We start from the raw sequence: 57,671 nt of genomic DNA on the forward strand, positions 1-57,671 counted from the left end.
GTGTCAAGCCTGACAATTGAAATAAAGATATTATTTTCATAAATAATATTATTTTTAAACATTATATGTGAAATGTATTGAGGAATTCTGGTTAGATCTCGTGTGAAGAAAAGGGCATTTCCACTGATTTTATTTTCAGTAGCATATAGATGTCTATATTTTTCAAGGAAGTCATTGATTTTTACAGGCTCCAGCACTTCATGAAGCCTCTTTTGTCCGGAAGTGTAAATCAGGATTAAACAAAAGACAATGTATGCTATGATAATTGACCAGTAGCCCCCATGAGGGATTTTTTAACAGGGGAATAATTATTTCTTTTAAGACGATAGTGCCCCCTTCCCCTTTATGACTGAGACTCATGGCAAGCCATGCGTATTCCATAGTCACAATAATGACAAGCGTCCATATAAATAAAGACAAAACTCCTATGATATGAGCCTCGGTTGGTTTTGTAAGAAGAAAAATAACTGTCAGGGTATAAATTGGGCTGGTCCCTATATCCCCAAAAACAAGCCCCATAGATTTTACCGCTTCCCTGAACTCTGACCTGGAAAACATAACTTATCACCTATTTGTCTCAGGAATTTAGCAAAAAGCAGGATTCAGGAAGAAAAGTTTCAGTTACTTTCTCCTGCCGCAGCAAATTGTGAATGCACTCTGCCCATAAAAAGTAAAAAAGAATTGGATTTGAAGGATGTTCTCACTCTCAAGTTTTCGTTTTTCATGTAAAATCCTTCTCTGTTTTTTGAGTCTTTGATTTTATATTCAATAACTTTAAAATATATAATAAATATAAAAATTTATTATGTTCAGAAGTACTTTTTCATATATATATTTCTTGATCTGTCCTCCAAGGGAATCAAAATTTGCCAGTGATTAATCCGATCTATTTTTTGGCAGATCAATTTTAAATTTTCAAATCTGGAAAGTGGTTTTTTTAGATTAACTTTTTACCATAGAGCCCGGAAAGCAAATGAAAATCTTTTCACCGCAGATAAGAAAACGTAAAAGGAAGAGAGATCAAACATAATGGAACAAAAACATGGGCCAGAATGAAAAATATGTGAGCCCAAAAACGGCGGGGAAAAATGAGCAGGGAAACGGCAGAAAAAAAAGAGAACACAGGAGAGGAAGAATCAAAAGAAAGCAGGGATCAAAAAAGACAAACAGGAGTCCATTCTCCTCAAAAAGCGACTGAAGGTGTGGGCATCCTCCTCGGAGACCCCGAAAAAGCTGTAATCAAACTCTCAATTCCTATCATAGTAGCAATGGCTGTACAGACCATATACAGCCTCACAGATACATTCTGGGTTGCAGGTCTGGGTGCTGATGCACTGGCTGCTGTAGGGTTTGCTTTCCCCTTTTTTGTAATCCAGATGGCGCTTACAAGCGGGCTTGGGGTAGGAGGAGGGGCTGCGATTTCCCGCAGGATAGGAGCCAGGGATAAAGCCGGAGCGGATAATGTTGCAGTGCATACCTTTGTAATCATGCTCGTTTTCACAGTTGTTCTAACAGTGATAGGGCTTTCTCTCGTCAGGGACTTATTCGTATACAGCGGAGCAGGAGAAACTACTCCTCTCGGGGTTGCATATGCAAGGGTTATCTTTGCAGGCAGCTTTGTATTCTTCTTTACAAATGTCTCAAACTCCATATTGAGGAGTGAAGGAGATTCGAAAAGATCTATGAAGTCAATGGTTCTTGGATCTCTCCTGAATGTTGTTCTTGATCCAATTTTCATATATGTGCTGGACATGGGAGTAGCAGGAGCAGCTCTTGCAACAGTTCTCTCTTTCGCCATATCCGGACTTCTTATGTTTTACTGGTTTTTTATCAAAAAAAATACCTACATCTCCTTCAATTTTCATTCCTTTAAATTCAACAGTGCAATTGTCAGAGATATCTTCAGGGTATCCATACCTTCCTCAATAGAACAGCTTGCTCTTGCACTTACTGCCCTGGCAATGAACTACATCATCGTGACTGTAAGCGATACCGACGGGGTTGCGGTTTATGCTACGGCATGGAGGATCACAAGCATTGCGGTTGCCCCTCTGATAGGGATTTCAATCTCTGTGGTCTCGGTTTCAGGAGCCGCTTTTGGAGAGAGAAATTATAAAAAAGCAAGGAAAGCCCTTCTTTATGCTACAAGGACTGGCTTTCTGGTAGAAGCCGCAATCGCAGTCGCCGTATATATCTTTGCTCCTTATATTGCTGCCGTTTTTACGCAGGCAGAAAATACTGCCCAGATAGCTCCGGAACTGACAAGGCTGCTTAAGATTATGACCGCATTCTATCCGGCTGTTGCTTTCGGAATGCTCTCTGCCTCTCTTTTTCAGGGTGCAGGAAAGGGCACAAGTGCACTTATTGCCACTCTCCTGAGAAGTCTGGTCCTGACTCCCATATTTGCTCTGCTCTTTGCCTTCACATTTGGCTGGGGGCTGCTCGGAGTCTGGTGGGGGCTTGTTACTGGGACGGTTATCGGGTCTCTCATTACTTTTGCCTGGGCTCAGGTCTATTTAAGGTGTATGATAAAGGTAGAGAAAGCGGGAGAAAAGTGTTGAAAACCACGTAATTAAATGGCGAATTCCATCTTCCTTATCGACAAGATAATTTTTTATGAATGAGAATAAATCTAACATTGACTCTGCTTCTAATCAGATTGAAAGATAACAATAAAATGGGAAAGATTGATTAAAAAAAGATGCCAGAACTTGCTCTTCTTACTCTCGTTACCAAATCATAAAATATAAATAAAACCTTCCTCGTTTTTAGTTTGGAATCTAACAGTAAGAAAAAAAGACAGTAAGATTAAAGACAGTCGGATTCGGATGATCAAATCTAAACCAAATCTCTTCAGATCCCAAAAAAGCGGTAAAATCCGTTAGAAACCAGTCAGGTCAAACAAATAAACACCTCGCAAAGATCTGCTGGATCACAAACGCCTGCACCTCTCAAAAAGATCTCTGATGGCTCTGGATTAATCATCCGAATCAGGACTGGAAAAATGCCTCTTGTGATACCCGATGAAAGAAGAAAGAATAAGAGAAGCTGTAAAGCTTCAGTTTGAGATGATCCATCTTTTCCATAAAAATTTTGCCAGAGCTTTTCATCAAACAGGCAGCAGTTCTTATAATTTGAACAAAAATCAGAATAGAGCAATCATGATTATAGGTGAAGTAGGTGAGATAATGCCTACAACCCTGGGAAAATGCCTGGACCTTCAGAAAGGAAGCCTGACAAGCATGATCGATGCCCTGGAAAAAGAAGGGCTTGTATACAGAAGGGGAGACCCTGGGGACAGGAGAAAGATCCTGGTTTCACTTACCGAAAAAGGAAAGAGTTACAGGGACTGGATAAAAGAAAAGCTTGAAGAAAACTGCTCAGAAGTTCTGAACAGACTTGCCGAAGAAGATATCGCAGCTTACCAGGGAAGCCTGAAGATGATGCTGAACACACTGAAGAAACTGAACGAAAGTACCTGAAAAAAAAACAGCCTCTTGGAAAATGATTTTGAGGAATGTATGTTTTATCCCAAAATTATTTCGCTTTTCTAATTTCTTTTATTTCAATTATCTATCGTATACAAATAACCCATTATTTTTACTTCAACTTGAATTTGTTTCATATTACATGATCATTTATGGAAACAGATCTGAAACTTTACTGGCTTGAATATAGAACTGGTCCGGGATGAACCTGCAAAAAAGCTGGAAATATTCCATATCAGAAGCATAATTCACTTAGCGGAAACTATAATAGAGTTCTGAAACAATATTATTTCTTAAATAATCTGGATTCATGCATATATGAATATCAGAGGATAGATCCGAGGGGGATATCGTTAATGGATGATATGTTCAAATTTTCAGATGAACTCGGGCCGTTTAAGATAATTCATGTTTACGAACCGTCTATTGGCCTGAAAGCAGTGCTTGTAGTGGATAACGTCGCAAGGGGGCCCGCCCTTGGAGGGGTAAGGATGGCCCCTGACGTGAGTACTGAGGAATGTTTCAGGCTGGCAAGGGCAATGACCCTTAAAAATGCGGCTGCAGACCTGCCTTACGGGGGCGGGAAGATTGTCGTATATGGGGACCCGAAAATGCCTCAGGAAAAAAAAAGCCAGCTACTTCGGGCTCTTTCCAGTGCTCTCCGGTATACTGAGGAATATATCTTTGCCCCTGACATGGGGACGGACGAAATATGCATGGCATGCATAAAAGACGAGATCGGGAGGGTTGTGGGCCTGCCCCGCGAGATGGGAGGGATCCCCCTTGATGAAGTCGGGGCTACGGGCTGGGGGCTTTTCCATGCAACTGAAGTTGCACTGCAGTACTGTGATTTTGAGCTGAAAGGAGCCCGCGTGGCAATTCAGGGCTTCGGGGCGGTTGGGAAAAACGCAGCCCGCTTCCTTTCCCGAAAAGGGGCCGTACTTGTAGCAGCTGCCGATTCCAGGGGTACAGTTCATAACCCTGAAGGGCTTGATGTTGATGTCCTGACAGGGCTTAAGGATGAAGGAAAGAGTGTGCTTGACTATCCCGGAGGCGAGAAGCTGGGCAGCGATGCAATTGTCTCTGTCCCCTGCGATATCTGGATTCCGGCAGCCCGCCCTGATGTAATTAACGAGAAAAATGTCCATCTTCTGAACACAAAACTGGTGGTTGAGGGGGCAAACATCCCTATCACGGAAGGGGCGGAGAAAATCCTCTATGAGAAGGGAGTTCTCTACGTGCCGGACTTTATTGCAAATGCAGGAGGAGTGATCTGTGCGGCATCAGAGCACCAGAAGGCTACCAGATCTACAGCTTTCAGTTTAATTGAAGAAAAGGTTAGAAGCAATACAGAACAGGTACTGGAAGCTGCAAAAACCAGAGGGATCCTGCCGCGGGAAGCTGCCCTTGAACTTGCCATGAATAGAGTCCATAAGGCTATGAAGTACAGGCGCTGGTCTATCTTTTCTTCCGCACCGGGTTTTGTATAACTTTGATATGGTTCCGGCCCAGGCTTTCGTTTTTCAGGCCTCCGGAAATTTCATTTTTCTGCGGGCAGGTTTAGCTTCAGGCTACTGTTTTGTTCTATGTTACCGTTTTGTTTCTAATATGTTATGATTTCCGCCTGCCGTTTCCTCTGCACAGCACTGCTGCAGCTCTTACTGCACTCTCAGGGGAGAAAAAGACCGGCATTCCGGCTTTTGTGAATACTGAAACAAGTTCTCTGCTAAACTTTCCGCCCGGGGAGCTGATAATGATAGGTTTTCCGCAGCATTCGGCAAAGTTTCTGATTTTCTCTGCAACCCTTTCGCTAAGAAGAGGCGGACCCCAGAGCAGGCTGACAATTGCAAGGTCGTATTCTCCGGCAGGGGTTTCCTGCATTGCAGCCACATAATGTTCATCCCTTACACTTCCTGTCAGGTCCACAGGGTTTCTTAAGGATGCAAAAGCAGGAAGTTTTTCCTTCAACTTCCTTACTGCGGTTTCGGAAAGTTCAGGAACCCTGAGCCCTGCCTCTTCACAGGCATCAGCAATTGAAATCCCTACCCCTCCTCCGTCAGTTATTATAAGGACTCTTTTACCTTCCACAGGGGAATACCTGTTCAGGACCTTGCATGCGTCCTTCAGTTCTTCGTAACTGACAACTTCTATTATGCCCGTTTTCCGAAAAGCTGCTTCATAGGCTTCATACATCCCGCTGACAGCGCCTGTATGCGAGCTTGCTGCCCTTGCCCCTGGCTCCCTCTTTCCAACCTTGAGAGCAACTACAGGTTTCTTTTTTACACAGCAGGAGGCAGCTTCAAGAAATCTCCTCCCGTCTGTTACAGATTCGATGTAAAGTGCAACTGCTTTTGTGGCTTCGTCCCGTGCAAGGAACTCAAGACAGTCGCTTTCGTTCACATCCACTTTATTTCCATAGCTTACAACTCTCGCAACGCCTGCCCCTTCATATGCCAGTTCATCCATAATCATGGCTGCAAAAGAACCGCTCTGCGTAAGCACGGAAACCCCGCCCCTGTCAGGCCTTCCTATCTTTTCCCTCTCTATGAAAAAAGTATCCACATTTGAGACCGCATCATATATCCCGAGGCAGTTGGGGCCCACAGCCCTGATGCCTTTCTCTTTTAAAAGAATCCTTAGCTCGTCTTCCATTTTTTTCCCTTCAGGCCCCATTTCCCGAAAACCTGAGCTCACAATTACGGCTCCTTTTATGTTTTCCACAGGACCTTTCAGAATCTCAAGGACGGCTTTAGCAGGGACTGCAAAAATAGCAATATCTATCTCGTCCTCAATCTCTCCGGGGGATGAATAACATTTCAGCCAGTCGATTTCCCTGTATCCGGGATTTACAGGGTAGATCTTTCCTTTAAAATTCATTTCCCTGAGGCTTTTCAGGATCGTATGAGAGAGTTTTTCTGGATTCGGAGAAGCCCCTATCAGGGCTATGCTTTCAGGTCTGAAGAAAAAGTCAATATCTTCTTCGTGATTCATTGACGCCTCCATTATAGTACATATCTATGCAGATCAATTGAGGCTGTTTTTGATGTTTTTTGACCCACAGGATGAAGGCTTTATTTTCCTTAAGTATGCACCTTAAAATATTTCTTTGTCTCCTGGAGCCCTTTCCCCTGCATATATAAGCTAGGGCTCGCTGGTATAAAACAATTTCAATTTAAGGAAACCTGACAGTTTGGAATCAGCACTCTTTTTTCATTAATTCTTCCGGCACTCAGTGGTCACAGTACATGCATATGGCTTTCTCGCACTCTTCGTTCTGGAATTTCCATTTTAACCCCCAGCGTTTTATTGCCTGTATTATTTTTACAAAATCTGTTCCGCTTTCAGTAAGGTAATATTCGGACCTCGGGGGATTTGTTGAGTCATCAACTTTTTTTGCTATAAGGCCTTCATTCTCAAGCTCGGTAAGCCTTTCTGAAAGGATTTTGGGGGTTATGTATCCAAGTTTCCTTTTCAGCTCATTGAAGCGTTTTTCTTTCTTTTCCCCTTTGTACAGCTCGAGGAGGATGTGAATGGTCCATCTTTTTCCGATGATATTCATGGTCTTGTAGACTGTGCAGTCTTTCATGGTATAAAGATAGAAACTGTCCAATATATAAATTAGTATCTCTAATATACTGGTATCAAAAGGATACTATTATAAAACTGGATTTTATAATAAAATTCTTTCCAATGATGCCCCCTGCAGTATCCATCCAGGCATGGCCTCAAGAAATTATGCTGTATGTATGAGTAACTATGTAAATACAGGCAGGGAGATCTTGCCAGAGTTATTCTCTAACTGCCTGGCAGTTTGAAAATGCTGTAAAACTCCAGTTATAAAGCTAAGGAGAAAGGATCAACCGTGAAAGACAATTTACCCGAAAAAGGCGCAATCGTTCAGAGAGACCGTGAGACATACGCAATAGCCCCGCATCTTCCGGGAGGAGTCGTTGACCCGGACACTCTTATAAGAATCGCTGAAGTTGCAAAGAAGTACGGGGCAGCTGCCCTGAAAGCTACCTCTGCGCAGAGAATTGCAATCGTGGGTCTGAAAGAAGAAGACCTTGATAATGTCTGGGCTGATCTTGGCATAAAACCCGGGGCAGCAATAGGGCTCTGTGTAAGAAGCGTTAAGATCTGCCCTGGGACCACTTTCTGCAAGCAGGCTAAACAGGACTCGCTTGGTCTGGGCCTTAAACTGGATGAGAAATATCACGGGATGCCAATGCCTTCAAAACTGAAAATAGGGGTCAGCGGCTGCCCGAACTCATGCTCCGAGCCTGCGATTAAGGATATAGGGATCATGGGTACTGCAAAGGGATATAACCTGATGGTTGGCGGCTCAGCTGCTGCAATGCCCAGGCTTGCTCAGCTTGTAGCAAAGGACCTTTCCGAAGCCGAAGTCCTGGAAAGTGTGGACCGAATCCTTAACTTCTATAAAAACTCCGGAACAAAAAAGAGGCTTGGAAAGTTTATTGAGGATATGGGTCTGGACGAGTTCAAAAAGCAGGTTGGGCTGTAATTAAGCTGTTAACTTGCATATCTTCAGCCCTCCAGGGGTTTTAAAGACTCTGGCATCTGGTGTTTTACCAGCCAGCAACACGTAATTTGTTTCCTCCATAAATCTCAATCTCTGAAGGAGAAAGGGCTTGAGATTAAGATTCTCAGTGCTCTACCAGAGTTAAATTCTATAAAGAAAAATCTGGTTCAGAACTGATTTGATAATTTTGTAGCGGTCAGACATATATGATGCGGATGCCATAATACATATACGGAATAAATTGGTGCCCGGTTAAGAGAATCAGGGCAGTCTGAAAAAACAGGAAAAAAAGCAAAACATGGTCAGAAAGGGGAGAGTTGTATGAAAGTTATTGAGATGAAATCGTCACCGGAAAAGCCTAATCCTCACAATGTGAGTGTACGGATGCTTTATGATACCGAAAATGCCCAGGCAGTCCATATCGAACTCAAGCCGGGAGAGTCCTTGAAAAAGCATGTTACTCCCACAGATGTCTTTTTCTATATTCTTGAGGGAAAAGGCGTTGTTGAAATTGGGGATGAACAGGAAGAAGTAAGCAGGGACATGCTGATCGAAAGTCCTGCAAAAATTCCCCACCGCCTCCTGAACCCCGGGGATGGGATCTTCAGGGTGCTTGTTGTAAAAGCACCAAGGCAGAAGGAGCCCACTCGCCTGCTGTGAGATTGAACTTTAAAGGCTGTTAAGGACTGTCGAACATTGACTGGAAAGACAAAGCCAACAAAAATCGCAGTCATCCGCTGTGATATAGTCTCGGAAGCCTGCCCGGGGGTGGGCTGCTTTAAGGCTTTCAATGAAAGAAAGTCGCATTTTGAGGTCTATGGCGAAGATGCACAGATGATTGCCTTTTTCACTTGCGGAGGCTGCTCTGGCAGGAGGGTTTACCGCCTGCTGAATGCCCTGAAAAAACATGACCTCGATGTCGTGCACCTGAGTTCCTGCATGCTCATGGAGGACAGTTATCCGAAATGTCCCAATATAGATATCATCAGAAAGACAATTCAGGATGCAGGTATAAAAGTGGTGGAAGGAACCCATCACTGAAAACCTTAATGCTGATCAGGAAAAACAGGTAATTAAGTACTGAAATCTCAGGTCAGATTTCAGATTACAATTTCACTGGCTAAAATTCGATTTGTAGAACGTTTGGTTTGCAAACATAGCAGGTGACAAAAATGGACCACGATACAACTCGGGATAAAAATGTAGATGAAAATGAACTCTATGAAGGTGCAGATCCTGAACTTCAGGACCTTCCTCTTCCTAAAACCGACAGCATGCTGTATTTGATTCTGAACTCTTTAAATCAGAATATAGCGAACTTTAACGCTTATCTGAAATTTAAGAACTATATCTCTGAAGACAGCTTAAATAATGAGCTCTTAAAAAGAAGCATGGGCATCCACAGGGATTTTTCAGCCCTCTTTTTGCACACCAAAGAAGAACTGGTTTTCATTCACCCCGAACTTCTTGAGAAAGCAGAAAGAATACTGTTTAGAGGAGATGTAGGTACGGATTTCATAAAATACACCTGCAAAATGAGCAAAATAATAGATGATTACAAAAATGTGCTGTACAGGGAAGGCTATCTGCCGGATTTCAAACGGCAGCTAATGCTGACAGATACCTGAGTTATTCTACCTCTCAAATAATTTTTTGTAAAACGAATAAACACGAAGGGGAAGGGGTTACTTTTCATGGTAAAACGAATGATTATTAAAATTGATGAGGAAAAATGCACAGGATGCGGGAAATGTGTTGCACCATGTGCTGAAGGCGCCATTCAAATAATCAACGGAAAAGCAAAAGTCATATCCGAAGAACTCTGCGATGGTATGGGCTACTGCATCGGAATCTGTCCCGAGGGGGCTCTCTCTATTGAAGAAAGGCATACAGTTGAATTCAACAGGGAAAAAGCCGAGTCCCAGCCGAAAAAGAAAGATATCTCAATCCGCTGCTTCCAGTGCGGAGCCGGAGAAGATACCCACTACCTCATACCCCTCAGGCACAAAATGGAGAGTATCTGGGTGTGCACCCGCTGTCTGCCTCAGTTGATTCATGGATGATTTATTATACTTTCCCAAAAAGTAGTCCTCTTGAACTCAACTCACTTTTACAATCCACAAATTAGTCTGCTTGAGCGAGCGAAGCGAGTGAAACAGACCGCGGGCTCCCGAGGCGGAACTCGGGATGGTCAGCCTCTGGGTGTGTACCCGCTGTCTGCCTCAGTTGATTCATGGATGATTTATTATACTTCTCCAAAAAGTAGTCCTCTTGAGCGGAGCGAAAAGGACACCGCCCTCCCGAGGCGGAACTCGGGATGGGCAGCTCTGTGTTCCTCTCTCAGATCATCGTTTGGTCTCATTATTCTCTCCACTCCTTTTCCAGAAATTTGAAACGCGACTCCGTTCCTGTCTCTTGATTATTTTATTCTCTTCCATTCTGTTTTTTTGAAAGTCTGTATTTCAAATCCTCAGGAATAGATAAATAATCAGGAGTAGATAATAATATGCACATAGGTTTTAATGCAACTTCAAATGGGGGTTAAGCGATATGGAAGAGCATAAAGATCTGGAACATGAAGAATTACTGGCAAGTATGAGTGAAAAACTGGGATTTACTCCGCATATTCTTGAGATACTTGGATGCCTTGACAGCGAGTCCACGAAAAAATATAACAGGTGCAACAAGAGACTGCTGTCAGATGGTGCCCTGCCTGCAAAGACCAAAATTCTGATCGCGCTTGCAGTCGTTGCATCCAAGCAGTGTGAAAGATGTACTGTTGTACAGATGCAGAGTGCCCTCAAGAATGGCGCAACCAAAGAGGAAATTATGGAAGTTATGGATGTCATATTCATAACCTCAGGAGCGCCTGCCGTTGCAGCCTGCAGGGATGCACTGAAATTGCTCAAATGAAACTGGAAAAAAATTGAAGTTTCAATTGAAATCGCTTCGGGTCGGGAACTTTTTTTCGTGAAGTTCCTGACACAGAAACATTTTGCATAAGAATCAGCATTTCTGCAGCTCTTATGCATATCTTTTTTCGAAACTGCTTTAAGATATTAAATCCCAGATTCCCGTATGCAGAATGAACGTCTCCTGCAGGAAATTGGCCTTAATGCTTATGAAGCGGCTGCCTACCTTTCTCTGTTAAAGCTCGGTGTTTCCGAAGCAAGCGACATATACAGGGATTCGGAAGTACCATATGGGAAAATCTACTCTGTCCTTGAGTCCCTGGCAGGAAAAGGCTTTGTAGAAGTTCAGGCTTCAAGGCCCAAGAAGTTCAGAGCAGTTGACCCTGAGATTTCTCTGGATGCTATTTTTGAGAGGAAAAAAGCCGAATACGAAAGGGAATTATCGGTTTTAAAAGGCTCCATAGAAGATGCAAAACAGGCACTGAAAGCTGTTCCTAATCAAAAGCGAAAAGACGAAGTCTTCTGGACAACAGCCATTACAGAATCCGAAATCAGAAAATTTGCTTTTTCCATTTATGGGGAAGTAAAAAAATCTATTTGCGTCATTCCACCTGTATTCGGAATTCAAATTGTTTTCTACCTGCTTCCGGAGATAACAAAAGCTATTGACCGGGGAGTCCGGATTCGCTTGATGGTTTCACCTCATTTTATGGCTGTTATCCCCATTCTTTCCAATCAGGCGGAGGAAACCCTTGAAAAACTGAAAAAAGGCCTTGATATCAGGCTTGTCCGGAATTTCAACTCCTGTTTCGGGATTGTTGATGACAGTGTGGTTGTCCTTATTCAGCCTCATCCTGCAGACAGTGAAAGGGTACTTTCAGTCGTGAAAATCCGTGATACAGGGCTTGCAAAGAACCTGAAAGAAGAGTTCGAAATTCTCTGGAACGCAGGAGAGAAACTTGACCTCGAGGAAGAACTGGAAAAAACACAGAATCCGGGGGAAAATTAACTTTAATTGCTCACAAATTCGTCCTCTTGAGCTCAGCTCACTTCTACAATCCATAAATTAGTCTGCTTGAGCGAGCGCAGCGAGTGAAACGGACCGCTTACTCCCGAGGCGCAATTCGGGGCTATCAAAAAATATTATTACCATCCCCCCAATTAACCTTCAGATGATTATAGGTGTAATGGGGCCGGAAGGCTCGTATTCGGAAAAGGCCGCAAAATTATGGGCTCTGAAAAACGGCCTGAGGGACGCAGAGTTCAGGTATTTTGCAGATATTGAAGATGCGTTCCTGGCTGCAGTAAAAGGGAAATCAGATATCTCCGTAATCCCTGTAGAAAACTCCATTGAAGGCTCGGTAGGAGTTACCCTCGATCTCCTTCTTGAAAACGAGGCTGTTATTATCGGAGAGATAGTCGTCAAAATCGAGCACTGCCTTCTCTCAAAGGGAGGACCCGAGAAGATCAGGGTTATTCTTTCCCACCCGCAGGGGCTTGCCCAGTGCAGGCATTTCCTGAAGAAGCATTTTCCTGAAGCTGAACTTCGGAGTACGGGCAGCACTTCCCATGCAGCGCGGCTGGCAGGAGAATTTGAAGAAATGGCAGCAATCGCGTCCCCTGAAGCTGCGGAACGTTACGGGCTCAAAATCCTGCTCTCAAACGTCCAGGACAGGAAAGAAAACTATACCCGCTTTGTAGTTATTCGGGGAGGAGAAAAGATTTCATCTGAGCAGGCTACGGGAGTTGCGGGAGCTGATAGGGAATCATACCTTAATCCCTGTATGGGTGCAGGAAACGGGACAGAAAAGGGGAGCCTTTCGGTCTGCAAAACGTCTCTTATTGTATATCTGGAAAAAGACAGGCCGGGTGCATTATATGAGCTTCTGGGAGCTTTTGCGAAAAGAAGAATTAACCTTACAAAAATAGAATCAAGACCCTCTAAAAAAGAGCTCGGAGATTATTACTTCTACATCGATTTTGAAGGTCATACAAGCGATGCACTTATAAAAGATGCCTTAGAAGATATAAAATCAAAAGCCGGTACAAAGCCAGAATCCAGCACATTAAAAGTACTGGGATCCTATCCGATTTTCAGGAACTCAGGTCAACAGACCTGAACACATGGATATAGCAAGATATCTGGTAGCAGCTCATTGCAGTTCTCATAATTTCGGTAATCAGAATACTCAGCTCCGAAAAAGAGCTTTCAATTAGAAAGATATTTCACATCGGAAAAGATACCTGGCAGGGTACAATGCAAAAGGCACTTATGTAAGGAACCTGCATCTGGAATGTATACCTTACCTTTATATAGTATCTTTATATAGTATCTCTCTGTAATATCTTCCTATAGTATCTTAGCAAGTCGTTATCTATCTTAATTTAATACTCTTAAGTATAATAACACCGGAATAACCGGTTGCAGAAGGGAGCAAAATGGCTCTGGAGATTGAAAAAATTGTAAATAAACATGAATCGGCTCTGAAAAAGTATAGGGGACTCTATATTTTAGCAGACCTTCTTGCAACGTTTATGGTTCTCTACGCCCTTTTTGTGCTCCTTAACATGAGAGACATTTTCTTAATGTTTCCCACCTTCGAACCCTATACAGGTGCAAAATACGGCATTCTTGGTTTTGAAATTGTCTTTGAGACTCTGGGGCTTATCATTATTGACTTTGTCCTTTCTCTCATACTGACAGCGATCAGGTATTTCAGGGCTGAAAAGAAAGATGCGATTGCCCTGATGGAAGAAAAGTATCCTGTACTCAAAGAGAGGATGAGGACAGCCTATGACAACCGGGATACGGATAATATCATTGTCCGTGACCTTATAGGCAGTGTCATAATTGATTCGAAGCCTGTGAAGTCCTCTGTCTTCCTCAACAGAAAAAAACTTGTAAAGGATGTTCTGCTGACTGTATTTGCTGTTGCATGTCTGGCTTATGTTGCCTATACAGGATATCAGACAACTTTCAGCCCTACTGAAATGAGTGGAATAATAGAGGATCTTCCCTTTTCGGGTTCGGATTCAGATCTTGTTTCTGTAGAGGAAAACGGCGGGACTTCCGCAGACAAACAGGACAATAACGAGCTTTTTGGAGAGCCTGCAGTTATCGTAGTTGAAGGCAAGGAAGTGGACTTAAAGATTCCTCCGGGAGCAGGGCAGGGATTTACGAGCCAGGAAGACGCAAATAAGACTGGCGAATCATTTATCCAGTCGGACATGTATAACCCGGAAGCCATCGCTTCCCAGAGTTATTATGAGAACCTTCCTGAAGGGTACAGAAGTGTTATCCAGAGTTACTTTGAACAACTCGCAGAAGAATAATACGAAAAAAATATTAATTTATATTTACTTGAAGTTAGACTTACCCCCATCAATTTGATCGAAAATTCCTGAAAGCAGTTTTTGAATAATAAACTGTATAAATTAACAGCTATATCTTGAGTAACAGTCAGACTGTTTTTGAAAGATATTCTAAGGATAAGGTTCAGTAGAGCGGGCATCGGGACCCGCAAAAAACAGCAGTTCAAAGGGTGAAGCAGACATGAATGAGAATAATACCGATTCGGGGCAGACCGCCACGACCTACCAGAACGCAGGCAGGATTTTTAAAAGTTTCTTTGATGAGATCGGAAATGTAATAGTGGGTCAGAGAAGGGTTGTAGAAGAGATCATAATTTCCATCCTCTGTGAAGGGCATGCACTTGTGGAGAGCAATCCGGGACTTGGAAAAACCCTTATGATCTCCACAATCTCAAAGGCAATGAACCTTAAGTTCAGCAGGATTCAGTGTACTCCTGACCTTATGCCTTCCGACATTACAGGAACAAATGTGATTCAGGAAAAAGATAACAAAAAAGAGTTTAAATTTGAACCCGGGCCTGTCTTTGCAAACATCGTGCTCGCAGATGAGATCAACCGTGCTTCCCCAAAAACCCAGTCTGCCCTCCTCGAAGCCATGCAGGAAAAACAGGTAACAGTCGGAAACGATACTTTCCTGCTTGACCGCCCATTTTTTATTCTTGCTACCCAGAACCCCATTGAGATGGAAGGAACTTATCCCCTTCCTGAAGCCCAGTTAGATCGCTTCCTCCTGAAGATCCTTGTGGATTATCCTACCTATGAAGAGGAACTGGAGATTATAAACCGTTATACGAAATCCGAAACCCCGAAGATCACCAAGGGTCTCGATAAATCCACACTTCTCGATTTGCAGAAGCTTACCCGGCAGGTCCCTATTTCTGAAGAGCTCAAGGAGCGCGTTCTGTCTATTGTGGCAATGACCCGCAAAGACAAAGAGCACATTGAGTACGGGGCTTCCCCTCGAGCATCAATTGGCCTCATCCTTGCAGCAAAGGCAAGAGCCCTGATACATGGCAGGAACTTTGTGAGCAAAGAGGACATTGATTACATGGCTTACCCGGTTCTCCGCCACAGGCTTATCCTTACCTTCGAAGCCGAAAGAAGCGGGATGACACCTGATCAGGCTATTGAGGAAATTCTCAAGAAGGTTAAATGAGGTACGAAAATCCGATAAATGAGATCACAGACCTGTTTGATCCTGAAAGGACTGTAATTGAGCAGGTTCTAAGAATCTCATAACTGTGCAGGACATAAGAAAAATTAAAACCTACAGGGTTTTTTCAGGTCCGGAGGAACCGGGCTTTTCGGTTGACGATCCAGAATGACTCGCACAAAACAAAAAATCGAAACTGACTTTTTCACCCAGCTTGACCGCTTTACCTTTTCAGTGCGGAAGAGGGTATCCACGGTCTATGCAGGAAACCGTCCGTCAACCCGAAGCGGGCACGGCATAGATACCATCGGGTTCAGGGAATACGACTCAAGCGACGCTTTAAAAGACATTGACTGGAAGGCTTATGCGAGGACTGAAAAGCTCTATGTAAGGCAGTTTGAGGAAGAAAAAACCCTTACAACCCATATCCTTCTGGACGCCAGCAAAAGCATGGATTATCCTGAAAAAGGGACCTCAAAATTTGAGTATGCCGCCATGCTCGCTGCAGGTTTTGCTTACATGGTGACCAAATACAATGACAGGTTTGCCATATCCACTTTTACGGAAGAAATAGATATCAATAAGCCCAGCAGGGGCAGAAAGAACCTTATGCGGGCGATAGAGCGGCTCAGCGAACTCGAACTTTCCGGAAAGACTTCCATCGGGGAAGCCGTTATAAAGTACAGCCCGGAGATCAAATCCAGATCCCTTGTAATCCTTATTTCGGACTTTATGCAGGAGCCTGAGGCAATAGAAACAGCCCTGCACAGGCTTTCCGACCACGACCTTATTGTTATACAGGTGCTAGATCCCACGGAAAAAGTGCTTCCGCTTCAGGGCAACAGCAAGCTTGTAGACCTTGAAACCGGAGAGGAAATAAGGACTTATATCAGTGAAAGGTTCAAGGAACGCTACGTCAAGAAGCTTGACGACCACAGTGCAAGGATTAAAAAAACCTGTATGAAAGTCGGAGCTGAGTTTTACATATTTACAACCGACACTCCTGTTTTCAGTGCATTCTACCATACAATCAGGAGAAGGAGACGCTAAAAATGCCTTTTCAAAACCCCCTTGCTCTTGCTGCTCTCCTGAGTGTTATCCCGCTTATCATCATTTACATGCTCCGCCCAAAGCCGGCTGTGCTTTCGATTCCCTCGTTAATGTTTGTACTCAAGCTTGACAGGGAACGAAAGAGGGTTTATGCTTCTCTTACAAAAGTCGTTCGCGACCCTCTTTTCCTGATTCAGCTCCTTATGCTGATCCTTCTTTCCATTGGTGCGGCAGGCTACTATTATACCTCAGAAGAGCCGCTTAGCGGAGAGCATACTGTGCTTATCCTGGACACTTCGGCAAGCATGCAGGTTGATTCCCGTTTTGAAGACGCAGCCAATATTGCCGAAGGATACGTGAGCAAGAAAAACAGCATAATCCTTGCTTCCAACATTCCGCAGCTTGCCCTTGAAGGAGGAAGCGCTTCGGCTGCCGAAGACATCTTAAACAAGGTCAAACCCGGCGCCGGCACTGCCGACCTGTCTGCAGCCATTACCACGGGCATGCGGCTTCTCTCGGAAGAAGGCGGCAGGATTATTGTTATTTCAGACTTCACAAACTGGGGAGGAGACGACCCTGTAGCTTCCAAAAACCTGGCTGAGTCCTACGGGCTTAAGGTCAATTTCGTAAAGGTAGGTAAGCCTGCAGAAAATATAGGAATCATTAACGGATGGGTTGAAGCCACGGATGGAGAATACAGCTATACGGGTGTGGTCAAAAACTACAGAAGCGAAAGTAAAACCGTTGAAATTAAGACCGGAAGAGGAATTTCTGGAAATGCTTCCAAGTCCTTTAGCATTGATGTCCCTGCAGGCGGCACAAACCAGTTCAAACTTGCAAGCCTGGGACCCGGTATTACAACAGTCAGTCTGAATGTTGATGATGACCTGGATGTTGACAACAAAGCCTACATCTCCATTCCCGATACCTCGGGACAGCATATCCTTTACGTTACGGATAATGGAAAGCTGCCTTCAAAAACGGCACTTTCATTGATTCCGAATATTGACCTCGAAATCCGGAAGTCTGTGCCTTCTTCCCTTGACAACTATACTCTTGTCGTGCTTGCCCAGAAAGAGACTCCGATTGCTAACGGCACTGTGGATAGTATAGAATCTTACGTACGGAACGGAGGCAATGTGGTCTTTATCGCAAGTGAAGCCCTTTCTCCTGAGAAAACCGAGGTTGACCTTGTAAAACTCCTGCCTGTAAAGCCCATTGGAGTCGAAGAGGAGAAGAACGGGCTTGAGGTTGAAGAAACTCTCAAGAACAGCATCACAGAGGACATGAAAAGTGAAGAAATTTCAGTCCGCAAATATATGAACGCAACTGAAAGGACAGGCTCTACAACCCTTGTAGCCACTGAAAATGATATTCCTCTGCTGAGTTACTGGCAGGTGGGCAAAGGCACTATCTTCTATATGGGGCTAAGTGACGAGCTTGGTGAAAACGCCTGGAACAATTTCCATAACCTGCCTGAGTATCCGGTTTTCTGGATAAAGCTCGTTGAATGGCTCGGAGGCATTGGCGACATCTCGGAATACAACCTTGAAGCAGGTACCGTTACTTCCCTTTCAAAGACCGAGGAAATCCGTACCCCTACAAAGACCATGACAGCAAACAGTCTACTTTACGATGAAGTAGGAATATACGAAGTCTCAGGTAAGAAGATTGCAGTCAATATGTATGATGACAGGGAATCAAATACCACAATAGATGCATCGGAACTTATCAGCCGTTCACTTGAAGAAAATGAGCCCAAGACCATGAGGTCCGAGACCTATACTGCGAAGAACGACATTACGAATTATCTAATAGGAATCCTGTTCCTGCTTATGCTGATTGAAATCCTGATCGTCCGCGGGAGGGGTGAACTATGAATATATCCCTCGAAAGCCCTGAGATGCTCCTGCTCGCTATTCCGGTTATTATTGCCGGTTTTTATCTCCTGCGGAAGACAAAAACGAAACTTGTGGAATGGAGAGTACTCGTTTCCCTTATCCTTGTCCTTGCCCTGGCGTCGCCCTATACAACGGTTACCCGGACAACCAGTGAAGAAGACCCTTCTCTCGTGCTTATTCAGGACCAGACAGCAAGTATGGGGATTTTCCCTGAAGGGATAGGCACTGACCTGTATGAATCCCTCACGGCAAAAACTCCAACCGCTCTCGTGCAGCTTACAGGGGAAAAGACCACTCTCGGTGATGCGGTGACCCAGTACTCCGGGCTTGGAAACCAGATAGTGCTTGTTACCGACGGGAACAGCAACTCTGGAAAGGACCTGACGGAAGCTCTGGAGTTTGCAAAAGACACGAATACCACGGTCTACCTTGTCCAGCCCGAAGTTGAAACAAACGACCTGAGCGTTGAGATTCTCGGGGATAAGAAAGTGGTCGTGGACAACCAGAATGAGTTTGAGATTGTTGTCCGCCAGGCTTCAGAAAAGAGTGTCAGTTATTTCCTTGAAGTATTCGTGGACGGACAGATTTCCCAGAGCAGGCAGTTCACACAGGACGGCAGGAACAATACCATTCCTATTAACCAGGAATTTACAACTCTAGGCGCCCATAACATAAGTGTGAAGATCAGCGATATCTCCGGAGGGGATTTAAAAGAAATCAATAATGAATTCTTCAAATCCATTTATGTGATTCCCAAACCTAAAGTTACACTTGTTACAAATGAAACCGGGTCCCCTCTGGCTAAAGTCCTGAGCAACCTTTACGAAGTTTCGGTTGCAAACGGCTATCCCGGAGCAGATAATATTACGGATAGTAAGCTTCTGGTACTTGATGACCAGTTTATAACCTCATTTTCCGAGGCTCAGATTAAGGAAATCAAAAATTATGTCAGCAACGGAGGAGGACTCATTGTCGTAGGAGGAGACAGGGCCTACAACTACGGAGAGTACCTTAATTCTTCCCTTGAGGAAATCCTGCCCGTGATTTCAAAGCCTTCCGAGTTTAAGGGAGGAAGAAACCTTGTCCTTATCCTCGATGTCTCTCCAAGCACAATTGCTCACAAAACTCAGGGAGATATCCTTTCAAACGGCGTGAAGATTCTTGAGAATGACAACCTGAAAGATGCAAATGTTGCTGTTATAGCATTCGGAAACGCGGCATATGACGTTTCTGGCGGGTTTTTATATCTGGGGCTTCCTCAAAACCTCGCCATCCTGAAAGAGAAAGTATCGAAGCTGACTCCCACCAATGAGACCGAGACTTCCCTTGACCAGGGGCTTGGCATCGCGAAACAGATGCTTGAAGGTGAAGACGGCGAGCTTGATGCTATTGTGGTCTCTGATGGAGGAATTGAGGAGTCGTACGACCAGAGCGTTCAGATTGCACAGGAGTTAAAGGACATGGGTGTAAACCTGTACTTTATCCATATCCGCTCTTCTGCTCCCTCCCAGAGTGATAAGTCCCGAAACTACTATGCTGAAAAGCTAATGAAGGAGATAGGGCTTGAAGGCAACTATCAGCATATCGATATGGGCGAGCGGGCAAATATCGTATTTGAAGAGGCTGATGAGTCTGCCGAAGAACCTGAAGAAGAGGAAACTGAGGATCTCGGGACCTATTCGCTTCTTGAGTATTCTCCTGACCACTTCATTACTAAAGGTGTAAATCTTACCAATGCAAGCATCACAGGATATAACCAGGTTACTCCGAAAGCAGGGGCTGAACGGCTTGTCATTACGGTTACCGGACAGCCTGTGCTAACCACGTGGCGGTTCGGGCTCGGGCGTGTTGCAGCTTTTACCACGGATAACGGGGACGGCGCGGGCGTCAGGTGGGCTTCGGCTCTTTACAACGGGTCAAACAGCAAGCTTATTTCAGGTACGGCTAACTGGGCAATAGCAAACCCTGAGGCAGAAGAAGGGGCTGTTGTAGATGCTCCCGATACCTGGCTCGGGACCCCTTCCGACCTCACCCTTATTATGTACGACGAGGGGATCCCGAAGCTTAAACTGGATGGGGCACAGCTTGACCTTGCCCTTACGGGCAGGAACACATACGAAACAGGCGTCAATCCGGTAAATATAGGGATCCACGATATTTCCGGCTACCCGCTTGCAGTAAATTATGCTCTTGAGTACCTGGAAGTCGGGAACAATAAAGATATTGAACCCCTTATTGTTGCAACTGGAGGAAAGATTTACACTGAAAAGGAAGCAAGAGCCTCTCTCCTTAAAGACGCGAGGCAGAACTCACAGAAGGAAACAAATGAGCCGGTCAGCCTGAAAATGTATGTGCTTATTGCAGCTCTTATCCTTTACCTTGCAGAAGTAATAGCCAGGCGCATAAAGGAAATGAGAAGGCTCACGCAGGCACAGGGTGAAACAGGAACGGAAGAGAAAACTGCCTGAATCTCTTCTGTTCATCTTTACTCCCTTTCCTTTCTTTTTTCTTTAGTTAAACACGGTCTCCAATTTAAGAAATTTCTTTTACAGCCGGCTGCAGACCACAACCCGTGCGGCTCAGAAGGGTAAAGTTAGAAAATTCTATTTTTGCAATTCAGGAGTAGAAATCTCGGTTTCCCGGTGTTTCCCTTCAGATCGTGTTAGAAATACATCAGCAGAACCAGGGTTATTTGCCCGAAGAAGCCGGAAAAAATGGGAACTACAAGGTTATCATCTATCTTATTTACTGCGGTTTCTGTGAGGGTTGCAGAAAAAGCCATGACAAGAGACACAATCGGGTTTCCAGTTATAACAAGTCCGACCACCAGATCGGTTATAAACTCGGAAGCTGAACCTTCAAGAGATTTGTCATTTTTAAAGACTTCCCTGAAAATTCTTCTTTTTCCGTAGAACTTTCCTATCAGGGCTGCAGCCATGTCTCCGAAGGTTGTCATAAGGACTGCAGCATAGGCAATTTCTTTATTGAAGAGGGAGATCACTGCAATTGAGCCCAGGGCAAAGTAGATGTGTCCTCCGAGTCTGTCAGCTTCATGTTCTCTGTACATCATATAAAAAAAAGGAATTTTCATGCCTTTTTCGAGGCGGAAATATTCCAGAATAAGAACAGTTACGAGGAAAAGCATCAGTACCCAGAGAATCGCATCTTTTCCAAAAAACTCGTAAATAAGCACTATAAAAATCGAGACCAGATGCACGCTTTTTCTCATAAGCTCAAAGACGAATTCTCTGGATGGCATAAGAGAAATTTTGTTAGAACAGGATATAAATCTGTACTGGTCTGTGCTGGTCTATGGATGAAATTTCCTTCGATGTACAGCAGTTGCCTTGTATTCCGCTTAAAACATTTTTTCATGCGCTGTGTTTGGTTTCTACAGGATCTCCAATAAGTTTTTTAATCAAATTCATATCCTTGACTATTTTCAAACTAACGAGCCCTCCTGCTAAAAGGTTCATGTGATATGTCAGAGCTCTCCAGGAGAGTACGGTAATTCCCAGAACGGACGAATCCACGAATATAGAAAAGATGGAGGCTGCCCCCAGTTCAGCAACCCCGCTTGCTCCGGGAGTTGCGGGTATTATCATTATGACCGTCAGAATAACCTGTGCTGCAAAGGCGGTGGCAATGGAAGGAGTCTGTGAAAGACCCATCAGAAGCAGGATGAGCAGTGAAAAGTCTACTATCCAGAAAATAAAAGTATAGAGAATTCCCCAGAGCAGCCCTTTTTTTCCTTCAGAGAAAAAGACCTTTACGCTGTCGTGAAAATGATCTATTTCCCTGTCTATCTGTTCCATGAGATGTGAAATTGCAGAATCGGTCTTTTTTCCAAAAAAAAGGGCAAGTCTGCCTGTCAGCCTGTGAGTTATATGTTTTACTTTTTCGGGCTTCCAGACACCGTAAATAAAAATTACAAGGAGTAAGAATACAAGGAAATTTGCTGTCAGGAAAACTGCATCGAACTTATAATCCGAAAGGATGTCTCCTAAAATGTAGAACGCGAAAGGCAGGCAGGAAAAAATGAAGACTGCATCTAACAGGCGTTCCCCTACAACAATTGCAGTAGCCCTTCCAAGAGGAATTTCGTTTCTGTTCAGGCTGTGGATTCTGAGGAACTCTCCGCCTGCGGAAGAAGGAGTAATTCCAGCCACAAAGGTGCTCGAGACAACTATCTCCGTCACCTTCAGGACACCTATCCTGTATCCCAGAGCTTTACAGAGTGTTCGGGTCCGCAGTCCCCAGATGAGGTACGAGAGAATATGAATGAGTACGGCTGCCAGAATATACTCCAGCCTTATTTTTCTCAGAGCCTCAACAGTCTCTGAATTATAAGTCAGGCATGTAACCAGGGCAATTGATACTGCGCTGATAAACAGCGATCCTATGAGCCAATTTTTATACCTGGTCATTGAAATCCCTTATTTTATTTTTAATAGATATTTTCTCTTTCAAGAATGTCTTTTTTTCGAATATATACTGAACGGCACGGGAAAATCGTTATTTGTTGGATCAAATAAACTTCTAAACTATTAAATTATTGTTAATAAGTATTTCTGTTATTATAAGAGTTTTACCCATTATTAAAAAATTTATTCATTCCTGCGACTTTTTGAGCGATTATGTCTATCAAAAGAGCCTGTTTTTCAGAAGCCTGTACTGGAAAACTCAGAATATTCTAAAGAAATCGGTATTCTAAAAAAACGTATTCCAGATAACGGGCAATTTACTGTCTATAGTTACTCGAATCTGGAATTAATTGGAAAATACATTTTACCGGAGATAAGCATCGATCTGAACGCCGGTTTCAAATCTTTATTTACGATCCTTCCTGTGCGGTGTCATAATTTGGATTAATAACGGTTTCTTTTATACCGGAATTCTTTTCAATTACTACTTCAGGCCAGATTTTAACTCCTGAATGTATGGTGGAGTTATCTCCTATGACCACTTTATGCCCGATTACTGTTCCGTTTTCAAGGCTGCACTTTTCTCCGACGACTGTTTCGTCAGCAACAACGGCTCCCGAGATATTGGAGCCCTTTCCTATGGAAACGCCATCAAAAAGATAGGATGAAAGAATCTTTGCATCATTGTCTATAGTGCAGTTTGCACCTATTACGCTATAAGGCCCTATAAGGACATTATCCCCGATTACAGTATTTTCCCCTATAACAATCGGCCCTACAAGAGAGGAATTCGAGCCTATGCATACATTATTTCCTATGGATAAAGGACCTCTTATTCTGGCATTTCTTGTTGTAAAGTTACCTTCTATAGTGGTTCCGGGAAGAGCATCCAGCATCCAGCGTTGAGCCTGTCTGTAAGCTGCCGAACTCCCCACATCAGTCCATTTTCCCCGGACAAGCATTCCATTAATTTTTTCATCTGCAGCAAGAAGTGCAGGGAAAAGGTCTTTTGCAAAATCATACTTTTTATTTTCAGGAATCCAGTCAAAGATTTCAGGGTCGCAGATGTAAATGCCTGTACTTGCAAGGTTGCTGAAAATCTGCCCGGACCTGGGTTTTTCAAGGAAGCGGTGGATCCTGTTGTTTATGTCCATATCCGCAATCCCGAATTCTCTCGGGTCGTCAATCGAAAGGAGCCCTATGGTCACTATCGCATCATTTGTTTCATGGAAGCGATACATCTCCCTCAGGTCAAGGTTAAGTACGTGGTCTCCCCCAAGCACGATAAAAGGCTCGTTTTTCAGATATTTTTCAGCATTTTTAACGCCGCCTGCAGTCCCCATTTTTTCTTTTTCATACACATAATCGATGTGTACTCCGAACATGTGCCCGTCTCCGAGCTGTTCTTCTATGCGTTCTCCCATATATCCAAGGGTCATGACTATTTCATTGAATCCTTCCCTTGCAAGGTGTTCTATCAGGTGCCGGACTGACGGTTTATTGAGAATCGGTATGCTCGGTTTCGGGTGTTTGAAGGTCAGCGGTCTGAGCCTTGTCCCTGCGCCTCCACACATGATACATGCTTTCATATTTTTCCCAATGTTGTTCTATGGATATATTGTTAACGATATATTCTCTGTTTTTCAGGTTTATTGATAACGATTATTTCAGAGCAATTTCAGATTCAGATCTTCAGTGCTCAGGTCATATCTTAATTCAGGGTAATATCTTCTTTTCTTTCCACCCTTATCTCTTTTTTCCCCTTATATTCAGAGATAGTACCCGTTATGCTTATGAAATCCCCTTCATTGATTGAGCTGTTCAGTGCTTCAGCCCCGGCTGTCCTGGGGATAAATACGCTCAGGACTTCTGAGTCGAAGTCTACCTCTAAAAGCAGGTGATCTCCTGTATAAGTAAAACGCTTACTTAATACTTCAGCATCAAGAGTTACTTTTTTCCCAACTTCGGATTCATGGGTGTACTGAAGAGCTTTTCCTTCTGATTTTTGTCCGGCTCCTGCAAGTTCGGACCCGAAAAATAAGTATGCTGTCGAAAGAGAGGACAATGCCATGATGAGCAGCACTACCACAACTTTCTCTTCCTTTTCCATCTTTTACCACTGTCCAATCTGTATATCCTGAAATAAACTCATTATTAATTTTTAAGAAGATAAACCTATTTCAGGGTCAGCTACATTTCAGATCAGTTTACGTTTCAGGCCTGTTCACTATGGAGACGAGTTTTATTTCAAGGATCAGAGTTTTGCCTGCAAGCTCATGGTTGAAGTCAAGGATCGCGTAAGTTTCGGTGGAATCAAGCACTTTAACTATACTTCCTCCCGGTGTTATGATTATTTTTCCTATTTCTGGAGCTTCCTTCAGTTCAAGCCTTAAAAGAGGAATTTTCTGAACAAGATAGTCTTTATATTCTCCATAAGCGTCTTCAGGTTTGATTTTGAGGGTTTTTTCTTCCCCTTCCCGCATTCCGAGAACTCCTGCATCGATGCCTTTTATCACCTGGCGGGCATCTGTCCTGAAAAAGAAAGGCCTGTATTTTTTTTCTTCATCGTATATTCCAGCTTCAATAGCTTTTTCTTTTACAGTGGTGTCAAATACAGTTCCGTCCTCAAATTTTACAGTATAGTCAATAAGGATATAATCTCCCTTTTTCACAGTGCGAGAGTTTTCCATTCTCTCTTCTCCTATTGTTTTCTTTTCTCTATATTTCCGGAAGTTCTGGATCTTTTGCCAGCCGTCAGAAAGATGCATCTTTTTTAAAGAAATATGAACCGGATTTTAAACCGGTTCAATTTATTCAGCTTCATTTGATTGATACGATCTTTATATAGAAAACAAGAGTCTTGCCAGCAAGTTCATGGTTAGGGTCTAAAGTAACATGTGTATCATTTACAGCGATGACTTTGAATCGGCTTCCATACATGTTGCTGTAAACCTGTCCTACTTCAGGTTTCTCTGACATGTTCAGATCCTCAAGAGGGATAGACTGAATCCAGCTTTCATTGTATTCCCCATAAGCTTTTTCGGGAGGAATGGTCAGGTTTTTCTCTTCACCTTCCTTCATTCCCACCAATCCTTCGTCAAACCCTTCGATTACCTGGCCGGAACCAACCGTGATGTTCAGGGGGACGTATTCTCTCTGTTCGTTATATATGCCTGCTTCCTGTGCTGCTTCTTTTATCGAAGTGTCAAAAACGGTGCCGTTTTCGAACTTTCCTATGTAGTCTACCTGAACTGTATCTCCCGATTTTACAGCTCTGCTTTCTCCACTCCCATTATCCGTGCATCCGCTTCCCAGGATAATGCTTCCCAGAAGAAGTACTGTCAGGAAATAAATTGCATTCCTCCCGACCTTCATTTATTTACGCCTCCACTGAAACGACTTTTACTTTGAATATAAGAGTCTTGCCTGCAAGTGAATGGTTGAAATCCACGACAAAACTTTCCTCGCTTACTTCTGTGATAGTGCCCCTGAGCCCTGTTTCCGTTGCCAGCTGCATTCCCACTTCCGGAATAAAATCGACAGCATCACGTGGAAGTTCCCTTGCATACTCTTCCATGTATTCCCCGTATGCATCTTCTGGAGGGATTTTTATGGTTTTTTCTTCTCCCACTTTCATTCCGACCACACCCTCATCAAAACCTTTAATCATCTGTCCGGCTCCCACTGTGAATTTCAGAGGTTCGTAATCTCTCATTTCGTTATAGGTCCCTGCCTCCACGGCCACTTCTTTTTCCGATGTATCGAATACTGTGCCGTCCTCCAGTTTGCCCACATAATGAACGGATACTGAATCTCCTTTTTCGACTTTTTTATCTGAATTATTTATTATATCCTCGGTCATAACAATCAGTACGACAAAACGATAGCATGTTAAATAAACGTACTGATTAAAAAGGCACTGAAAATCGGTTAAAAGAGAGCCCCTGCAAATAAAAATTGCAGGAATCTTCAAATCTTACTTTTTAGGGTTTGGTTCAGGATTTCAATTTCTGTTAGTTTTCTCTCTATATTTTCTTTCAGTCCTGCTTATTTTCTTTAATCTCTTTTTGATATTCTATATAGGAATAGATTACACTGAATCCGGATACGGCGATTACGGGCACAAGAATAAAGTATATTGCAAATTCAGGGAAAAAAGCCCCGAAGACTGCCGCTATTCCTGCTATCCTGAAAAGTTTCCCTCCAAGCCGGTTAGTCCTTTTCCATACTTTTTCGCTGCTGAGAGTCCATGGTGTCCTTATGCCGATGAACCAGTTCCTCTCTGCATTTTCCGTAAGAATCCCCATATAATAAAACAGAAGCCCTATCCCTAACGGGAGCATGGCATTGGGATTGATCCTGATTCCTATGTTCCAGAGAACTGTCTGGAGATGGACAGCGACCATGAATAGAACCAGTATTACTATAAATCCGTCATAATATTTCTTGAATTTCGCTATATTTTCTTTCCTTGGGTCAATTTTCGGAATTGCCAGAAACATAATTACAAGGCCTGTAATTACCAGAGGCATGAAAAAAAGCCCCCAGAGCTTTGACATATAGCCGTCTACTTCTCCCTGAGAGTTCCAGTGAGTTGCCATCTGTTCAGGTACCTGCGGGTAAAAATAAATTGAAAGAATGAAAGAAAGGAGAACCAGTCCTGTTATAGCTGCTGTTACTTTCCGCATGTAAGTTGTTTAGATTTTTCAAATATTTAAAAATGTGGAGTGCTTAAATATGGTGCAATGCTCACGGACTGGTTCTTTTACCTCTGATGTTTTGAAAAAGGGACTAAACCAGTTTAAAATGATCTGTCTCTAAATTATGTAAATGTTGTGAAAGAATCCAGCTTATTTCTTATTGAAAACATGCAAAAACTGCAACTTTTTGTTAAATGCAGGATAATTTAGTTAATTATATATCTTATTCCGATTTCGTTAAATAAACTACTCTTAAAAATCGAGAAGTATTGTTCAAGATATTTTACCTTTAAATCAGGTATCGTAACAATGCTATGCATCCTGTAAAGTACGAAATAGGGTTTGAGGCAACTGTTAATGTTCGGATGCTACAAAGTTTGAAGGGGTTTTTCTTGTGTGGAAAATGAAAAGAGAATTGTCCATTTTATTTACACTGATGTTTGTATTTCAGGTTATTGCTGGCAGTGCGGCAGCTGCAACACTTTACGTTGATGGCAGCGGGGCAGGAAACTATACGACAATCCAGGATGCGTTAAAGGACGCTGTTGACGGGGATACGATAATAGTAAATCCCGGGACTTATCCTGAAGAAACTATTTCTGTGGATAAATCGGTATCAATAAAAGGGGCTTCTGGATATCCTTCGGTTGGCGGTTTCAATGTCATCAGTCAATCGCGTATTGAAGGGCTGACAATCACAAAGGGGGTGAGTTTTGGTGGTGGTGGTGGGTCAAGTACAATAAGGAATAATAAGTTCAATGGCTGTGGTATCGGTATTGGCACAAACTATGGGCAGGGAAACCAGACCATAATGAATAACCTCTTTTCGGGGAGCCCTGAAGGTGTATCAACTTTTGACAGTATTAATAACAAAATAACCGGAAACACGTTCCAGGACTGCAATAAAGGAGTATCTCTTTATTCAGGTGGCGGTGGTCACGTTATTACCGGCAATACGTTCAAAAACTGTGGTGTCGGTATTACCATATTTGAAGACTCTGCTTCGGTATATAACAACTATTTTAGCAACAATATAAATCTGGAGCTGGGGGAAGATGGAAGCGTTTACTTAAACACCACAAAAGCTGCAGGTAAAAACATTATAGGGGGTCCTTACACAGGAGGCAACTTCTGGGAATCTCCTGCAGGAGATGGCTTCTCTCAGACTCACGTTGACACTAATGGTGATGGGATTGCAGAGGAAGCATATAAGATCAATGATAAGGCAATTGACTACCTGCCCCTGGTAACTCCCAGAACCGAGCCTGCTCCTGAACCCCCTGAAGCAAATTTTAAGGCAAATACAACCCGTGGGAATGCTCCACTTTCTGTTCAGTTTACTGACACAAGTACAGGGTCACCTGTTTCATGGTCCTGGGACTTTGGAGATAATAGCACTTTAACAGGGCAGAATGTAACTCATTCTTATTCCTCAGCAGGGAGCTATACGGTTAACCTGACAGTAAGCAATGCAAATGGTACGGATTGGAAAACTGCTGTGATAACTGTGCTGGAAAAAGAAATTGCTGTCCTTCCTGCTGCAGACTTCAGTACGAATACTTCCAGCGGCTATCCTCCTCTTTCAGTAACGTTTACAGACCTTTCGCAAAATACGACCTCGAGGAGCTGGGACGTTAACAGTGATGGAATAGAGGACTCAAAGGATGCAAGTTTTGTTTATGTGTATACTGCCGCAGGAACTTACACCGCCACTCTGACAGCGATAAATGCAAACGGCACAGCTTCAAAAACCGCTACAATAAATGTACTGGAAGAGGGCCGTTCCGGGGGAAGCAGTGGAGGAAGCAGCAGCGGTGGTGGCGGAGGAGGCGGATCTCCTGAACCTGCAAAAAACGTTGAAGTAAAGGAACTTTCCCAGGTGTTTATCACAAACGGCAAGGCTGTAAAATTTGATTTCGCAAAAAATGCAACCTGTGTCGTGTATGTGAGCTTCAATGCGATTAAAAACGCAGGAAAGACCACAACCATTGTTGAGCAGTTAAAAAATAAGTCTGCACTTGTTTCCGAACTGCCTGAAGGTGAGGTTTACAAGTCTTTTAATGTCTGGGTTGGAAACAGCGGATATGCAACCTCAAAAAACATAGAAAATCCTCTTATCTGTTTCAAAGTTGAAAAATCCTGGGTTCTGGATAATAACATTAACCCGGATTCTATTGCCCTTAACAGGTACAGCGACAAAAAATGGGCGAAACTGGAAGTCACCCCTTCAGGGGAAGATAATAAGTTCCTGTACTTTATAGCTGATGTTCCGGGTTTCTCCTCTTTTGCTATAACAGGTAATAAAAAAGGTGCTGCCGGAAATATTTCCGAAGAGGATGGCGGGCTGGAAACACGGTCTCTGCAGGGAGAAGGGAATGAAACTGCAGGATTGAACATAGGGCTGGATAATGAAGGGGATGATAAAACAAAATCCTCCGATATTTCTTTAGAATATGGTGTTCTGGGTATGATCTTATTATCCCTGATTTGTATCCTGATTTATATAAAGCTGCCAAAATGATGGGCAAAAATTAAAATGAAACGTTTTACTGCGTTTCATTTTACACACTTTTTTGAGGGAATGTTAGCCATCATTGCCAGCAAGAGGATCTTTTTTCAGTCCCGAATTGGTTCCCACAAAACCGGAATTCTAAAACAAATATTTAATTTGAGATGGCTCATATGCAAAATAATCCCTGAATAAAATTCCTTAAAAACTTTGATTCGATATAAGAGAAGTTTAGAAAAGAGAAGTTTAGAAAAAAGAAATTCAGGGATATTAAATATTTTTATATGGACCGGTCGGGAATTGAACCCGAGGCCTCTACCATGCCAAGGTAGCGATCTTCCCCTGATCTACCGGCCCATGTTACGTTTTGCTTTGTCAGCATTCCTCATACACTCGATATCGTATATAAAACTGTCGCTATAGGGGCTCAGCTTCCTGTAAATAAATTTCAGGATATTGGAAATCCCGAATATTCGAGCAAAAGTTATAAGTAGTAAATCGAGTATTAGAAGTGTTGTCGGATTGGGATGCTTTCCCTGAAAAAGCCTTTCAACTCTGATAATTCGAAATAAACTGACATCTGGGCCCGTAGCTTAGCCTGGTGGAGCGCACGGCTGATAACCGTGAGGTCCTGCGTTCGAATCGCAGCGGGCCCACCACAATTCAACGATCTCTTTTCAGAGAATTTATGTTTTTGAACCCTATTTCCATTCATTTCGGGCCCGTAGCTTAGCCTGGTGGAGCGCACGGCTGATAACCGTGAGGTCCTGCGTTCGAATCGCAGCGGGCCCATATATTTTTTGTGTTCTGATAAATTCGTTCCTTATTTCTGTACCATTTCCTGTTCTTTAGAGGGTCTCACCTGCTGGTTTTTTTTCAGCTTTCTGTCGGCTTGAGTTCATTTCAGTTCGTGAAATAACATTCGGGAGTGATCTCACGAAACTCAAAATCGGGGAAAGAAAAAGATTGCAACAGAAAAAGTACCGGTAAAAAAGATACTCGCAGGGAAAAAATTGAGGGTAGGGGTAATCCCCTTAAGACAGAATGGCTTTCAGATAGTAGAGCTCGACGCAATTTGCAGTGTTGGAGATTGCACCTGACTCAGACCATTCCATTCCCTATCATAAATTTCAGGCAATGTGCTTCAGGCGTTCTATGTTGCTCAGCACAAGTCTGCTTTCGGCTATGATTTCTTCTTCGATCTTGCTGACAATGCGGTCCATAGGGACTGTTAGCCTGTACAGTTTGATCGGTCTGCCCTTACCTTTAGATTTCTTTTCTTCCCGGATGTCAATCCAGTTGTTTTCGCGGAGGTACCGCATTGCAACACTGACTTCCGGCTGTCTCAGGCCAGATACCATTTCAATGCTCTGGGAAGAGATTTCCCTTCCTTTTGCAAGGCATGCAAGGGTAAGAGCAATTGGCCTGCTGACATTAATTTTTCTAAACAATTCTATCATTTCATATTCGCTTGACCCCATTGTTATAGGAGTCTCATTTGTTATGTCAGTAGTTTCTATAGCTAAACCACTTTCATCTACCATTTAAATCACCCGAAGAACCATTATAGAGTGAATTAATATAAATATTTACTTATGTTTTATTTTTAATATATGTTTATTTATAATTATATTTTACAATGTTTATGTGGTTGACATTAACTTTTCTCCATTTACTGGCCATGTTTTGTTTAATTTTCTCCTGGTTGACCTTCTCGAGGCAGTCTTTATAACAAACTATTGTAAGTGCCCTGACTTGCATCTCATTAAAATAATTTCAGTTCATATAATACTCTTTATGTATAAAATTGTTATCTTTAGGCCATATAATGACTTTTTAATCTCTAATGGGATTCATAAATATCTCAAATCTCCATAAAATCATTTTTTATCTTTATTTCTTCAAATAAATGCTTTTTAATGCATTTTATTGAACAAAAATTAAAGCTTCAATGTTTTTATCTCTAAGTGAGTTACTGAAAAAAATTCATGAGATCTTATTCTGAAGATGGAGGTACTAAGAATTTTTAGATTCTGAATTTATATGAATAAAAAATAAGTAATAGTGCCCTAAGATAAACAAAAACAAAATCCTTCTGAAATTCCGGTTCAGGTCCAGACATTGTTCAGGTGCGGGAGTGCAATTCTCTGAATATATTTAATGGGTTCTGAAACCACTTGCTGCACTATTGGGTTCTGGATGCTTGAATAATTGACAGAAAACGTTTGGAGCCTCAAACCTGCACTGATCTAAAAAAGGAAAGGTAAAAAGGTAATAAGAAAGCTTTAATTTTCATTGCTAAGGTTTGGGGGGTATTCCCATTTTATATGATCAGGCTTTTAATCTGGGAATATTTTACATTGTGATTGTAGAAGAAGAGCTTCTTTAATCCAGTCTTTTTAGCTGATTTTTTCAGGAGAGATTCTTCAGGCGTTCTATGTTCTGGAGAATTGTCTTGCTCTCAGCAATGACGTTTTCTTCTATAGTGTTAATAATAGTTTCCATCTGGACTGTCAGTCTGTAGAGTTTTACAGGTCTGCCTTTTCCGTGGTTCTTCTTTTCTTCCCTCATATCTACCCAGTCGTTTTCGCGAAGATAGCGCATTGCAATGCTGACTTCCGGCTGTCTCAAGCCTGATACCATCTCTATGCACTGGGAAGAGATCTCTTCTCCTTTTGAGAGACATGCAAGGGTTAAGGCGACAGGTCTGTTTATATTGAGTCTCCTTAAAAGCTCGACCATTTCGAACTCTACTTCTCCCATCTTAAAATCGTTGTCTTCTGATGTTAGCCCATTATCTGCCACAACTATCATCTGCCGTTTATACCGGTAGTCACTTCAAGTTCTGCTTCCGGTATTATATTTTATCCAGTATCATCAGATAATAGAAATATATTTTTTAAACGAATAGCTTTAATAATCTATATTTATTAAACATTTCAAAACGGTCAATTAAACTTAAATTGCGGATTCAAATGACTGTTTTTGATTTTTTTTGTTCTTTTGCTTAATATATTTCTATTTGTTCAAAACCTGCGGAAATGCCTGATAAATTGGCATCTCAGTTATTTTTAATAATACTCTCTCCCTATATATAATTATATGCCTATAAAAACTTTCTGACAATAGTAGACACTAATTTATTTTATGAGCTCATGCATTCACAGGTAAGTAATAGTTGGAATATATTTTATTTTTCTACAGTCTTCATTCAGGTATATATAGGATTAAAACAATTATATCACATTTATTAATTCTTGATTCAATTCCATGTCGATAGCCAGTATCTAACTGCAATTGGCAGGCGTTTTCTTTCTGCTTCTCCTTCTAATTTTGTCTCAAAAAGGCAGCCACTTTTTTAAAAATATCTCATTTAGGCTATTTTTTACCTCTTTTCTGGCAAGTCTTAAATACAAATCCCTTAAAGATTTAGTATAATGACTGACGGGACGACTGAAGGATTGAACAAAGCTGCTGTATTTATCTGCCATTGCAGCGGGAACATTTCCGAACACGTTGATATAGATACTGTGAAAAAGACCCTTAAGGCAGAAGGGATCTCGGTTTACGATTATGAGTATATGTGCTCAAGCCAGGGGCAGGCTCTGATTAAGAGTAAAATTCTGGAAAAACAACTGGATAGGGTAGTAATAGGTTCGTGCACTCCTTCCAAGCATGGCACTCTTTTCAAAAAGTGCGTACAGGAAGCCGGACTGAACAGGGCCGGACTTGAGATTGCTAACCTGAGGGAACAGTGTGCCTGGGTGCATCCTGACAGAGCAGGAGCTACTGAAAAAGCCATTTCACTTCTTAAAGCCAAGCTGAAACGCCTGGAAAATGCCGAGCCGCTGGAAGATATAAAAGTGGACATCGCTCAACAGGCTCTTGTTATCGGCGGGGGGATTGCAGGAATTACAGCTGCATTGAACCTTGCAGATAATGGAATTTCCACTTTCCTTGTAGAAAAGGATTCAAGCATAGGTGGGCAGATGGCTAAAATCGGGAAGATCTTTTCTCCTGATAAACTTGCGGAAGAGTGTGCAATGTGCTCGCTCAGTCCTCTGATGAACGAGGTTGCAGCCCACCCGAAAATTACGCTTTTTACCTGGACTGAAGTAGAAAAGCTTAGCGGAAGCGCAGGAAACTTCACAGTCAGGTTAAATAAGAAACCGAGATACGTAAAAGATAACTGTACAGCATGTGGAAGGTGCAGCCGTGCCTGTCCTATCCTGGTTGAAGACGAATTTAACTGTGGTTACATGGACAGAAAGGCAATTTCTCTTCGCTTCTCCCAGTCAGTTCCAAAAATTTACTGTATAGATCCCGATCACTGCCTGCAGCTACATGGGGAAGCCTGCGGAAAATGTGAAGCTGCCTGCAAAAACGGAGCAATCGATTTCTCCCAGAAGGAAGAAATTATCGAGCTTAATGTGGGGGCAGTTGTTGTAGCCACAGGTTTTGAGGAGTATGATGTATCCCAGAAACCTCAGTATGGATATGGGATTTTTGAAAACGTGATGACCCAGATGGAACTTGCAAGAGTCCTGGGCATCAATGGCCCTACAAAAGGAGAACTTCTCAGGGTCTCGGATTTCAGCAAAGCTTCCAGTGATCCAGCTCCTGCAACCTGTGATTCAAGGTGCGAAAGTTCGTCTGATGATGCATCTGAAGCTGAAACGCCAAAAAGGATAGTCATGATTCAGTGTGTTGGTTCAAGGGACGAAAAGGAAGGCGGAAACCGCTATTGTTCAAGGTACTGCTGTATGGCAGCACTTAAGCATGCAAGCCTTATCAAGAAAAGATATCCGGAAACGGACATCACGATCTGCTATATTGATGTGAGGGCTTTTGGCTTTTACGAAAACTACTACCGCGCAGTTCAGGAAGCTGGGGTCAACTTTGTGAGGGGAAGACCTGCTGAAGTCATTGAAAAGCCGGATAAGAGTCTTGTTGTAAGGGTCGAAGACACCCTTAACCAGAAAATAAGGGAACTTCCTGCTGACATGGTAGTACTTTCCGCAGCTATGGTACCGTCTCCTGGTACAAAGAAAATTGCCAGTGTACTGAACCTGAGCCAGGACGAAAGCGGGTTTATTAAGGAAAAGCACTCCAAGCTGAAACCTGTAGACAGTTCCCTTGACGGAATCTTTGTCTGCGGCACTGCCCAGAGCCCTAAAGATGTTACTGATACAATCGCCCAGGCAGGACTTGCAGCTGTAAGGGCAAGGGCTTTCATTACGGACAGCCCGAAAACGCTGGATAATGAAATTGCAACCATAAACCGGTTGCTCTGTACACGGTGCGGAGAATGCCTTAAATGTCCATTCGATGCCCTTTCCGTAAACAATAGCGGCAGAGTTGTTCTTGACCCGCTTATGTGCACGGGTTGCGGATACTGTATCAGGCTCTGTAAAGAAGGGGCTATCCAGGTTGCAGGTTTTACCAGATCTCAGTTAAAGGCCGAGATCGAGGGTGTACTTGAAGAGGGGGATATGCTCGGCTTTGTGAACAGCGGAATAGCTTCTCTTACCTGCGACAATATTGGTAACAGTGTACTTACATATCCTTCAAATGTTAAACTGATAAGGGTTCCTACCTGTCTGGTAGTTGACAGAGACCTGGTGCTTCATGCGTTCAGGCATGGGGCATCTTCTGTCCTCTTTGTTGAAGACCCGCCTGACAGCCCTCGAGCTGAAGCTCTTTATCCTCTTACTGTCAGGCATTTCGAAAAACTCAAAGAGGAACTTGGAGATTCAGGAAACAGAATCCATTTCAAAAAAGCGTATGTTCCGAACATTAAAGGGCTTGCAGGAACTTTTACCAGCCTTGCCCGGGAAGGAGAGATGATAAAATGATCCCTTATGTAAACGAATACGATACTCCTGATTGTAAAACTCTTGCAGAGACAGCAAAAAAGAGTATCAGAACCCCTGAATCTCTGGGACTTGACCGCTGTATCCAGTGCGGAGCCTGCACAGCTTCCTGCCCTGCAGCACGGTTTACGGATTACAGCCCGAGGCAAATCGTAAAAAAAGTGCTGGAAAATGACCGCAGTGTGCTTGAATCAGAAATGATCTGGTCCTGCTTCTACTGCTATTCCTGCAATGTACGCTGTCCGAGGAACAACAGCCCTGTAACGATTGTGCAGGTACTGCGGCAGATGGCTATTAACGAAGGAATTGGCGTTGAAAAGCTAGCTTATTTCCTTGAAATCGGAGAATACCTTGCAGAAAACGGAGCAAGCAAGGTCCCGGTCGCCGGTATAAAGAATATGGAAAGAGATCTTGGAGAGCGCTGGATCGGGATTAAAAGAAATCTGGAAGTAATACGTTCCGAGCTCGGGCTCAGCTCCAGGGATGTAAGGGATACCCATGGAGAGGTCCAGGCTATTCTTGAGAGCACAGGATACTTTGACAGGGAAAAATGGATTAAAGAAAAGATACAGGAAAAAAAAATCAATGGGTTCCTGAATACAAACTACTATAGTGATAACGAAAAAAAGAACGGAGACTTCAGATTTGAAAGCGATAGAAAGTATACCGGACAGGAAGCTCTTATTGTTTAAGAGCTGCATGGTCGGGCAGGAATACCCTGGAGTGGAAACTGCCACCCGGTATGTTTTCGATAGGCTGGGGGTAGATTACTGCATAAACGATGAGCAGTCCTGCTGTACAGGGATAGGACACTATACTGATATCTTCGAAGGTCTCACAACAACGGCAATTGCAGCCCGGAACTTTGCTGTCGCCAGAAGGTGCGGGTATCCGAATATCACCTGCCTCTGTTCAACCTGCTATGCTATAAACAAGGAAGCCTGCGAGCTTCTTAATAATAATGCTGAAGTCAGGGATAAGGTCAACTCAATCTTTAAAGAAAAGGGCTTTGATGACCTCATTTACGAAAAGGGCGATATGGACCCGAGAACAAACTTCTATCATGCAGTTGAGATTATCCTGAGCAAAGTAGGAAAGATTCAGGAAGAGAAAAAATTCGATTTCTCAGGTGTAAAAACTGCAGCTCATCACGCCTGCCATTATTACAAAGTCAAGTACCTGGATGTTGTGGGAAGCCCGGAAAATCCCCAGCTGATCGACACGATAGCCGCAGCCTGCGGAGCATCTCCTCTCCGCTGGTACGAAGACCGCACTCTTACCTGCGGAATGGGGTTTTCCCAGCTTCACCTTAACAAGAATACTTCCCTCCAGGTAACCAAAACCAAACTTGACAGCCTTCAGAGAGCTGGAGTGGAACTGATGATTCATATGTGCCCGAACTGCCATATCCAGTATGATCGCTACCAGCCTGTAATTGAAAAAGAGTTCGGGGTAAAATACGATATGGTTCACATGAATATTGCCCAGTTCGTAGCCCTTTCAATGGGCGCAGACCCCTACAAAGTATGCGGTTTCCAGACTCACTCCGTGCCTCTGGAAGGTTTTCTTGAAAAGACCGGCGTAATCTAAAAAACCCCGCTCTATATTTGAGCCGGTCTTTTTTTCTTTTGGTCTTTTACTCTGATTTTCTTTTGACCTTATTTTGGTTCCCATAACTTCTAAATACTCAGATAGATTTCTCCCAGCCCTGTCCCATATCAACGAGAGGTCTCAGCTCAATAATCTCGAAGGTGACAGTTGCGTATATCATCTTTGCCGCCTCTTCGCCGGCTATTTTTGCGATCTGGCTTTTGATCATATCAAGCATCTCTCCGGAAGTTGCAGATTCCTTCTTCTTCAGATAAACCCTGATTCCTTTCCAGTCCATAATCTCCGCTCCCGGCTCCATTATGAGGAACATCGCGTAAGGGTTTTCCTGAAGGTTTGAGAATGTCCTGTTCTTACCTGTTGCGATTACAACAGTATTTTCATCGATCATATGGGGAGAGCCGAAAACAGCTGAATCTACCTTTCCGTCTTTAGTCGATGTGCTGAGAACCCCAATTCTAGGCTGCTTATTAAAGTAGTCCATTAATTTTGACGTCATATTAAACCTCCTCTCATAAACTATTTTGTTGCTCTTTCCCTTATTAATGAATGAGAAGACCGCCTGGTCATATATTACTGCTTGGAAAAGAGCTTTATTAGATATTAAGCTGCGATAAATATGAGTCGTGAGTATGCTTATAACTTTTTACTCCATTGCCTTACAGTATGTCAGGTGTTTCAGCAGGATAGAAATGAGATGAAGGAAAAATATCTGACAGAGAACAATTAAGAGTAAATTTCTCGTGTTTATTCTCCCTGACAACCTGCTGTCTTGAATCCTGCCTTTCACTTTCCAATGTTTAGTTGAATACTTCTCAGAATCACATATCCGGGATCAAAATCGTATATTATTCATTAAATTCCATCATTTTTCGGTAGATTAATGAGTCCTATTACGGTTGCAGGATCAAGTATGATTTCAAAACATACTTTGAGAGAGTAAAAAACAAAAAGCATCAGAGCTGCAGCTCTGCTGGCAAGTAAACTGGATCGTAACCTGTCCCCAATTGTATATTTTCAATCAACGGTTAAAAAGATATCCACAAGGGTAAACTCTGGATTCATAAATTCAGTACTTTTGATCAAACTCTGCGAGTCCCTGGTCCTGTACTTTTTAAAACCGACGAGATAGCTTTTTATCTTTCAGTCCTTTGTATGCTTATCCACCTGAGTCTTTTCTCAGCTTCGGAGGTAATTCACCTGCGACTGTTAATTATAATAACATTAGGCATAAAATATATTTTGTTATAGTGAGTTCTGAAACCTGAATTCTTACCATATCTATTGATTATTGCAATTATCCATTTGATTATAGGAAAGGAGGCTTACTTTTGGGAACAATCAGTGAAAAAATCTTTTCCCGGGCAGCAGGAAAAGAGGCAAAAGCTAATGACTTTGTGCTTGCAGATGTGGACTACGCAATGGCTCACGACGGCACATCAGTACTTACAGTAAATGCTTTTAAGGAAATGGAGATGGAAAAGGTCTGGGACCCTTCCAGGATTGTGATTCCTTTTGACCACATAGCTCCTGCAAATACCGAAACTTCAGCTACCCTGCAGAAGGAGATCAGGGAATGGGTGCAGGAGCAGGGCATACCCAACTTCTATGAGGTAGGGGAAGGGATCTGTCACCAGGTGCTTCCGGAAAACGGCTTTGCTCTTCCCGGAAAGCTGGTTGTCGGGGCTGATTCGCATTCCTGCACATACGGGGCTTTCGGGGCTTTTGCAACAGGGGTAGGGGCAACCGACATGGCTGAAATCTTTGCTACGGGAAAGCTCTGGTTTAAGGTACCAGAAAGCATCAGGATGACGGTTGAAGGCAGCCTTGAGAAAGGAGTCTATGCAAAAGACCTTACCCTTTATCTGATAGGAAAAACAGGGATTGCCGGTGCAACCTATAAAGCAGTTGAGTTTTACGGTCAGGCTATCAGTGAACTTTCGGTTGCCGGCAGGATGACGCTCTGCAATATGGCAATTGAGATGGGAGCAAAGACCGGGATCGTCCCTCCTGACGAAAAGACCTTTGATTTCCTGAAAAACAGGGCAGCTGCCCCCTACAAACCTGTATATGCGGACTCTGATGCAGCTTATCTGGAAGAGTTCAGCTATGATGCCGGAGATATTGAACCTCAGGTCGCCTGCCCTCACCAGGTTGATAATGTAAAACCTGTAGGAGAGGTTGAAGGCACTCATGTAGACCAGGTCTTTATAGGCACATGCACCAACGGAAGGCTTGAAGACCTTGAAGTCGCAGCATCAGTCCTGAAAGGGAAAAAGGTTGCAGTAAGGACAATTGTAATTCCTGCATCCCGCACAACCCTCCTTGCAGCCATAGAGAACGGGACAATGCAGACCCTGCTGAAAGCAGGTGTGACCCTTGCAACTCCAGGCTGCGGTCCATGTCTCGGTGCTCATCAGGGAGTACTCGGGGAAGGCGAGGTATGTGTTTCAACTGCAAACAGGAATTTCAAAGGCAGGATGGGAAAAGACGGCTTCATTTATCTCGCATCTCCTGCAACCGCAGCAGCCTCTGCACTGAAAGGTGAAATCACCGACCCGAGAACAGTTTAAACGGCAGTCATTATGGCTGCCCTCTAAAATTTTCTAATACCGGTTTTTCTTTAAATTTCTCTTTTCCTTTTCCGTAATAACAGTGTGAAAATTCGTCTTAAATCCAGCTAAAATTTATACCATGAATTCCATACTCATAAGCAGGAGGGAATAACAATTACCGAAGAACTTAGTCACGATAACCTTTCCCATTTGATTGAACACTGGATCGAACATAACGAAAGCCACATACAGAGTTTCAGAGAATGGGCCCAGAAAGCCAAAAAAGATGGTTTTCTCGAAGCCTCCGAAGATATCCTTGAGGCAGCCAGCAAGGTTGAGGAAGCAAATGATCTCCTTAACAAAGCAAGGGAAGGGCTTTTCCATCTCCATGAGCACAAATAACTTTAATGGCTAAATTTTCACAACAAGCTCTCAATTATAGTGCCGGTCTTTTCCCGTCACGTTTTCTCTTTACTTCTTTTTTGTTTCTTTTGTCTCTTTATCCAGCATTTAAGCTGCACGTTTTTCTCGGGCAAGGAGAGACCTTATGTCTTTTAGCTCGTTAATCAGCTCCCCAATTTCCGGTTCCTGAAGATATTTAACGAAACTCTGTTCCTCTTCAGGGATCAGGTCATCACTGCTCAACAGCTCTTCAATCAAATTTTCTCCAAGAAGACTTGCTGCAGTGCTGTTTTTACTTTCACTTTTTATCTTTTCAATAGGGTTGCTGCCGGAATCCCTGTTAGGAATCCTGTTTTCATTTAGTTTTCCAGCTGAGAACGGATATACAGCTTTTGTTTTTTCTTCTTTCTCCGGAAAAGTCTTCTCTCCATCCTTTTCTCCTGTTTCGTTTTTTGAGTCTGCTCCTTCCGAATTATTTGCTGTCAGAGTCTGGACAGCCGTGGAGGCTACATATTCTGATATTTTTTCTTCAGGTGTTGTGTCTTCAAGTTTTTCGTTTACTTCTTTTATTTTCATTCCGCTTTGTTTTATCTCCAGCAATCCGGAATCTTCTGCATGCAGAGAATTTTCTTTAACTGCAAGACTTTCAGGTATTTTTACGTATGTTTTTCTTGGAAGCGGAGGGAAAATTTCTTCTCTCCAGGGAAAATCTGATATTTCCTCACACTTCTCTTTTCCTGTTTTCCGGATCAGATGAATGCGGGTTTCAATTCCTTTTTTCTCCTGATTCAGTTTTTTTATTTCCTTTTTAATCTCTTCTCTTTTTTGTGCCAGGTTCTCAAGCTCTTCATCGCTTATGCATTCTGTTCTGGATTCTTCTGGCTTAATTATTAAATTCTTTAAGCCGCTAATCTTCAGGCACTTCAACCCGTTTTCTTTCAGTTCTCTTAACCCGTCTATACTTATATTTTTTAAACTTTCCATTCCTTTACCTCCCGCTAATACTGATTTATTCCGGTTTCAGAATCCTCTTCTGCCTCCTTTTTTAATCCTCTTGCAATTTCTTTTTCAGGCACTTTTTTATTTTTAGCCTGAAACTCCTTTCATATCTGGAATGTAAATACCCTGGATACGACCGGAGGGATAAGTATCATGCAGAGCCCTGAAATCCCGGACATCAGCCCCCCATAGAATAAAAGTTTGAAATTTCCTCCTCCTTCTACAATTTTCACTACGAGTGTATTTGAAATTGTCAGAATAATTATCACGGAAAATGTAAATTTGTAGAGCATGGGCACGCTTTCAGCCACATTAAACATGCTCATACCCATTCCAGACATCCCGCTCATACTCCCTTCTGTGGACATGTAAGCCTCGCTCATCTTTGAAACGAGCCCGCTGAATTTCGAAATTATCTCTATTACAAAAATTAAAAGTCCGACCATAACAGCATGCAGGGTTATGGCAAGCCCCTTGAAGCCTGAACTTACAAGCTGCCTTTTCATCCTTAGAAGAACGATTGCAAGGCTTGAAGACGAAACTATGTTCCCTATTTCTGCGGGGTCGCCTCCCAGCTCTACGGCATCTGTAAAGATCCTTGAGGACCTGTTGATCAGTTCTGAGCCTGTTTCACCTATAAACTTCTCCCAGCAAAGCCTGGAATTAAACCCCATAGAAAGGCCTTTGTGAAGTTCTTCAACTTCGGGTTTGAGACAGCCTATGGTTTCCCGATCAAGGTTTTCCATAGCACTCCTTATAGTGATTCCCGTAGTGCCGGCAAGGGTTCCAAGAGTCTTTATAAAAGCCGGGAAACTGCTGTCCCTTTCATTGATTTTTCTGTCATCAGCCAGAGCCAGGGCTCCTATCGGAAGCGTAAAGAAAGATACTCCAAGCAGGATAAATTCTTTCCCGGTCCCGAGAAAAATCAGAGCAGTAAGAGAAACCACACCGAGAGGAAGCAAAATCCGGCTCAGCAGCTTTATCTGTTCCTGTTCCTTTGATTTGCGGCTGAGGGAATGCAACTTTTTTTCGGCAGGAGCTGCCTTATATATTATATAAAGGGCAAGCCCGCAGATGAAGAGAGTCAGCAATATAATCAGGGATGTAATGGTTTCTATGTTCTCTATATTATAGATCATGACCGAAACAAGGATTATGGTAACAACGAGAGTTACCGACACCATCAGGGCAGTGTATCCATCAGTCCATTTTTTCAGGGATTCTATGCTTCTTTCGTATGCGTTGGAATAGATCTCTTCCCTTGTGATTTTCTCCTGTTTAAGGAAGTTCTTCTCGGGTTCTCCGGAAGAAAGTATATTTGCCATCCTTCCAAACAGCTTTGAAAGATAAACGTCCTTTAACCTCTGTGAAATGTACTTGCAGGCCTTTGCATACTCATACCCCCACTTTGAGGCAAGAATATGTATTTGCCTGAAATATTTCGAAGCCTCATACTCTTTCTGGCGCCCTGCATAATCGAATATCCTGTCCCTTTCGATATCTGCAGTTGCAATAGCTGCCATATAAGTCAGAAGGAAGAGCATATCATCATTAACCCTTTCAACAACTTTTGTGCTCTTCAGTTTTCGGGCAAGGCTAAAATACCCTTCAACTCCATGTTTTGCAGCATTTATTTTTAAGTAAGGAGCCGTTTCTGCATAATTCATGATGTTAACCCCGCTTCCTCAAGCTGGATCAGGGTATTAAACAGGTCATAGAAATTCGTAATATTTGCCTGGTGGATTTTTCTCAGGATTTTTGCCCTTCTGTCAAGCTCGGAATATATCTTTCTCACCTGGTTTTCGGGAATTCCCATGCGGGGGGCAATTTTATGTTCCAGAAGGTAAGAGTTGTTTTTTCCTGTGAATTTGAATGTATCCGTGGCAGGGTCCCATTTGAAAATATCCATAAAATTAAAGGCCTGATTCACAGCATCATAACCCACGATTTCGTTTATGCTCAGAACCCTTCTTCCAAGCCCTTTTCCTGGAACGTTTACCGCACTCTGGATAATAACCACGTTCAGGTTATCCACGTAATTTTTGGGCACATTTATGGGGTCTCCTGTAAGCCTCTGAATCAGTTTTTCAACCGAGGCTGCGTGGAATGTTGACATTACAGGGTGCCCTGTCTGCATTGCCTGAAAAGCGATACTTCCTTCTACCCCCCTGATTTCACCTATCATTATCTCATTGGGGCGCTGCCGCAGGGCGGCTTTTAAAAGGTCAAACATAGAAACATCAGACCCGCTGTCATCTCTTGTAGTCCTTGTAACCTCCCGGGTCCAGTTCTTATGAGGGACCTGCAGCTCAGGAGTATCTTCAATGGAAACTATTTTGGACTCTGGCGGAAGGAAAGTGGTTACTGCATTCATCATTGTGGTCTTTCCTGATGCGGTTTCCCCTGAAACGAAACAGTTCATGCCTGCCCTGAGCATCATCCACATGTATGCAGCCATTGTATAGTCAATTGTCCCGAATTCGATAAGTTCGAGGATTGAAATCGGAACCCCCATGAATTTCCTGATGGTAAAATTGCTTCCTCTTTTGGACACATCTTCCCCGAATACGATATTAATTCTTGAACCGTCCGGCAGAGCGGTATCGACAATAGGGTCCCTGTAGGTAATCGGCTTCCCTACTTTTTCGGACATCTGTATAACAAAAGAATTGAGTTCTTCGATTTCTTCAAATGAGATTGTTGTTTTGAGAGACGAAAATACCTTATGCTCAACAAAGATCCTGCCAAGCCCGCTGCAGCTTATATCTTCTATGTTTGAGTCAAGCAGTAAAGGTTCGAGCATTCCCATTCCTACCTTGTCCCTGACCATCAGGTATTTTATTGCATTGAATTCCTGGGGAGTTAAGGGAATTTTCTTCAGTTTTCCTGCACCCAAGACTCCCTTCAGATTTTCAAGAATTCCTGACTTTCCTCTCTTACTCTCTCCTTTCTGGGAGTCTTTTTCCCGGCTTTTTCTCTGATCTGCATCTTTTTTCTTTCTCCTCAGTTTCCCTTCCGATGTCCCGACATTTTCCTTAAAATCCTCTCTTACATCGCAGGTTTTTTCAAGGGCTTTTACAAGGAGCTTCTTTTTTTCTTCAGGGTCATTTGTGCTGATGTCCTGGTCGTGTATCACGTCGATGAGTAACTTTTCCACCGCCTCCAGTGTGCTGTTCAGGTTCTGGAAAAGGCAGGGCTCTATGGGGATGTAATAGTTCCTTATGTCTTCCCTGTCCGGATATATGTGAACAGCAAGCCCTTTTCCTGCGGGATAAATCAGGTTGGGGTGTTTAATTCCTTTCATGGACCTCGAAATTCTTGGATAGAATTCCGGAAGCCCTATCTCTTCAGCTGGAAGTCTGCAGATATAATCAAGGATATGCTGGTTCTCTTCCCTGCCAACGAACTCCTGCATTTCCGGAGAAAGGCTTGCGTATACCTCGTTTCTGGAACGCCCTCCATTCTCCGGTGCAGGCAACGGGTTAAAAGGCAGAGCTTCCATCTGAATTCCTCATTCGGGTTTCTTCTCCGGTCGCCATCTCTCCGGATACTTTTTCATTTTTTCAGGCTTTAATCTTTGAAACAGGAATTATTTTCAGCCCGAATTCACTGTCCACATCAAAACTCAGCAGATTTCCCGTAGTTTTTCTGGCACCCCTCAGTTTCTGGATTTCCATAGTTTTTACCCACTGGTCCCCAACCTGCTCTATCCTGAGTTCAAGGCAGTCACTGCAAACTGACCTCAGCCTGTAGAGTACTGCCTGAGAAAACGCGTACCCGTGCACGCTAATGAGAATGGTTTTTCCCCTGTCGCACAGTTTTACACATTCAGTAAAGAAGTTTAACACCGCATTTTCCGAGGCGTTAACTGCAAAGATTGTCAGGGAATCTATGAGGATCAGTTCTTCTTTACATCTCTGTATGCATTCAAGAAGTACCTGCAGCAGGCTCTCACTCAAATGCGGGTTTTCTTCAACATAGCTCGCATTAATTTCGAATATCTTTGATCTTCCTATTATGAAATAATCCGAAATCCCGCGTTTTAAGCTCTCCATCTGGTTCAGGACTTCCTTGGAGGTCTTTTCGGTTGTTATAACAAGCACTGTTTTATCCTGGTTAAGGGCTCCCCATATTATCTGCTGCAGAAAAATAGACTTCCCACTATCGTTTGCGCCTTCGAGAAGACAGAGCGAACCTGCAGGAATACCTCCTTCCAGTTTCCTGTCTATTTCCAGGTTTCCGGAGGATATAAACTCCATCAGCTCTTTCTCTTCCTCTTTCAGGTCGCTTAATACTTCTTCATAAAAAGATTCTTTTTCCAGCAGTACACCCTCACCTTTATTCCCTTCCATTTCTCTCCCCCCTTCTTCGGGCTTCTTATAATCCCTGATTCTCTTCTCAGGTGGTTTTTCAGAATTATTACCTGAGACCCCCTGAAAATTATCCTCTGAAATTGAAAGATGATTAATTGAAATAACGTGAAGCTTTTACCCCGTTTGGGGCAGCTACCAGAACCCAGTTTACGCTGGAGTTTCCATCTGAGGTATCCAGCCAGATCTGCAGTTCCATTTCCTCTCCGGGGTCAAAAATTCCTGGATTTATCCTGTCCGGCACAATACTCTTTTTTGTCCATCTGTTTTCGGAAAGGTCTTTGCCTTCCTGATAGGGGATCCAGACAGTTTTCGTGGCGCCAGATTCATTTTGATAGTTAACTATTATATCCATGTAATTGAAATCCCCGATTTTTGTCGAGCCCGTATTCTGCAGGGATATCACGAAATCTGTTCCATCTGTGGAGACATCTTTAATCTCTACCTCTATTTCGGTTTTTAGAATGTCATTTCTGTTTTCCTGCATTTCAATAACCGAATTCGAGAGCCCGTTTGCCATGTAGAACCCTCCTTTTGAGCAGACATACGAGGCAAGAAGGATGGTTGCAACCGAAATCATTGCTGCAATTATTGACCCGAACCCCATCATGACACCGTGAAATAGGCCTCTTCAGAAACCCCGTTGTATGTACTGAATTTGATAAAGTATTTATCTCCGGTTGCAGGCAAATCTGCAGGTTTTATTTTTATACGCAGAGTCTCCCCTTTATCCCAGTTATCGTCCCCATCCTGTTCAATCAGGTAATTCCAGCCCGGGACCAGAGTTTCGTTTTTATCATAAGGGATGCGCTCAAAGTTCCCGGCTTCTCCGAAAAAGAGGTCGGACCCGGAAATTACGCCTGAAGGTATTTCCTTGCATCCCACATTCTTTACCCATATGTAAATTTCAGTGCCTTCAGCCCCTGTTGCTTCATGCAGAATTTCTATATCTGTCATGATCTGGTCTCCCATAGAGTCCGTACGGCTCATTATCGGGTCTCCGGCAGAGATGACCGAGGGATACACAGCTGAAACAAACCCGAATGCACATATGACGGATGCTATTGTCAGAATTGCAGAGCTTATCGATTCCCCACTCAATTTTCGACTCCCCGCTTTATTTTTTCCGCTTTTCAGGCAGGAAATGATGATCTTGATTTCAGATTAACCGTTTTGCCAGACTGGCTAATTTGCCAAACTGGCTAATATATGATTTTAAGTTGTATCAAATGGAACAATGTCAAATGATGCCGATAAACATGATAATTTCTCCAGTTATAAGATCCTGATTTATGAAAGTGATATTGATCTACTTCAGCTTAGCCCCTCAAATGTACTGCTCAGATCAGGTTTTCTGGCAGCAGTAAGTTTATCCTCCAGACTCTTCGGAGTATCAAATTCAACTGAGACACTCCCTATTTTCTTCTCTTTTTTTCTATCTTTCCGGCCTGGAGAGGTTTCATAACGCGGCTGGGCATTCTTAAAGCTTTCAGGGTTCAGGACGGCACTCAGCTGCGAAAGCACTGTGATGTTATCCTTCATGCTGACCTTATCTTCTTCCGCAGGCTCTTCAATTGAGAGGTTTGCGATATTTTCAATAATTCTTTTCGTCTCTTCCGGGAGCTGTCCGGTAAGAGTATAGAGGTTCAGCAGTTCTTTGAGGTTGTTGTGGCCTACTGTTCTTACAGCATAATCCACCCAGCGCATAAGTTCTACAAGCATGAATGTATCGATTTTTCGGAAATTTTCAGGTCCGTGTATTTCCTGTTTCTGAGAATTCTGCACAGAAGTTTTCTGGTCCAGTACGCATAGTCTCATGGAATCTTCTTCATTTTTTTCAATTTGATATGTGAGTTCCGAAACTTTTGCAGAATTTTTGCATTCCGCTTCTCCATTTCCGGCTATAGCTGGCCTGTTATCTGTATTCTCCTCTTTAGCCGGTACCGAATTCTTTAATGCTTCAGGGTAAGGGATGCTGCAGAAAGGATTTTCATTCTTGTTCACCAGATCTCTTATGTCCACAAGTAATTCTTTGATCTCCCCTTTCACTATTTTAAGTTCGGTTTCTATCTCGTTTACTCTTTTATCCAGTTCCATACTGACCACCTGAATACGAAAATAAAACTTTCCGTTTTTATACCCATAAAAGAGGGGAAGTATCCCCTAAAATCTGGGGTTACTTCAGGTTCATTACAGCGTCAATCTGGGGAGGTGTAACTCTGGTGATAGGCACTATTGCACCGACACTCGGTTTTATCTCAATCTTGAACTCTTTGTTTACCGCAGTTGCAGGGGTCTTCAGCATTGCGCCGGCTGGGACAGTGATGTTGAGTTCCACTTTTTCGTGCTGTTCCAGCACATTGTCTCCGTCGCTGGCTCCGATGAAGCTTTGTGACCAATCTACGCGCGGATTATAGGTAGCGTTGTCAGTGTAGGATACAACCATAAGTCCTGAAGCATTGTTGGCCCCTATGTCCACCGGGGATTGTCCTGCTGTGAGTTGAAGTGTAACAATTAGGTAATCTACCGAGGTACTAGCAGTCCCTTTTGCGATTACATCTCCAGCAATTTCAACTGAAGAGGTAGTCTGTTTGACACCCTCGTCAATTGTCTTCTTGGCGGTATCTGAGGTTGTAAAACCAGCCCCGAGCACTACATAAGAGAAAACTGCTGCCACCACTACGAAAGCGGTCAGCACTATTGCGGATTCAAGCCCTGTAAAGGCTTTATCGTCTTTTCTAAATATACTAAAAATCCCTTTCATTCTGTTTTCACTCCATCATTTCTTTTGAATGAAGGTATATAGAAAAGTCAAAAGGCCCCATTCCCCAGCACCCGATATTATTATTTTTTAATTGTGATTTACTATAGGAGATATACTCAGGAGCTGATACTCATGGTTCCAGTTAACTGACCCCCTATATACATGTTTATAATTTTACAACAGATATTCATCTCTCCTGATTTATTAACTTTTACCAAAAAATTATAAAGTTATTATATTAGTATTTATTTAAATTTTTGAAGTTATTTATAACTCCAGATATCTTCAGGCGAGATTTCCGGGAAAACTTAGAATTTTGGACCAGTTCTGGCAATATGTTTGAATAAAAAAATAGGATGTAAGTGAAGATTTCAATAAAAGCTCTCAATTTCGTGCTTTAAGGCTTCGACTGAAAACTTTTTCCTTACAAGAGGCATTTCGCTAATTGTCGGCACCATTTCTTCCAGTGTTTCCTTATCCTTTTTGTAAAATATGCCACTGGGAATTTTATCTCCCCATTCAAGAGATCTTTCGAACGCTTTTATCCGGTTGTAAGGGTCATAGTCGTCCTCAAGTCTGTAAATCCTGTCCCGGTACCATTTGAAAGTATTTACCTTATTAAAGGTAACACAGGGCTGAAGAATGTCAAGCAGGGAAAAGCCCCTGTGTGTTATTGCAGCCTTCATAAGCTCTTTCAGATGCTCCTGGTCTCCTGCAAAACCCCTGGCTACGAAACTGCAGTCCTGAGAGATTGCCAGAGAAAGAGGATTAAACGGATGTGAAAGGTATCCGAAAGGTTGAGCCTGTGTATACGTCCTTTTAGCTGACGTGGGAGATGCCTGTCCTTTGGTCAGCCCGTATATCTGGTTATTATGAACAAAAAGGCTGATATTCGGGTTCCTGCGGATCGCATGAAGGAAGTGGTTTCCGCCTTCTGCATAACAGTCTCCGTCCCCGGCAACTGCAATGACGTGCAGGGAATGGTTTGCAAGCTTTGCAGCCGTGGCAACAGGGAGAGTCCTTCCATGCAGCCCGTTAAATGTATGGCACTTTATATAGTGGGGCAGTTTTCCTGCCTGTCCTATCCCCGAAACTACAAGAACTTCCCAGGGTTCTATGCCGAGTTCGGCAAGTGCCTGTTTGATTGTTGAGAGGATCTGGAAGTTCCCGCATCCCGGGCACCAGGCAGGGACCTGACCTTCGTAGTCTTCAAAGGAAGGCATCTATTTCCTCCTTCAGGTTTTCAATTGTAAACGGTCTTCCATCGTATTTTAAGATCTGGTGCGTGAATTCAAAGCCTGTTTCAGTCCGCATGAGCTTTGCAAACTGCCCGCTGGCGTTATTCTCAATAGAGATAACAAGATTAGCATTTTTAAAGAGTTTTATGTAATCGAACCTGTCCAGTTCGGGAAACGGATATATCTGACTGAAGTGCATCATTGCGATTTTTCTGTCCTTCGAATAGATGTCAACTATCTCTTTCATCACACCGTAAGTAGAGCCATGCCCTACAAGCACTATTTCCGGAGAGGAGTCCCCATAGAGCAATGGAGTTTCGATTTCCTTTTTTATTTGAGGCAGTTTTTTCAGCAGCCTTTTCTGAACCATCTTTATGCGTGTTTCAGCGTCTTCTATGATGTGCCCTTCTTCGTCATGTTCATCGCTGTCTGCCACAACGATGTGTTTTCCAGCTTCTCCGGGGATTGCAAGAGGAGAGATTCCCGTATCCGTGTATCTGTAGCGTTTATACCCTTCTGCCCCTTCCAGGTCTTTTTCCCTTATCCGGTAATCATTGTATATAAGGCGCTTGAGGTCAAAGTTTTCAAAGGTCCATTCCGACTCCCCAAGATATTGATCAGATAGAATAAAAACAGGGATCTGGTACTTCTCTGCAAGTTCGAATGCCTTATTTGTAAGGTAAAAAGCCTGTTCAGGGGTTCCCGGCTCAAAGATCACCCTTGGAAATTCTCCATGCCCTGCATGCAGGACAAAAAGCAGGTCTCCCTGCTCGGTGCGTGTGGGCAAACCCGTTGCAGGTCCTGGGCGCTGCATTTCTGCGACCACGAGTGGAGTTTCAGTCATTCCTGCAAGGGAAAGGCCTTCTTCCATGAGGGAGAACCCTCCTCCCGAAGTTCCTGTCATGGATCTAACGCCTGCAAAAGAGGCTCCTATTGCCATGTTGACTGCTGATATTTCATCCTCAGCCTGTTCAATTACCAGCCCGTATTCTTCTGCCCTCGAGGCCAGATAATTCAGAATCCCCGTTGAAGGAGACATGGGGTATGCCGAATAGAACATGCAGCCTGACATAAGGGCTCCCATTCCTATTGCACGGACCCCGTCTATGAGCAGGAGCTTTCTGGATTCCGGTTCAGGAATTCCAAAGGCTTCACAGCGAGTGCAGTTTGAATGGGCGTAGTTATACCCTGCTTCTGCACAGGCTATGTTTTTCTCAGTTATTTCTTCCCCTTTTTCTTCGAAAGTCATTCTTAAAATACCATTCAGGACATCAAGCCCCAGATCAAGCAGCCCCAGAACTGCCCCTGTTGCTACGGTATTTGCCATGACGCTGTTCTTTCCTATGTCAAGCGCTATTTTTCTAAAAGGGATATCTATAAACTGAGGACCTTCAAATTTCTTTTTTATGCTCTCTGAGTCGTAAAGTATAAACCCCCCGTCTTTGACACTGTTTTTGTGGATTTCGATTGTATTCCGATCAAGAGCCAGAAGAATATCAACTGCTTCTTTTGAAGCCATAACCTGCCGGTCAGAAAAGCGTATCTGATAATAATTATGCCCGCCGCGTATCCTTGACATGTAGTCCTGGTGCGTGAATACGTGATATCCTTTTCTGGAAAAGATTTTTGCAAGGGCTCCTCCTATTGTTTGCAGCCCCTGTCCTGCTTCTCCACCTACTCTGAGTGTGTAGTCCAGAAACTTAACCTCCAACCTTCCTTTATGTTTTCTGATCTCTCAGGTAATTCCCATAATTACTTTGTTTGCCCTCTCTTAAGATACTCTCTTATGTTTCTTAAATATAATTTTAAGATTCTATGAGAATTATGGGAGTGTAAAAATAGATCTCACAACCTCTCTCAAAAATACAGTAAAACAGAAACTCTTCTTATTTCCTTTATTCTTTCTTTTCCTGTTCTCCCCTGCCTTTTTCAGGCTTTTATCCCCTTATCTAAAGAGTATTATTATTAAGCCTTAAATAATCTTGCTCACGAACCCTGTATGGAAACTGGATGAAATATGAAATATAAAATCTGACATTAAATTGACCATCAATAAGCTCACATAAATACAAAAAAGAAGGTGACGAAATCGGGAACATAACCAGATACCTTTTGAATCGGGTTATCCGATACTATTTTGCTTATCTGGAACTAAACAGGTTTCTAAGAACAAAGTCTTCCCATCAGTATAATAAGTCTTTACGAATTTTTCTTAAAATAAATTAAGTATCGTCCCAAAAAGAATACAGCCGATCAAAACAATCCCCAGTATAAGTATATCCATCTGAAGTACAGAGTATAATATAAAAAAACAAATCAGTGACGTAATCGCACAGGCCAGAACATCAACAGGATTACTCATGCCTGCCTCCATTACTATTTAGAAGTTCACATTGTGATAAGCATTTCTAATTTGAATCAAAATTTAATATTATCCTGAGTATAAACCTCAAATCTCTTTTAAAAATGATAATTGAAATACTTAGGCGTAACCTGGATCTACTGGCTGCCTGCTTTCTAATATGTAATATGAATAACAGAATTAACCTAATCACTTCAGAATTAACCTAATCACTTCAGAATTAACCTGAATCACTTCAGAATTAACCTGAATCACTTCAGAATTTATCCTGTCCACTGAAGCTGTAAGTCGAAAAGAAAAGTGGAATACCCTTCCCTCTTTCTTTATGAGGAAGGGATTTTCTTGTTTTTTAGTCCTGAGTCAGGTTGCGTCTTTATTCGCCGGTTGACCCTGAATAATTTTCCTGTACTTCTATGGTTTCAGAACTTCCCGCGTCCGAGCTGTGCATGAGCGCGTGCCAGGTGTCCGGCAGCCTGTGCCCCTATAAGGGAAATCTCTCCTGCAAGGACTGCAGAGGCTACAATTTCTGCAAATTTTCGCGAGTTTATTCCGGGAATATCTCCTGCTCCTGCAACTCCAAGGATATTCAGGCAATCCCTCTGCGTTCCAAGGCCGGTACCTCCACCTACGGTACCTACAGGAAGGGCTGGAAGTGTGACAGAACAGTGGATCTCGTCGTATTTTGTGAGCTCCATACTCGTAATTGCTGTGCTGCCTTCAACAACATGCGCCGCATCCTGTCCGCAGGCGAGATAGATAGCAGCGATGATATTTGCAGCATGGGCATTGAATCCCATGGCTCCTGCCCTTGCCGAACCAAGCAGGTTTTTGCTGTAATTTACTTCAAACATCGACTCCGGCGTACATTTGAGAGTTTCTTTTACTATCTCCTGAGGAATGGTTACCTCGGCAACTACAGTTTTTCCTCTGCCAAGAATAGTGCTTATGGACGCAGGTTTTTTGTCTGTGCACATATTTCCTGAAAGGGTGACAGGGTGTGCACCAAACTCATCTTCTATAAGGTGCATTACCGCATCCGTGGCTATGGTCACCATATTCATGCCCATTGCGTCTTTTGTATCATAGGAAAACCTGAGGTAGACATATGTTCCGGTAACAAAGGGCTTTACTGAGAGAAGTTTCCCAAATCTGGTCGTCTTTTCGGCAACCTGTTTCATCTGCTCGAAAATTTCAGGGCTCTTCACCCAATTATAAAACTTTTTAGCTCTATCAAGGCTCTCCAGCTTAAAGACCGGAGCTCTGGTCATCTCATCTTCAAAAACTCTTACGTTTGCCCCGCCTGACCTGGTAATTACCGAGCAGCCGCGGTTTACACTGGCAACAAGAGCTCCTTCCGTTGTAGCCAGAGGGATATAATATTCAGCATTAGCATATTCTCCATTTACCTTCAGAAGCCCGGCAACTCCCAGAGGTATCTGGACTGCTCCTATCATGTTTTCAATATTTCTCTTTGTTACGGTTTCTACGTCTAAAGAGAAATTCTGTATATGCTCGAATTCAAGTTTTGCATACTCCTGAATAGCAAGTCTTCGGATTTTTACGGCTGTCAATGGGTCTGCAAACTCTTCAATCTTACGAAATGCTATATCTCCATCGAGAACTTTTTGCAAAAGAAGTTTTTCTTCCTCAGTAAGTTCATAACCTTCTAAAAACATGATATCACCAACTGGTCTTTTTACTTCTTACTAAAAATTAAAGTCTTGTGGTGCTGCAGCAAAGAATGCAAATTCGAATGTATTACTCGTCGAACATGGCTCCTTGAATTAAGATCATATTCCCTTTATCTGAATATCTGCATATTAACATATAATTCATTCCTCTAAAACAGTTTTTTACACTATCTGGCATAGTTCAGAGGAATATTATTGGAATCTATAATGACTCTTATTTTTTTGTAGCAGTTTTTATATTATTGCTTAAAAACATTTTTCCAGTCTGTTTAATTCTGGCAGATCCACCTTCAATGTTTAATCAGGTTTTCAATCCTGAACTGATTCTAAAAGAGATGTTGAGAATAGCAGCGAATTCCAAATAGTATCTTATGTTATTTTTGAAGTACTGCAGAAAATACTTAAAAAAATAATTATAATGTGATAACTTTTATGTAATTATTTTAAAAGAGATTTGAAAATAGCTTTAAATATCCTTTAAAGTTAGCCTGTAATAGCTGTCAGGCTCAGAAATTAATTATCAGCTGGTTTTCCTCTTGGTATGTTAAAAAGAGTTCAGCTACATCTGTTGAGCAAATAAATTCAATTCCTGGGATCAACTCCTCTTTCTTAAGGCCGATCATGTCTGAGGCAAGCTGACAGCACCGGAACTCTACTCCCATATCGATGCATTCCTGAACAGCGTCGTCGTATTTGGGCGATCCTCTCGTTTTATCTTTCTTTGCAAGTAAGACTCCCATCGGTCCCCATAGAATTACCAGAACATGGAGGCCTTTACTCCTGTAATATTTAGCAAACTTGAGAGTTTCCTGCGGGCTGGTGCTTTCGTACACCATGTTTTTGAGTAACAGTAGTACCTTTTCGACTTTTGTCATAAGAACCCCAGGTCTGAATAATACTTTTCTGAAACAGATTACCTGGATGTATATAAAGTTTCACATTGAAATCGAGGATATATCCATTTTTTCACTCTATTTATATAAATTTGCTAAATCCCCTGGAAACCTTTGAAACCTGTACATATACCTAATTTAGCTAATTTTACTGGGGTCCGGGAATCACCATTAACTTTTTTCTCAGAAAATTGTCTGAATCCTTCTAGATCTAAGAATTTATAAAGTAAAAAGGTTCTCTATAGTGCCAGGTTCTGAAATTCTATTTGACTGATGTAATCACGTATGATGCAGACCTATAATCTATACTTTATATAGTCGGTACTTTTGAGTATGAAATTGGTAATTGGTTCTAAAAATAGATCAATCATAATACTTTTTCTTTAAGTTGTTCTTCATTTTTTGGATATTTTTCCCCAAGTCCGTATTACAGTTTTCGATGATGGGAACTTAGAAAATTGAAATTTTTCACCTGAATAATTTACGGATTTACCAGGATAGCGGGAAAAGTATTTTTTTGTAATGTTTTTACCTATAACCTTATATACTTTATTCAATTATAAATAAAGTTAATATATAATTTATTGGGAGATTATTTGTCTATGGTATCACTTGATTATGATTTAGAACGTCCAAAACAAAAATATGTTCAAAAAAAAACTACTGAAGAATCGGATAAGGAAGCGCAGGAAATAAGCTGGTTAATAGATAACCTTCCTGTCACTACTTTCAGAGTCGCAAATGATTCTTCCTTCAGTATGATTTACGTAAGTAATAATGTTGAAGAACTAACAGGTTATTCCAAGGATGATTTCCTTTCTCAAAAGGTATCCTGGGCTGATATTATTTATTCTGAAGATGCTTCGAAAGTCGATAAGGCTATACAGAAGGCGACTAAGAGCAAAACTCCATATCAGATTGAATACAGGATTAAAAGAGCAGATGGTAATGTCATATCCATTCAGGAGCAGGCTCATGCAGTGAAAGATGACAAAGGAAACGTAGCTTATTTTGACGGAGTATTTCTGGACTTAACTCAACAGATAATCCTGCGGGATGAGTCTCAGAGAGCAATTGTTAGCAGCATACCCAAGCCTTCTTTTGCATATTTTGTAGATTCATCAAAGAAAATAAAGTTTCTTAACGATTACTTCGCAGAAATCTGCAACCTTAAAAGTGTAAATGATCTCGTTGGAAAATCTCCTTCTGACATCGTAGAAAGCAGTACTTTAGTACACGGTAATGGAAAGACCAAATCGCTTGCTGAAGAAGTACTGGAAACCGGTGCAGGTGTCTTCAATGTTGAAGGGACTATTAAACTCAGGGGTGCTGACAGAGCTTTATATGTAATCTGTTCTGCCACTCCGATAAAAGATGAGACTGGTACAGTTATCGGCAGTCTCACTGTCCTCACTGATATGACCGAGATGAAAGACAAGGAAAAAGAAATTCAGGAACTTTTAGAATATACTAACAGTTGCCTGAAGAATCTTGGAGAAGGTATCAGGAGACTAAGTGAAGGGGACCTTGAAGCTCATCTTGATAAGATTAAAGATGACGATTTTGGCAGGACCTTTGACGAATTCAACAGTCTTGTTCTCAATTTGAAATCTGTTATTGGTAACATCCTTGAAGATATGCTTACCACGCTGGAAGAAGCCCGCCAGTCCGAAGAGGCTGTCGGGCAGATGAATGCCGGCATGCAGCAGATCTCAACGGCTGCAGAGCAGATTGCAACCGGTTCGGAGAACCTTTCAAGGCATGCCGGCACAGCAGCTTCTGACATAAAAGCTTCTCAGGAGATCTTTAAAAAGCTCAGCGACTCTTCCACCAAATCCTCCAGCTATGCTTCGCAGGCAGGTAAAAAGAGCGATGAAGCCCAGGCAATAAGCAACCAGGCACTGGAGGATGTGGAACAGGTCGTTGCAGAAATCTCCAAACTTGGAGATATCGTCCACTCTCTGGATGATGCTGTCAACAACATAGGGTCTGTCACCGGAAAAATCAAATCCATTGCTGACCAGACAAACCTTCTTGCATTGAATGCAGCCATTGAAGCTGCAAGAGCCGGTGAATACGGCAGAGGATTTGCTGTTGTTGCCGATGAGGTTAGAAAACTTGCTGCCGATTCGAGAAAGAGCACTGATGAAATTAATGAAATTGTCACAAACGTCCAGAAAGAGACGAAAAAAGTGACTGAAGCTATTAATGTTGCTGACGGTCAGGCTAAAACCGGAAGCAAGAACATTAAACAGGCTCTGAATATGAGCCATGAAATTGCCGATGCAGTTGCCACTATAAACTCCATGCTTGCCGAACTTGACAGGCTTTCAGATGAAGGGCTCAACAAAATTGAAAATATCGAGAAAAGCATAAGTGAGACCGCATCCACAGCCGAAGAAAATGCTGCAAGCAGCGAAGAAACCTCGGCTGCAATCGAAGAACAGACTGCTGCCATGCAGCAGGTAAGCAGTTCGGTAAAGAATGTCAGCGGGCTTGCCCAGAAAACAGTTGATGCTCTCATGGATAATTTTAAAGTATCTGAGGAATCGAAATCTCTTCTGCAAAACCGCAGGGGTTTTGAGAAAAAAGGAAAACGATAAGGCACTTAATTCGTAATTTTTAGAATTCAGGGCTAATGGAATAAAGCAATTTTTTCTATTAGCCCTGTTGATATATATAACATAGTTAATGGTTCATTTAACTGTCCCAGAACAATTTTGTTTTCCAGTCATATTCGTATTTTTTTAGTAATGGGCGATTATGCTCTGAAAATTCTCCTTATATATACCTCTCTATGTTTTTGCCACTAACCAGGCTCTATTTTTCATCGCCAGTATGTTATAGATTAATTATTCTGTATTGGG

Annotated in this window: 51 protein-coding genes and 3 tRNA genes; 26 read left to right on the forward strand and 28 right to left on the reverse strand. The window is 42.6% G+C overall.

What is annotated here, in order from left to right:
- Both PLL47_RS14920 and PLL47_RS00010 read right to left on the reverse strand, forming a co-directional pair.
- Positions 1-197 (reverse strand): KUP/HAK/KT family potassium transporter (locus tag PLL47_RS14920; protein WP_502883660.1); only part of this gene is annotated, 197 nt, incomplete at its 3' end.
- Position 198: 1 nt separating this feature from the next.
- Positions 199-558: a KUP/HAK/KT family potassium transporter gene (locus PLL47_RS00010; RefSeq protein ID WP_324443391.1), complete on the reverse strand. Its 360-nt coding sequence runs from the start codon at positions 556-558 to the stop codon at positions 199-201.
- 530 nt (positions 559-1,088) lie between these two features.
- On the opposite strand from PLL47_RS00010, the gene PLL47_RS00015 reads away from it, so the two are divergent.
- The 3 genes from PLL47_RS00015 to PLL47_RS00025 all read left to right on the forward strand — a co-directional run bounded on the left by PLL47_RS00015 (position 1,089) and on the right by PLL47_RS00025 (position 4,978).
- Complete coding sequence (locus tag PLL47_RS00015) at positions 1,089-2,561, forward strand: MATE family efflux transporter (protein ID WP_324443392.1); 1,473 nt, start codon at positions 1,089-1,091, stop codon at positions 2,559-2,561.
- A gap of 462 nt (positions 2,562-3,023) precedes the next feature.
- The gene (locus tag PLL47_RS00020) at positions 3,024-3,482 is read left to right on the forward strand and encodes a MarR family winged helix-turn-helix transcriptional regulator (protein WP_324443394.1); all 459 of its coding nucleotides are present in this window, start codon (positions 3,024-3,026) and stop codon (positions 3,480-3,482) included.
- A gap of 362 nt (positions 3,483-3,844) precedes the next feature.
- Complete coding sequence (locus PLL47_RS00025; protein ID WP_324443396.1) at positions 3,845-4,978, forward strand: Glu/Leu/Phe/Val family dehydrogenase; 1,134 nt, start codon at positions 3,845-3,847, stop codon at positions 4,976-4,978.
- 121 nt (positions 4,979-5,099) lie between these two features.
- Here the strand turns inward: PLL47_RS00025 and PLL47_RS00030 are convergent, their stop codons facing one another.
- Together PLL47_RS00030 and PLL47_RS00035 are read right to left on the reverse strand one after the other, a co-directional pair.
- The gene (locus tag PLL47_RS00030; RefSeq protein ID WP_324443398.1) at positions 5,100-6,479 is read right to left on the reverse strand and encodes an acetate--CoA ligase family protein; all 1,380 of its coding nucleotides are present in this window, start codon (positions 6,477-6,479) and stop codon (positions 5,100-5,102) included.
- Positions 6,480-6,717: 238 nt separating this feature from the next.
- On the reverse strand, positions 6,718-7,074 hold the full coding sequence (locus tag PLL47_RS00035; protein WP_324443400.1) for a winged helix-turn-helix transcriptional regulator: 357 nt from the start codon (positions 7,072-7,074) through the stop codon (positions 6,718-6,720).
- Between the two features lie 276 nt (positions 7,075-7,350).
- On the opposite strand from PLL47_RS00035, the gene PLL47_RS00040 reads away from it, so the two are divergent.
- From PLL47_RS00040 to PLL47_RS00105, 14 genes are all read left to right on the forward strand, one after another.
- Complete coding sequence (locus PLL47_RS00040) at positions 7,351-8,010, forward strand: ferredoxin-like domain-containing protein (RefSeq protein WP_324443402.1); 660 nt, start codon at positions 7,351-7,353, stop codon at positions 8,008-8,010.
- A gap of 339 nt (positions 8,011-8,349) precedes the next feature.
- On the forward strand, positions 8,350-8,688 hold the full coding sequence (locus PLL47_RS00045; protein WP_324443404.1) for a cupin domain-containing protein: 339 nt from the start codon (positions 8,350-8,352) through the stop codon (positions 8,686-8,688).
- 36 nt (positions 8,689-8,724) lie between these two features.
- Positions 8,725-9,069: a CGGC domain-containing protein gene (locus PLL47_RS00050; RefSeq protein ID WP_324443405.1), complete on the forward strand. Its 345-nt coding sequence runs from the start codon at positions 8,725-8,727 to the stop codon at positions 9,067-9,069.
- Positions 9,070-9,200: 131 nt separating this feature from the next.
- The gene (locus tag PLL47_RS00055; protein WP_324443407.1) at positions 9,201-9,656 is read left to right on the forward strand and encodes a hypothetical protein; all 456 of its coding nucleotides are present in this window, start codon (positions 9,201-9,203) and stop codon (positions 9,654-9,656) included.
- 66 nt (positions 9,657-9,722) lie between these two features.
- Complete coding sequence (locus PLL47_RS00060; RefSeq protein ID WP_324443409.1) at positions 9,723-10,091, forward strand: ATP-binding protein; 369 nt, start codon at positions 9,723-9,725, stop codon at positions 10,089-10,091.
- Positions 10,092-10,178: 87 nt separating this feature from the next.
- Positions 10,179-10,421: a hypothetical protein gene (locus tag PLL47_RS00065; RefSeq protein WP_324443411.1), complete on the forward strand. Its 243-nt coding sequence runs from the start codon at positions 10,179-10,181 to the stop codon at positions 10,419-10,421.
- A gap of 157 nt (positions 10,422-10,578) precedes the next feature.
- Positions 10,579-10,941: a carboxymuconolactone decarboxylase family protein gene (locus PLL47_RS00070; protein WP_324443413.1), complete on the forward strand. Its 363-nt coding sequence runs from the start codon at positions 10,579-10,581 to the stop codon at positions 10,939-10,941.
- A 165-nt stretch (positions 10,942-11,106) separates the two neighbouring features.
- Complete coding sequence (locus PLL47_RS00075) at positions 11,107-11,949, forward strand: TrmB family transcriptional regulator (RefSeq protein ID WP_324443415.1); 843 nt, start codon at positions 11,107-11,109, stop codon at positions 11,947-11,949.
- A 163-nt stretch (positions 11,950-12,112) separates the two neighbouring features.
- Positions 12,113-13,060: a prephenate dehydratase gene (gene pheA, locus PLL47_RS00080; RefSeq protein WP_324443417.1), complete on the forward strand. Its 948-nt coding sequence runs from the start codon at positions 12,113-12,115 to the stop codon at positions 13,058-13,060.
- A 319-nt stretch (positions 13,061-13,379) separates the two neighbouring features.
- Entirely contained in the window at positions 13,380-14,273 is an 894-nt protein-coding gene (locus PLL47_RS00085; RefSeq protein ID WP_324443419.1) for a DUF7502 family protein, read from the forward strand.
- A gap of 220 nt (positions 14,274-14,493) precedes the next feature.
- Entirely contained in the window at positions 14,494-15,468 is a 975-nt protein-coding gene (locus PLL47_RS00090; RefSeq protein WP_324443421.1) for an AAA family ATPase, read from the forward strand.
- 165 nt (positions 15,469-15,633) lie between these two features.
- Positions 15,634-16,515 (forward strand): DUF58 domain-containing protein, encoded by an 882-nt coding sequence (locus PLL47_RS00095; RefSeq protein ID WP_324443423.1) that lies wholly within the window; start codon positions 15,634-15,636, stop codon positions 16,513-16,515.
- Between the two features lie 2 nt (positions 16,516-16,517).
- A complete protein-coding gene (locus PLL47_RS00100) occupies positions 16,518-18,395 on the forward strand; it encodes a DUF7408 domain-containing protein (protein WP_324443425.1) in 1,878 nt (625 codons plus the stop codon).
- A complete protein-coding gene (locus PLL47_RS00105; RefSeq protein WP_324443427.1) occupies positions 18,392-20,884 on the forward strand; it encodes a vWA domain-containing protein in 2,493 nt (830 codons plus the stop codon). Before PLL47_RS00100 ends, PLL47_RS00105 begins: the two co-directional genes overlap by 4 nt.
- A gap of 194 nt (positions 20,885-21,078) precedes the next feature.
- Here PLL47_RS00105 and PLL47_RS00110 read toward each other — a convergent pair whose 3' ends face one another.
- From PLL47_RS00110 to PLL47_RS00145, 8 genes are all read right to left on the reverse strand, one after another.
- Positions 21,079-21,675, reverse strand: a complete 597-nt coding sequence (locus PLL47_RS00110; RefSeq protein WP_324443429.1) for a diacylglycerol/polyprenol kinase family protein — start codon at positions 21,673-21,675, stop codon at positions 21,079-21,081.
- A 112-nt stretch (positions 21,676-21,787) separates the two neighbouring features.
- Positions 21,788-22,843, reverse strand: a complete 1,056-nt coding sequence (locus PLL47_RS00115; protein WP_324443431.1) for a lysylphosphatidylglycerol synthase transmembrane domain-containing protein — start codon at positions 22,841-22,843, stop codon at positions 21,788-21,790.
- Between the two features lie 407 nt (positions 22,844-23,250).
- The gene (locus PLL47_RS00120; RefSeq protein ID WP_324443433.1) at positions 23,251-24,429 is read right to left on the reverse strand and encodes a nucleotidyltransferase family protein; all 1,179 of its coding nucleotides are present in this window, start codon (positions 24,427-24,429) and stop codon (positions 23,251-23,253) included.
- 122 nt (positions 24,430-24,551) lie between these two features.
- Positions 24,552-24,950, reverse strand: a complete 399-nt coding sequence (locus tag PLL47_RS00125; protein ID WP_324443435.1) for an OB-fold nucleic acid binding domain-containing protein — start codon at positions 24,948-24,950, stop codon at positions 24,552-24,554.
- 97 nt (positions 24,951-25,047) lie between these two features.
- Complete coding sequence (locus tag PLL47_RS00130) at positions 25,048-25,608, reverse strand: FKBP-type peptidyl-prolyl cis-trans isomerase (RefSeq protein WP_324443437.1); 561 nt, start codon at positions 25,606-25,608, stop codon at positions 25,048-25,050.
- 52 nt (positions 25,609-25,660) lie between these two features.
- Positions 25,661-26,215, reverse strand: coding sequence for an FKBP-type peptidyl-prolyl cis-trans isomerase (locus PLL47_RS00135; RefSeq protein ID WP_324443439.1), 555 nt, complete (start codon positions 26,213-26,215; stop codon positions 25,661-25,663).
- 4 nt (positions 26,216-26,219) lie between these two features.
- A complete protein-coding gene (locus tag PLL47_RS00140) occupies positions 26,220-26,702 on the reverse strand; it encodes an FKBP-type peptidyl-prolyl cis-trans isomerase (RefSeq protein WP_324443441.1) in 483 nt (160 codons plus the stop codon).
- Positions 26,703-26,877: 175 nt separating this feature from the next.
- A complete protein-coding gene (locus PLL47_RS00145) occupies positions 26,878-27,528 on the reverse strand; it encodes an SdpI family protein (protein ID WP_324443443.1) in 651 nt (216 codons plus the stop codon).
- Between the two features lie 448 nt (positions 27,529-27,976).
- Here PLL47_RS00145 and PLL47_RS00150 point away from each other — a divergent pair, with 448 nt between their 5' ends.
- Positions 27,977-30,061 (forward strand): PGF-pre-PGF domain-containing protein, encoded by a 2,085-nt coding sequence (locus tag PLL47_RS00150; protein ID WP_324443445.1) that lies wholly within the window; start codon positions 27,977-27,979, stop codon positions 30,059-30,061.
- Positions 30,062-30,334: 273 nt separating this feature from the next.
- On the opposite strand, the gene PLL47_RS00155 is transcribed toward PLL47_RS00150, so the two are convergent.
- Positions 30,335-30,406, reverse strand: a tRNA-Ala gene (locus PLL47_RS00155).
- Positions 30,407-30,631: 225 nt separating this feature from the next.
- Between PLL47_RS00155 and PLL47_RS00160 the strand changes: the two genes are divergently transcribed.
- Positions 30,632-30,708, forward strand: a tRNA-Ile gene (locus PLL47_RS00160).
- A 59-nt stretch (positions 30,709-30,767) separates the two neighbouring features.
- Positions 30,768-30,841 (forward strand) — tRNA-Ile (locus tag PLL47_RS00165).
- Between the two features lie 338 nt (positions 30,842-31,179).
- Here the strand turns inward: PLL47_RS00165 and mreA (PLL47_RS00170) are convergent.
- Together mreA (PLL47_RS00170) and mreA (PLL47_RS00175) are read right to left on the reverse strand one after the other, a co-directional pair.
- Positions 31,180-31,593, reverse strand: a complete 414-nt coding sequence (gene mreA, locus PLL47_RS00170; RefSeq protein ID WP_324443447.1) for an MreA family transcriptional regulator — start codon at positions 31,591-31,593, stop codon at positions 31,180-31,182.
- Between the two features lie 868 nt (positions 31,594-32,461).
- Positions 32,462-32,863 (reverse strand): MreA family transcriptional regulator, encoded by a 402-nt coding sequence (gene mreA / locus PLL47_RS00175; protein ID WP_324443449.1) that lies wholly within the window; start codon positions 32,861-32,863, stop codon positions 32,462-32,464.
- Positions 32,864-33,486: 623 nt separating this feature from the next.
- On the opposite strand from mreA (PLL47_RS00175), the gene hdrA reads away from it, so the two are divergent.
- The 3 genes from hdrA to hdrB are packed head-to-tail and all read left to right on the forward strand — an operon-like array spanning position 33,487 to position 37,512.
- Complete coding sequence (gene hdrA / locus PLL47_RS00180; protein ID WP_324443451.1) at positions 33,487-35,904, forward strand: ferredoxin:CoB-CoM heterodisulfide reductase subunit HdrA; 2,418 nt, start codon at positions 33,487-33,489, stop codon at positions 35,902-35,904.
- Entirely contained in the window at positions 35,901-36,614 is a 714-nt protein-coding gene (gene hdrC, locus PLL47_RS00185) for a ferredoxin:CoB-CoM heterodisulfide reductase subunit HdrC (protein ID WP_324443453.1), read from the forward strand. Before hdrA ends, hdrC begins: the two co-directional genes overlap by 4 nt.
- Positions 36,568-37,512, forward strand: a complete 945-nt coding sequence (hdrB, locus tag PLL47_RS00190) for a ferredoxin:CoB-CoM heterodisulfide reductase subunit HdrB (RefSeq protein ID WP_324443455.1) — start codon at positions 36,568-36,570, stop codon at positions 37,510-37,512. Before hdrC ends, hdrB begins: the two co-directional genes overlap by 47 nt.
- Before the next feature lie 97 nt (positions 37,513-37,609).
- Here hdrB and PLL47_RS00195 read toward each other — a convergent pair whose 3' ends face one another.
- Positions 37,610-38,029 carry a pyridoxamine 5'-phosphate oxidase family protein gene (locus PLL47_RS00195; protein ID WP_324443457.1) on the reverse strand — a complete coding sequence of 140 codons (420 nt, stop codon included), beginning with the start codon at positions 38,027-38,029 and terminating at the stop codon, positions 37,610-37,612.
- A gap of 841 nt (positions 38,030-38,870) precedes the next feature.
- Here PLL47_RS00195 and hacA point away from each other — a divergent pair.
- Positions 38,871-40,103, forward strand: coding sequence for a homoaconitase large subunit (hacA, locus tag PLL47_RS00200; RefSeq protein WP_324443704.1), 1,233 nt, complete (start codon positions 38,871-38,873; stop codon positions 40,101-40,103).
- A 192-nt stretch (positions 40,104-40,295) separates the two neighbouring features.
- Entirely contained in the window at positions 40,296-40,487 is a 192-nt protein-coding gene (locus PLL47_RS00205; protein ID WP_324443459.1) for a DUF8180 domain-containing protein, read from the forward strand.
- Between the two features lie 108 nt (positions 40,488-40,595).
- Here the strand turns inward: PLL47_RS00205 and PLL47_RS00210 are convergent, their stop codons facing one another.
- The 12 genes from PLL47_RS00210 to PLL47_RS00265 all read right to left on the reverse strand — a co-directional run bounded on the left by PLL47_RS00210 (position 40,596) and on the right by PLL47_RS00265 (position 54,786).
- Entirely contained in the window at positions 40,596-41,471 is an 876-nt protein-coding gene (locus tag PLL47_RS00210; RefSeq protein WP_324443461.1) for a hypothetical protein, read from the reverse strand.
- Positions 41,472-41,590: 119 nt separating this feature from the next.
- The gene (gene arlJ, locus PLL47_RS00215) at positions 41,591-43,153 is read right to left on the reverse strand and encodes an archaellar assembly protein ArlJ/FlaJ (RefSeq protein ID WP_324443463.1); all 1,563 of its coding nucleotides are present in this window, start codon (positions 43,151-43,153) and stop codon (positions 41,591-41,593) included.
- Positions 43,150-44,988, reverse strand: a complete 1,839-nt coding sequence (gene flaI / locus PLL47_RS00220) for an archaellum flagellar ATPase motor FlaI (RefSeq protein WP_324443465.1) — start codon at positions 44,986-44,988, stop codon at positions 43,150-43,152. The genes arlJ and flaI overlap by 4 nt, the downstream gene beginning before the upstream one ends.
- Before the next feature lie 61 nt (positions 44,989-45,049).
- Positions 45,050-45,838, reverse strand: coding sequence for a PRK06067 family protein (locus tag PLL47_RS00225; protein ID WP_324443467.1), 789 nt, complete (start codon positions 45,836-45,838; stop codon positions 45,050-45,052).
- Between the two features lie 112 nt (positions 45,839-45,950).
- Complete coding sequence (locus PLL47_RS00230) at positions 45,951-46,466, reverse strand: archaellin family protein (protein ID WP_324443469.1); 516 nt, start codon at positions 46,464-46,466, stop codon at positions 45,951-45,953.
- Entirely contained in the window at positions 46,463-46,957 is a 495-nt protein-coding gene (locus tag PLL47_RS00235) for an archaellin family protein (RefSeq protein ID WP_324443471.1), read from the reverse strand. Before PLL47_RS00235 ends, PLL47_RS00230 begins: the two co-directional genes overlap by 4 nt.
- 213 nt (positions 46,958-47,170) lie before the next feature.
- Complete coding sequence (locus PLL47_RS00240) at positions 47,171-47,953, reverse strand: hypothetical protein (RefSeq protein ID WP_324443473.1); 783 nt, start codon at positions 47,951-47,953, stop codon at positions 47,171-47,173.
- Positions 47,954-48,032: 79 nt separating this feature from the next.
- The gene (locus tag PLL47_RS00245) at positions 48,033-48,620 is read right to left on the reverse strand and encodes a flagellin (RefSeq protein ID WP_324443475.1); all 588 of its coding nucleotides are present in this window, start codon (positions 48,618-48,620) and stop codon (positions 48,033-48,035) included.
- Positions 48,621-48,991: 371 nt separating this feature from the next.
- The gene (locus PLL47_RS00250; protein WP_324443477.1) at positions 48,992-49,843 is read right to left on the reverse strand and encodes a 2-oxoacid:ferredoxin oxidoreductase subunit beta; all 852 of its coding nucleotides are present in this window, start codon (positions 49,841-49,843) and stop codon (positions 48,992-48,994) included.
- Positions 49,830-51,569, reverse strand: coding sequence for a 2-oxoacid:acceptor oxidoreductase subunit alpha (locus tag PLL47_RS00255; protein ID WP_324443479.1), 1,740 nt, complete (start codon positions 51,567-51,569; stop codon positions 49,830-49,832). Before PLL47_RS00255 ends, PLL47_RS00250 begins: the two co-directional genes overlap by 14 nt.
- A gap of 1,070 nt (positions 51,570-52,639) precedes the next feature.
- The gene (gene hmgA / locus PLL47_RS00260; protein WP_324443481.1) at positions 52,640-53,896 is read right to left on the reverse strand and encodes a hydroxymethylglutaryl-CoA reductase (NADPH); all 1,257 of its coding nucleotides are present in this window, start codon (positions 53,894-53,896) and stop codon (positions 52,640-52,642) included.
- Between the two features lie 521 nt (positions 53,897-54,417).
- A complete protein-coding gene (locus PLL47_RS00265; RefSeq protein WP_324443483.1) occupies positions 54,418-54,786 on the reverse strand; it encodes a DsrE family protein in 369 nt (122 codons plus the stop codon).
- A 620-nt stretch (positions 54,787-55,406) separates the two neighbouring features.
- On the opposite strand from PLL47_RS00265, the gene PLL47_RS00270 reads away from it, so the two are divergent.
- Positions 55,407-57,407: a methyl-accepting chemotaxis protein gene (locus PLL47_RS00270; RefSeq protein WP_324443485.1), complete on the forward strand. Its 2,001-nt coding sequence runs from the start codon at positions 55,407-55,409 to the stop codon at positions 57,405-57,407.
- Positions 57,408-57,671 lie beyond the last annotated feature (264 nt).

This window comes from Methanosarcina sp., assembly GCF_035390745.1.
Classification (GTDB): Archaea; Halobacteriota; Methanosarcinia; order Methanosarcinales; family Methanosarcinaceae; genus Methanosarcina.

Excerpts from the sequence above, each read along its gene's own strand:
- PLL47_RS00010 (WP_324443391.1), bottom strand. The coding sequence starts at position 558 with ATGTTTTCCAGGTCAGAGTTCAGGGAAGCGGTAAAATCTATGGGGCTT.
- PLL47_RS00015 (WP_324443392.1), top strand. The coding sequence starts at position 1,089 with ATGAGCAGGGAAACGGCAGAAAAAAAAGAGAACACAGGAGAGGAAGAA.
- PLL47_RS00020 (WP_324443394.1), top strand. The coding sequence starts at position 3,024 with ATGAAAGAAGAAAGAATAAGAGAAGCTGTAAAGCTTCAGTTTGAGATG.
- PLL47_RS00025 (WP_324443396.1), top strand. The coding sequence starts at position 3,845 with ATGGATGATATGTTCAAATTTTCAGATGAACTCGGGCCGTTTAAGATA.
- PLL47_RS00030 (WP_324443398.1), bottom strand. The coding sequence starts at position 6,479 with ATGAATCACGAAGAAGATATTGACTTTTTCTTCAGACCTGAAAGCATA.
- PLL47_RS00035 (WP_324443400.1), bottom strand. The coding sequence starts at position 7,074 with ATGAAAGACTGCACAGTCTACAAGACCATGAATATCATCGGAAAAAGA.
- PLL47_RS00045 (WP_324443404.1), top strand. The coding sequence starts at position 8,350 with ATGAAAGTTATTGAGATGAAATCGTCACCGGAAAAGCCTAATCCTCAC.
- PLL47_RS00055 (WP_324443407.1), top strand. The coding sequence starts at position 9,201 with ATGGACCACGATACAACTCGGGATAAAAATGTAGATGAAAATGAACTC.
- PLL47_RS00060 (WP_324443409.1), top strand. The coding sequence starts at position 9,723 with ATGGTAAAACGAATGATTATTAAAATTGATGAGGAAAAATGCACAGGA.
- PLL47_RS00070 (WP_324443413.1), top strand. The coding sequence starts at position 10,579 with ATGGAAGAGCATAAAGATCTGGAACATGAAGAATTACTGGCAAGTATG.
- PLL47_RS00075 (WP_324443415.1), top strand. The coding sequence starts at position 11,107 with ATGCAGAATGAACGTCTCCTGCAGGAAATTGGCCTTAATGCTTATGAA.
- pheA (WP_324443417.1), top strand. The coding sequence starts at position 12,113 with ATGATTATAGGTGTAATGGGGCCGGAAGGCTCGTATTCGGAAAAGGCC.
- PLL47_RS00085 (WP_324443419.1), top strand. The coding sequence starts at position 13,380 with ATGGCTCTGGAGATTGAAAAAATTGTAAATAAACATGAATCGGCTCTG.
- PLL47_RS00090 (WP_324443421.1), top strand. The coding sequence starts at position 14,494 with ATGAATGAGAATAATACCGATTCGGGGCAGACCGCCACGACCTACCAG.
- PLL47_RS00095 (WP_324443423.1), top strand. The coding sequence starts at position 15,634 with ATGACTCGCACAAAACAAAAAATCGAAACTGACTTTTTCACCCAGCTT.
- PLL47_RS00100 (WP_324443425.1), top strand. The coding sequence starts at position 16,518 with ATGCCTTTTCAAAACCCCCTTGCTCTTGCTGCTCTCCTGAGTGTTATC.
- PLL47_RS00105 (WP_324443427.1), top strand. The coding sequence starts at position 18,392 with ATGAATATATCCCTCGAAAGCCCTGAGATGCTCCTGCTCGCTATTCCG.
- PLL47_RS00110 (WP_324443429.1), bottom strand. The coding sequence starts at position 21,675 with ATGCCATCCAGAGAATTCGTCTTTGAGCTTATGAGAAAAAGCGTGCAT.
- PLL47_RS00115 (WP_324443431.1), bottom strand. The coding sequence starts at position 22,843 with ATGACCAGGTATAAAAATTGGCTCATAGGATCGCTGTTTATCAGCGCA.
- PLL47_RS00120 (WP_324443433.1), bottom strand. The coding sequence starts at position 24,429 with ATGAAAGCATGTATCATGTGTGGAGGCGCAGGGACAAGGCTCAGACCG.
- PLL47_RS00125 (WP_324443435.1), bottom strand. The coding sequence starts at position 24,950 with ATGGAAAAGGAAGAGAAAGTTGTGGTAGTGCTGCTCATCATGGCATTG.
- PLL47_RS00130 (WP_324443437.1), bottom strand. The coding sequence starts at position 25,608 with ATGCATCTTTCTGACGGCTGGCAAAAGATCCAGAACTTCCGGAAATAT.
- PLL47_RS00135 (WP_324443439.1), bottom strand. The coding sequence starts at position 26,215 with ATGAAGGTCGGGAGGAATGCAATTTATTTCCTGACAGTACTTCTTCTG.
- PLL47_RS00140 (WP_324443441.1), bottom strand. The coding sequence starts at position 26,702 with ATGACCGAGGATATAATAAATAATTCAGATAAAAAAGTCGAAAAAGGA.
- PLL47_RS00145 (WP_324443443.1), bottom strand. The coding sequence starts at position 27,528 with ATGCGGAAAGTAACAGCAGCTATAACAGGACTGGTTCTCCTTTCTTTC.
- PLL47_RS00150 (WP_324443445.1), top strand. The coding sequence starts at position 27,977 with ATGTTTGTATTTCAGGTTATTGCTGGCAGTGCGGCAGCTGCAACACTT.
- mreA (WP_324443447.1), bottom strand. The coding sequence starts at position 31,593 with ATGGTAGATGAAAGTGGTTTAGCTATAGAAACTACTGACATAACAAAT.
- mreA (WP_324443449.1), bottom strand. The coding sequence starts at position 32,863 with ATGATAGTTGTGGCAGATAATGGGCTAACATCAGAAGACAACGATTTT.
- hdrA (WP_324443451.1), top strand. The coding sequence starts at position 33,487 with ATGACTGACGGGACGACTGAAGGATTGAACAAAGCTGCTGTATTTATC.
- hdrC (WP_324443453.1), top strand. The coding sequence starts at position 35,901 with ATGATCCCTTATGTAAACGAATACGATACTCCTGATTGTAAAACTCTT.
- PLL47_RS00195 (WP_324443457.1), bottom strand. The coding sequence starts at position 38,029 with ATGACGTCAAAATTAATGGACTACTTTAATAAGCAGCCTAGAATTGGG.
- PLL47_RS00210 (WP_324443461.1), bottom strand. The coding sequence starts at position 41,471 with ATGGAAAGTTTAAAAAATATAAGTATAGACGGGTTAAGAGAACTGAAA.
- arlJ (WP_324443463.1), bottom strand. The coding sequence starts at position 43,153 with ATGAATTATGCAGAAACGGCTCCTTACTTAAAAATAAATGCTGCAAAA.
- flaI (WP_324443465.1), bottom strand. The coding sequence starts at position 44,988 with ATGGAAGCTCTGCCTTTTAACCCGTTGCCTGCACCGGAGAATGGAGGG.
- PLL47_RS00225 (WP_324443467.1), bottom strand. The coding sequence starts at position 45,838 with ATGGAAGGGAATAAAGGTGAGGGTGTACTGCTGGAAAAAGAATCTTTT.
- PLL47_RS00230 (WP_324443469.1), bottom strand. The coding sequence starts at position 46,466 with ATGATGGGGTTCGGGTCAATAATTGCAGCAATGATTTCGGTTGCAACC.
- PLL47_RS00240 (WP_324443473.1), bottom strand. The coding sequence starts at position 47,953 with ATGGAACTGGATAAAAGAGTAAACGAGATAGAAACCGAACTTAAAATA.
- PLL47_RS00245 (WP_324443475.1), bottom strand. The coding sequence starts at position 48,620 with ATGAAAGGGATTTTTAGTATATTTAGAAAAGACGATAAAGCCTTTACA.
- PLL47_RS00250 (WP_324443477.1), bottom strand. The coding sequence starts at position 49,843 with ATGCCTTCCTTTGAAGACTACGAAGGTCAGGTCCCTGCCTGGTGCCCG.
- hmgA (WP_324443481.1), bottom strand. The coding sequence starts at position 53,896 with ATGTTTTTAGAAGGTTATGAACTTACTGAGGAAGAAAAACTTCTTTTG.
- PLL47_RS00265 (WP_324443483.1), bottom strand. The coding sequence starts at position 54,786 with ATGACAAAAGTCGAAAAGGTACTACTGTTACTCAAAAACATGGTGTAC.
- PLL47_RS00270 (WP_324443485.1), top strand. The coding sequence starts at position 55,407 with ATGGTATCACTTGATTATGATTTAGAACGTCCAAAACAAAAATATGTT.